Annotated in this window: 54 protein-coding genes (1 of these 54 running past the window's edge); 23 read left to right on the top strand and 31 right to left on the bottom strand. The window is 62.5% G+C overall.

Translation table 11 applies throughout. From position 1 onward, the window contains the following. The 5 genes in view from lptB to APH42_RS12950 are tightly spaced (at most 12 nt apart) and all read right to left on the bottom strand, a layout consistent with a single transcriptional unit that may run on beyond the window. A protein-coding gene (gene lptB / locus APH42_RS12970; RefSeq protein WP_012270657.1) for an LPS export ABC transporter ATP-binding protein crosses the window boundary here: on the bottom strand, window positions 1-86 show its beginning. Its footprint begins 640 nt before the window's first position; the window shows 86 of its 726 coding nt (coding positions 1-86); the start codon lies at window positions 84-86; its stop codon lies off the left edge, out of view. Further along, window positions 87-611 carry a lipopolysaccharide transport periplasmic protein LptA gene (gene lptA / locus APH42_RS12965; protein ID WP_012270658.1) on the bottom strand — a complete coding sequence of 175 codons (525 nt, stop codon included), beginning with the start codon at window positions 609-611 and terminating at the stop codon, window positions 87-89. It lies immediately after the preceding gene. Continuing rightward, window positions 598-1,170 carry an LPS export ABC transporter periplasmic protein LptC gene (lptC, locus tag APH42_RS12960; protein ID WP_012270659.1) on the bottom strand — a complete coding sequence of 191 codons (573 nt, stop codon included), beginning with the start codon at window positions 1,168-1,170 and terminating at the stop codon, window positions 598-600. The genes lptA and lptC overlap by 14 nt, the downstream gene beginning before the upstream one ends. 8 nt (window positions 1,171-1,178) lie before the next feature. Continuing rightward, window positions 1,179-1,703, bottom strand: coding sequence for an HAD family hydrolase (locus tag APH42_RS12955; RefSeq protein ID WP_012270660.1), 525 nt, complete (start codon window positions 1,701-1,703; stop codon window positions 1,179-1,181). A gap of 12 nt (window positions 1,704-1,715) precedes the next feature. Then, window positions 1,716-2,690, bottom strand: coding sequence for an SIS domain-containing protein (locus APH42_RS12950; protein ID WP_012270661.1), 975 nt, complete (start codon window positions 2,688-2,690; stop codon window positions 1,716-1,718). Between the two features lie 248 nt (window positions 2,691-2,938). On the opposite strand from APH42_RS12950, the gene APH42_RS12945 reads away from it, so the two are divergent. The 10 genes from APH42_RS12945 to hisC all read left to right on the top strand — a co-directional run bounded on the left by APH42_RS12945 (window position 2,939) and on the right by hisC (window position 10,861). Then, a complete protein-coding gene (locus tag APH42_RS12945) occupies window positions 2,939-3,748 on the top strand; it encodes an ATP-binding cassette domain-containing protein (protein WP_012270662.1) in 810 nt (269 codons plus the stop codon). Continuing rightward, on the top strand, window positions 3,748-4,545 hold the full coding sequence (gene mlaE, locus APH42_RS12940) for a lipid asymmetry maintenance ABC transporter permease subunit MlaE (RefSeq protein WP_012270663.1): 798 nt from the start codon (window positions 3,748-3,750) through the stop codon (window positions 4,543-4,545). Before APH42_RS12945 ends, mlaE begins: the two co-directional genes overlap by 1 nt. Continuing rightward, entirely contained in the window at window positions 4,545-5,030 is a 486-nt protein-coding gene (gene mlaD, locus APH42_RS12935) for an outer membrane lipid asymmetry maintenance protein MlaD (protein WP_012270664.1), read from the top strand. The genes mlaE and mlaD overlap by 1 nt, the downstream gene beginning before the upstream one ends. 9 nt (window positions 5,031-5,039) lie before the next feature. Then, complete coding sequence (locus tag APH42_RS12930; RefSeq protein ID WP_012270665.1) at window positions 5,040-5,687, top strand: phospholipid-binding protein MlaC; 648 nt, start codon at window positions 5,040-5,042, stop codon at window positions 5,685-5,687. Beyond that, window positions 5,684-5,986 carry a lipid asymmetry maintenance protein MlaB gene (locus tag APH42_RS12925; RefSeq protein WP_012270666.1) on the top strand — a complete coding sequence of 101 codons (303 nt, stop codon included), beginning with the start codon at window positions 5,684-5,686 and terminating at the stop codon, window positions 5,984-5,986. The genes APH42_RS12930 and APH42_RS12925 overlap by 4 nt, the downstream gene beginning before the upstream one ends. Before the next feature lie 117 nt (window positions 5,987-6,103). Then, window positions 6,104-6,343, top strand: coding sequence for a BolA family protein (locus APH42_RS12920; protein ID WP_003255121.1), 240 nt, complete (start codon window positions 6,104-6,106; stop codon window positions 6,341-6,343). A 23-nt stretch (window positions 6,344-6,366) separates the two neighbouring features. Next, window positions 6,367-7,632, top strand: coding sequence for a UDP-N-acetylglucosamine 1-carboxyvinyltransferase (gene murA / locus APH42_RS12915; RefSeq protein ID WP_012270667.1), 1,266 nt, complete (start codon window positions 6,367-6,369; stop codon window positions 7,630-7,632). A gap of 92 nt (window positions 7,633-7,724) precedes the next feature. Beyond that, a complete protein-coding gene (hisG, locus tag APH42_RS12910; protein ID WP_012270668.1) occupies window positions 7,725-8,360 on the top strand; it encodes an ATP phosphoribosyltransferase in 636 nt (211 codons plus the stop codon). A 126-nt stretch (window positions 8,361-8,486) separates the two neighbouring features. Then, complete coding sequence (hisD, locus tag APH42_RS12905; RefSeq protein WP_012270669.1) at window positions 8,487-9,812, top strand: histidinol dehydrogenase; 1,326 nt, start codon at window positions 8,487-8,489, stop codon at window positions 9,810-9,812. 2 nt (window positions 9,813-9,814) lie between these two features. Next, window positions 9,815-10,861, top strand: a complete 1,047-nt coding sequence (gene hisC / locus APH42_RS12900; protein ID WP_060493436.1) for a histidinol-phosphate transaminase — start codon at window positions 9,815-9,817, stop codon at window positions 10,859-10,861. Here the strand turns inward: hisC and APH42_RS12895 are convergent. Then, window positions 10,809-12,059: an alkaline phosphatase family protein gene (locus APH42_RS12895; RefSeq protein ID WP_060493435.1), complete on the bottom strand. Its 1,251-nt coding sequence runs from the start codon at window positions 12,057-12,059 to the stop codon at window positions 10,809-10,811. The two genes, hisC and APH42_RS12895, sit on opposite strands and share 53 nt — an antisense overlap. 138 nt (window positions 12,060-12,197) lie before the next feature. Between APH42_RS12895 and APH42_RS12890 the strand changes: the two genes are divergently transcribed. From APH42_RS12890 to APH42_RS29190, 4 genes are all read left to right on the top strand, one after another. Beyond that, window positions 12,198-12,848: a FadR/GntR family transcriptional regulator gene (locus APH42_RS12890; protein ID WP_012270672.1), complete on the top strand. Its 651-nt coding sequence runs from the start codon at window positions 12,198-12,200 to the stop codon at window positions 12,846-12,848. Between the two features lie 13 nt (window positions 12,849-12,861). Beyond that, a complete protein-coding gene (locus APH42_RS12885) occupies window positions 12,862-14,142 on the top strand; it encodes an MFS transporter (RefSeq protein WP_060493434.1) in 1,281 nt (426 codons plus the stop codon). Window positions 14,143-14,213: 71 nt separating this feature from the next. Continuing rightward, window positions 14,214-14,690: a nuclear transport factor 2 family protein gene (locus APH42_RS12880; protein WP_060493433.1), complete on the top strand. Its 477-nt coding sequence runs from the start codon at window positions 14,214-14,216 to the stop codon at window positions 14,688-14,690. Then, complete coding sequence (locus APH42_RS29190) at window positions 14,683-15,024, top strand: GIY-YIG nuclease family protein (protein WP_012270675.1); 342 nt, start codon at window positions 14,683-14,685, stop codon at window positions 15,022-15,024. The genes APH42_RS12880 and APH42_RS29190 overlap by 8 nt, the downstream gene beginning before the upstream one ends. On the opposite strand, the gene yejK is transcribed toward APH42_RS29190, so the two are convergent. Further along, complete coding sequence (gene yejK, locus APH42_RS12875; protein WP_012270676.1) at window positions 14,972-15,979, bottom strand: nucleoid-associated protein YejK; 1,008 nt, start codon at window positions 15,977-15,979, stop codon at window positions 14,972-14,974. The two genes, APH42_RS29190 and yejK, sit on opposite strands and share 53 nt — an antisense overlap. 370 nt (window positions 15,980-16,349) lie before the next feature. On the opposite strand from yejK, the gene APH42_RS12870 reads away from it, so the two are divergent. Further along, on the top strand, window positions 16,350-16,631 hold the full coding sequence (locus APH42_RS12870; protein ID WP_003255106.1) for an HU family DNA-binding protein: 282 nt from the start codon (window positions 16,350-16,352) through the stop codon (window positions 16,629-16,631). Window positions 16,632-16,681: 50 nt separating this feature from the next. On the opposite strand, the gene rlmF is transcribed toward APH42_RS12870, so the two are convergent. From rlmF to APH42_RS12845, 5 genes are all read right to left on the bottom strand, one after another. After that, window positions 16,682-17,632: a 23S rRNA (adenine(1618)-N(6))-methyltransferase RlmF gene (rlmF, locus tag APH42_RS12865; RefSeq protein ID WP_060493432.1), complete on the bottom strand. Its 951-nt coding sequence runs from the start codon at window positions 17,630-17,632 to the stop codon at window positions 16,682-16,684. 163 nt (window positions 17,633-17,795) lie between these two features. Further along, window positions 17,796-20,642, bottom strand: coding sequence for a valine--tRNA ligase (locus APH42_RS12860; RefSeq protein ID WP_012270678.1), 2,847 nt, complete (start codon window positions 20,640-20,642; stop codon window positions 17,796-17,798). Between the two features lie 164 nt (window positions 20,643-20,806). After that, the gene (locus tag APH42_RS12855; RefSeq protein WP_012270679.1) at window positions 20,807-21,172 is read right to left on the bottom strand and encodes a hypothetical protein; all 366 of its coding nucleotides are present in this window, start codon (window positions 21,170-21,172) and stop codon (window positions 20,807-20,809) included. A 5-nt stretch (window positions 21,173-21,177) separates the two neighbouring features. Beyond that, the gene (locus APH42_RS12850; RefSeq protein WP_060493431.1) at window positions 21,178-21,606 is read right to left on the bottom strand and encodes a DNA polymerase III subunit chi; all 429 of its coding nucleotides are present in this window, start codon (window positions 21,604-21,606) and stop codon (window positions 21,178-21,180) included. A gap of 48 nt (window positions 21,607-21,654) precedes the next feature. Then, a complete protein-coding gene (locus APH42_RS12845; protein ID WP_060493430.1) occupies window positions 21,655-23,148 on the bottom strand; it encodes a leucyl aminopeptidase in 1,494 nt (497 codons plus the stop codon). Between the two features lie 301 nt (window positions 23,149-23,449). On the opposite strand from APH42_RS12845, the gene lptF reads away from it, so the two are divergent. Continuing rightward, window positions 23,450-24,565, top strand: a complete 1,116-nt coding sequence (gene lptF / locus APH42_RS12835) for an LPS export ABC transporter permease LptF (protein WP_012270682.1) — start codon at window positions 23,450-23,452, stop codon at window positions 24,563-24,565. Further along, window positions 24,558-25,619 carry an LPS export ABC transporter permease LptG gene (lptG, locus tag APH42_RS12830; RefSeq protein ID WP_012270683.1) on the top strand — a complete coding sequence of 354 codons (1,062 nt, stop codon included), beginning with the start codon at window positions 24,558-24,560 and terminating at the stop codon, window positions 25,617-25,619. The genes lptF and lptG overlap by 8 nt, the downstream gene beginning before the upstream one ends. A gap of 60 nt (window positions 25,620-25,679) precedes the next feature. Here the strand turns inward: lptG and APH42_RS12825 are convergent, their stop codons facing one another. From APH42_RS12825 to arcD (APH42_RS12765), 13 genes are all read right to left on the bottom strand, one after another. After that, window positions 25,680-26,168, bottom strand: coding sequence for an RDD family protein (locus APH42_RS12825; protein ID WP_003255094.1), 489 nt, complete (start codon window positions 26,166-26,168; stop codon window positions 25,680-25,682). A gap of 90 nt (window positions 26,169-26,258) precedes the next feature. Next, a complete protein-coding gene (locus tag APH42_RS12820; protein WP_012270684.1) occupies window positions 26,259-26,471 on the bottom strand; it encodes a cold-shock protein in 213 nt (70 codons plus the stop codon). A 358-nt stretch (window positions 26,472-26,829) separates the two neighbouring features. Next, window positions 26,830-27,951, bottom strand: coding sequence for a glycine cleavage system aminomethyltransferase GcvT (gene gcvT, locus APH42_RS12815; RefSeq protein WP_012270685.1), 1,122 nt, complete (start codon window positions 27,949-27,951; stop codon window positions 26,830-26,832). Between the two features lie 27 nt (window positions 27,952-27,978). Beyond that, entirely contained in the window at window positions 27,979-29,355 is a 1,377-nt protein-coding gene (locus tag APH42_RS12810; RefSeq protein ID WP_012270686.1) for an L-serine ammonia-lyase, read from the bottom strand. A gap of 152 nt (window positions 29,356-29,507) precedes the next feature. Continuing rightward, on the bottom strand, window positions 29,508-32,363 hold the full coding sequence (gcvP, locus tag APH42_RS12805; RefSeq protein ID WP_060493429.1) for an aminomethyl-transferring glycine dehydrogenase: 2,856 nt from the start codon (window positions 32,361-32,363) through the stop codon (window positions 29,508-29,510). An 11-nt stretch (window positions 32,364-32,374) separates the two neighbouring features. Next, window positions 32,375-32,758, bottom strand: a complete 384-nt coding sequence (gene gcvH / locus APH42_RS12800) for a glycine cleavage system protein GcvH (protein WP_012270688.1) — start codon at window positions 32,756-32,758, stop codon at window positions 32,375-32,377. Window positions 32,759-33,036: 278 nt separating this feature from the next. Beyond that, window positions 33,037-34,242, bottom strand: coding sequence for a sodium/glutamate symporter (gltS, locus tag APH42_RS12795; protein ID WP_012270689.1), 1,206 nt, complete (start codon window positions 34,240-34,242; stop codon window positions 33,037-33,039). Between the two features lie 127 nt (window positions 34,243-34,369). Continuing rightward, a complete protein-coding gene (locus tag APH42_RS12790) occupies window positions 34,370-35,878 on the bottom strand; it encodes a sigma-54-dependent transcriptional regulator (protein WP_012270690.1) in 1,509 nt (502 codons plus the stop codon). Between the two features lie 159 nt (window positions 35,879-36,037). After that, entirely contained in the window at window positions 36,038-36,406 is a 369-nt protein-coding gene (locus APH42_RS12785) for a DUF5064 family protein (protein ID WP_012270691.1), read from the bottom strand. Between the two features lie 56 nt (window positions 36,407-36,462). After that, on the bottom strand, window positions 36,463-37,392 hold the full coding sequence (arcC, locus tag APH42_RS12780) for a carbamate kinase (protein ID WP_012270692.1): 930 nt from the start codon (window positions 37,390-37,392) through the stop codon (window positions 36,463-36,465). A 69-nt stretch (window positions 37,393-37,461) separates the two neighbouring features. Continuing rightward, the gene (locus APH42_RS12775; protein ID WP_012270693.1) at window positions 37,462-38,472 is read right to left on the bottom strand and encodes an ornithine carbamoyltransferase; all 1,011 of its coding nucleotides are present in this window, start codon (window positions 38,470-38,472) and stop codon (window positions 37,462-37,464) included. Between the two features lie 69 nt (window positions 38,473-38,541). Next, entirely contained in the window at window positions 38,542-39,801 is a 1,260-nt protein-coding gene (gene arcA / locus APH42_RS12770) for an arginine deiminase (protein WP_012270694.1), read from the bottom strand. Between the two features lie 33 nt (window positions 39,802-39,834). Continuing rightward, a complete protein-coding gene (gene arcD, locus APH42_RS12765; protein ID WP_012270695.1) occupies window positions 39,835-41,262 on the bottom strand; it encodes an arginine-ornithine antiporter in 1,428 nt (475 codons plus the stop codon). Between the two features lie 436 nt (window positions 41,263-41,698). Between arcD (APH42_RS12765) and arcD (APH42_RS12760) the strand changes: the two genes are divergently transcribed. Continuing rightward, window positions 41,699-43,126: an arginine-ornithine antiporter gene (arcD, locus tag APH42_RS12760; RefSeq protein ID WP_012270696.1), complete on the top strand. Its 1,428-nt coding sequence runs from the start codon at window positions 41,699-41,701 to the stop codon at window positions 43,124-43,126. On the opposite strand, the gene APH42_RS12755 is transcribed toward arcD (APH42_RS12760), so the two are convergent. From APH42_RS12755 to gap, 6 genes are all read right to left on the bottom strand, one after another. Continuing rightward, window positions 43,106-43,519, bottom strand: coding sequence for a YbaN family protein (locus APH42_RS12755; protein WP_012270697.1), 414 nt, complete (start codon window positions 43,517-43,519; stop codon window positions 43,106-43,108). The genes arcD (APH42_RS12760) and APH42_RS12755 overlap by 21 nt on opposite strands. A 54-nt stretch (window positions 43,520-43,573) precedes the next feature. After that, window positions 43,574-44,167 carry a biliverdin-producing heme oxygenase gene (locus APH42_RS12750; protein ID WP_060493428.1) on the bottom strand — a complete coding sequence of 198 codons (594 nt, stop codon included), beginning with the start codon at window positions 44,165-44,167 and terminating at the stop codon, window positions 43,574-43,576. Between the two features lie 203 nt (window positions 44,168-44,370). Beyond that, complete coding sequence (locus APH42_RS12745; RefSeq protein WP_060493427.1) at window positions 44,371-46,959, bottom strand: TonB-dependent receptor; 2,589 nt, start codon at window positions 46,957-46,959, stop codon at window positions 44,371-44,373. A gap of 126 nt (window positions 46,960-47,085) precedes the next feature. Then, window positions 47,086-48,048, bottom strand: a complete 963-nt coding sequence (locus APH42_RS12740; protein ID WP_012270700.1) for a FecR domain-containing protein — start codon at window positions 48,046-48,048, stop codon at window positions 47,086-47,088. Window positions 48,049-48,135: 87 nt separating this feature from the next. After that, complete coding sequence (locus tag APH42_RS12735) at window positions 48,136-48,648, bottom strand: RNA polymerase sigma factor (RefSeq protein ID WP_012270701.1); 513 nt, start codon at window positions 48,646-48,648, stop codon at window positions 48,136-48,138. Window positions 48,649-48,894: 246 nt separating this feature from the next. Then, window positions 48,895-49,896, bottom strand: a complete 1,002-nt coding sequence (gap, locus tag APH42_RS12730) for a type I glyceraldehyde-3-phosphate dehydrogenase (RefSeq protein ID WP_012270702.1) — start codon at window positions 49,894-49,896, stop codon at window positions 48,895-48,897. 264 nt (window positions 49,897-50,160) lie between these two features. Between gap and edd the strand changes: the two genes are divergently transcribed. The 5 genes from edd to APH42_RS12705 all read left to right on the top strand — a co-directional run. Further along, window positions 50,161-51,987, top strand: coding sequence for a phosphogluconate dehydratase (edd, locus tag APH42_RS12725; protein WP_060493426.1), 1,827 nt, complete (start codon window positions 50,161-50,163; stop codon window positions 51,985-51,987). Beyond that, window positions 51,984-52,946, top strand: a complete 963-nt coding sequence (locus APH42_RS12720) for a glucokinase (protein ID WP_060493425.1) — start codon at window positions 51,984-51,986, stop codon at window positions 52,944-52,946. Before edd ends, APH42_RS12720 begins: the two co-directional genes overlap by 4 nt. A gap of 165 nt (window positions 52,947-53,111) precedes the next feature. Then, window positions 53,112-53,837 carry a two-component system response regulator GltR gene (gene gltR, locus APH42_RS12715; protein WP_012270705.1) on the top strand — a complete coding sequence of 242 codons (726 nt, stop codon included), beginning with the start codon at window positions 53,112-53,114 and terminating at the stop codon, window positions 53,835-53,837. Next, window positions 53,818-55,272, top strand: a complete 1,455-nt coding sequence (locus APH42_RS12710; RefSeq protein WP_060493424.1) for an ATP-binding protein — start codon at window positions 53,818-53,820, stop codon at window positions 55,270-55,272. The genes gltR and APH42_RS12710 overlap by 20 nt, the downstream gene beginning before the upstream one ends. A 145-nt stretch (window positions 55,273-55,417) precedes the next feature. Continuing rightward, window positions 55,418-56,651 (top strand): ABC transporter substrate-binding protein (locus APH42_RS12705; protein WP_060493423.1); only part of this gene is annotated, 1,234 nt, incomplete at its 3' end.

The raw sequence follows: 56,651 nt of genomic DNA, 5'->3' as shown, positions 1-56,651 counted from the left end.
CCGCTGTCGATCGACAGGCTGACATCACGTACCACCTGCCGGCCCTTGTAGCTCTTGGCCAGGTGCTGGGCTTTGAGGGTTGCCATTTACTCGGCCTTCTTCTTGGGCTGGATCACCATGTCGATACGCTGACGCGGTGTAGTCACGTTGCCACCGCGACCGGCGGTCGCCACCTGGGTCTGGGTGTTGTAGACGATCTTCTCGCCTTCGGTGGTGTTGCCTTCGTTCTCGACCTTGGCGCGGTCGGTGAGGATCACCAGGTCCTTCTGCGACTGGTACTGGATGGTCACGCCCCAGCCCTTCATCTTGTCCGGCTTGGCGGCGCTCTGCTGCTGCTCGAAGTAGGCCAGGTTGCCCACCGAGGTCACCACGTCGATATCGCCGGAGGCGGAACGGGTGATGGTCACGGTGTTGCCTTTGATCATCATCGAACCCTGGGTGATGATCACGTCGCCGGTGTAGGTGGCCACGCCTTGCTTGTCATCCAGGTGGGCGTTATCGGCCTGGATGCGGATAGGCTGGTCACGGTCATTCGGCAGGGCGAGGGCGCTCGCGCTTCCCAGTGCTGCGCTCAGGCTGAGCAAAAGGGGGAGGGTTTTAACGAGCCTCATACTGTCCTCTTACGTTAGAGAGCAAGTCCATCTTGCCTTCTTTCAAATACGCTTTCATTCCTTTGCCCGTAGTTGTGCCACCGGCGCCGTCGATTCTAACGGCTTGCTCGGTCTGCGCATATTGCTTCTGCGGGAACACGGTCATGCGTGAGCTGGTAATGATGGTTTCACGCTGCTTTTCGTCGGTGCGGGCAACCCGTACCTTGTCGATCAGCTCGACCTCGGTACCGTCCGGGTTGACCTCGGCGCGGGTGCTTTGCACGTGCCACGGGTATTCGGTGCCGCGGTACATGTGCAGGTCCGGCGTGGTCAGCAGGGTAATTTCGCTGGCCTTGAGGTGCTCGACCTTGTCGGCGGTCATTTCGTACTGCAGCTTGCCGTCGGGCAGGAACTGCACGCTGTGGGCGTTGATCGCGTAATAGTCGATGGCGCTTTCGTCGACTTGGGCCACCGGCTTGTCGAGGAAGCTTTCCGGGCTGACATTCCAGTAGCCAATGGCTACCAGCAGGGCGGCGATCGCCCCGAGCAGCACAATGTTTCGGGCTTTCTTGCTGAACATGGGCAGCCTTACAGGTAGTTGGCGTTGGCAGCGTCCAGGGTGCCCTGGGCCTGCATGATCAGTTCGCAGAATTCACGGGCCGCGCCTTCGCCACCGCGTGCCTGGGTCACGCCATGAGCGTGCTGGCGTACGAACGGTGCGGCGTTGGCTACAGCCATGCCCAGTGCCACCCGGCGAATCACCGGCAGGTCGGGCAGGTCATCCCCCAGGTAGGCCACTTGATCATAGCTTAGGCCCAGTTCGGCGAGCAGGCCGTCAAGCACCACCAATTTATCCTCGCGCCCCTGATACAGGTGCGGGATACCGAGGTTCTTGGCGCGACGCTCGACCACCGGGGTCTTGCGCCCGCTGATGATGGCGGTGGTCACCCCCGAGGCCATGAGCATCTTGATGCCCTGGCCATCGAGCGTGTTGAAGGTCTTGAATTCGCTGCCGTCCTCGAGGAAGTACAGGCGCCCGTCGGTGAGCACGCCGTCCACGTCGAATACCGCGAGCTTGATGCTCTTGCCGCGTTGCATGAGGTCCTGGTTCATTCCATCGCTCCTTTACATTACGCCGGCGCGCAGCAGGTCGTGCATGTTCAGGGCGCCGGTCGGGCGGTCCTCGCGGTCCACCACCACCAGGGCGCCGATCTTGTGGTCTTCCATGATCTTCAGGGCTTCGGCGGCGAGCATTTCGGCCCGCGCGGTTTTGCCATGAACGGTCATGACCTGGTCGATCAGGGTGGTGTGCACATCGATGTTGCGGTCCAGGCTGCGGCGCAGGTCGCCGTCGGTGAAGATCCCGGCCAGCTTGCCATCGGGCTCGACGATCACGGTCATGCCCAAACCTTTGCGGGACATTTCAAGCAGCGCATCCTTGAGCAGGGTGCCGCGAGGTACCTGAGGCAGCTCATCGCCGCTGTGCATGACGTTCTCGACCTTCAGCAGCAGGCGGCGGCCCAGCGCACCGCCTGGGTGCGAGAAGGCGAAGTCCTCGGCGGTGAAGCCGCGGGCCTCGAGCAGGGCGATGGCCAGCGCGTCACCCAGTACTAGCGATGCCGTGGTGGAGGAGGTGGGCGCCAGGTTGAGCGGGCAGGCTTCTTGCTCGACACGGGCGTCGAGGTTGACCTCGGCGGCCTGGGCCAGCGGCGAGTCCGGGTTGCCGGTCAGGCTGATAAGTTTGATGCCCAGGCGTTTGATCAGCGGCAGCAGGGTGACGATTTCGGCAGTGCTGCCGGAATTCGACAGGGCAAGGATGACATCATCGCGGGTGATCATGCCCATGTCGCCATGGCTGGCTTCGGCCGGATGTACGAAAAACGCCGGGGTGCCGGTGCTGGCGAGGGTTGCGGCGATCTTGTTGCCGATGTGCCCGGACTTGCCCATGCCGACCACGACAACCCGGCCCTTGCTGGCCAGGATGAGTTCGCAGGCCTTGACGAAATTGTCGTCGATGCGCGCCAGCAGGGCCTCTACGGCCTCGAGTTCCAGGCGCAGGGTGCGTTGGGCGGATTGGATCAGCTCGCTGGATTGGCTCATGTCGAAAAAGCAGTGCCTGATGAAAAGGCCGCGATTATACGCGCAATGAAGAAAACCCTCACCCCTTCGATTGCTGTAGCGAATGTCATCAAAGCCTGTCTCGGGGCTGAACGACTGCTTGCCTGGCCTTGGGGCGGCGCTGTCAGCGGTGCTATAGTTCGCCGCTATTCGGCCTGCCAGGGGTGCGTGTGCCTTCCTGATGGAGGCCGGCGTCCATTAGGACGAGGCTGCACTAGCAAGGAGTCTAGATGAGTGTGGATAGCGCCTACGCGGTCGAGTTGAAGGGGGTTACCTTCAAACGCGGTTCGCGCAGCATTTTCAGCAACGTCGACATCCGCATCCCGCGCGGCAAGGTCACCGGCATCATGGGACCATCGGGTTGCGGCAAGACCACGTTGCTCCGCCTGATGGGCGCGCAGCTGCGCCCTTCCAGCGGTGAGGTATGGGTGGCCGGCCAGAACCTGCCGACGCTGTCGCGCAGCGACCTGTTCGACGCCCGCAAGCAGATGGGTGTGCTGTTCCAGAGCGGCGCGCTGTTCACCGACCTCGACGTGTTCGAGAACGTCGCGTTCCCGCTGCGCGTGCATACCCAGCTGTCGGATGAAATGATCCGTGACATCGTGTTGATGAAGCTGCAGGCCGTGGGCCTGCGCGGCGCCATCGACCTGATGCCCGACGAGCTGTCCGGTGGCATGAAGCGCCGAGTGGCGCTGGCTCGAGCGATTGCCTTGGACCCGCAGATCCTCATGTACGACGAACCGTTCGTCGGCCAGGACCCGATCGCCATGGGGGTACTTGTGCGCCTGATCCGCCTGCTCAACGACGCCCTGGGCATCACCAGCATCGTGGTTTCCCATGACCTGGCAGAAACCGCCAGCATTGCCGATTACATCTACGTGGTAGGTGATGGTCAGGTGCTGGGCCAGGGCACGCCTGATGAGCTGATGGGCTCGGACAACCCACGGATTCGCCAATTCATGAAAGGCGACCCGGACGGCCCGGTACCCTTCCACTTTCCCGCGCCTGACTACCGCGCCGACCTGCTGGGGGCGCGTTGATGCGCAGAAAATCCTTACTCGAACGTGTCCGTCTGCTGGGCCGTTCGGCAATCGACGTGCTGGCCGTGCTCGGGCGTTCGTGCCTGTTCCTGTTCCATGCGCTGGTCGGTCGCGGCGGCATTGGCGGCGGCTTCCAACTGCTGACCAAGCAGCTGTACTCGGTGGGTGTGCTGTCGCTGGCGATCGTTGTCGTGTCCGGGGTATTCATCGGCATGGTGCTGGCGCTGCAGGGTTACAGCATCCTGACCAAATACGGCTCGGAACAGGCGGTAGGGCAAATGGTTGCCCTGACCCTGCTGCGTGAGCTTGGCCCGGTGGTGACGGCGCTGCTGTTCGCGGGCCGTGCCGGTTCCGCGTTGACCGCCGAAATCGGCAACATGAAGTCCACCGAGCAGTTGTCGAGCCTGGAAATGATTGGCGTCGACCCGCTCAAGTACATCGTTGCGCCACGTTTGTGGGCCGGTTTCATCTCGCTGCCGCTGCTGGCGCTGATCTTCAGCGTGGTCGGTATCTGGGGTGGCTCGTGGGTGGCGGTGGACTGGCTGGGCGTCTACGAGGGCTCGTTCTGGGCCAACATGCAGAACAGTGTTTCATTCACTGACGACGTGCTCAACGGGCTGGTCAAGAGCCTGGTGTTCGCTTTCGTCACAACCTGGATCGCCGTTTTCCAGGGGTACGACTGTGAGCCCACCTCAGAAGGGATCAGCCGTGCCACCACCAAGACCGTGGTCTATGCCTCGTTGGCAGTGCTGGGTCTGGACTTTATTCTGACCGCCTTGATGTTTGGAGATTTCTGATGCAAAACCGCACCCTGGAAATCGGTGTCGGCCTGTTCCTCCTGGCCGGGATCCTGGCGCTGCTGCTGCTGGCCCTGCGAGTCAGCGGGCTGTCGGCCAGCCCGAGCAGCGATACCTATAAAGTTTATGCCTACTTCGACAATATCGCCGGTTTGACGGTCAGAGCTAAAGTGACAATGGCCGGTGTGACCATCGGCAAGGTCACCGCCATCGATCTGGACCGTGATTCCTACACCGGTCGGGTGACGCTGCAACTGGACAAGTCGGTGGACAACCTGCCGACCGACTCCACTGCCTCGATCCTGACCGCAGGTCTGCTTGGCGAGAAGTACATCGGCATCAGCGTGGGCGGTGAAGACCAGGTGCTCAAGGAGGGCGCGACCATCCATGACACCCAGTCGGCACTGGTGCTGGAAGATCTGATTGGCAAGTTCCTGCTCAACTCTGTTGGCAAGGAACCGAAAGAAGCGCAACCGGCTAATTAAGGAGTTTCCATGATTTCGATCCTGCGACGTGGCTTGCTGGTCCTGCTGGCGGCCTTCCCCTTGCTGACCATGGCTGCGCAGACACCGCACGATGTGGTCCAGGGCACCACCAATGAACTGCTCGGCGACCTCAAGGCCAACAAGGAGCAGTACAAGTCCAACCCCAACGCCTTCTATGAATCGCTGAACCGCATTCTTGGACCGGTGGTGGACGCAGACGGTATTTCCCGCAGCATCATGACCGTCAAGTACTCGCGCAAGGCTACCCCGGAGCAGATGCAGCGCTTCCAGGAAAACTTCAAGCGCAGCCTGATGCAGTTCTATGGCAATGCCCTGCTCGAATACAACAACCAGGGTATCGTTGTCGATCCGGCCAAGGCCGATGACGGCAAGCGCGCCAGTGTCGGCATGAAGGTGACCGGCAACAACGGTGCCGTGTACCCGGTGCAGTACACCCTGGAAAACATCGGCGGTGAGTGGAAGGTGCGTAACGTGATCGTCAATGGCATCAATATTGGCAAACTGTTCCGCGATCAGTTCGCCGATGCCATGCAGCGCAACGGCAACGACCTGGACAAGACCATCGATGGCTGGGCCGGCGAAGTGGCCAAGGCCAAGCAGGCGGCCGACAACTCGCCAGAGAAGACCGTCCAATGAGTGAGGCCGGTGTGAGCATGGCCGAGCCGGGCGTACTGCGCCTGGCGGGTGTGCTGGACTACCGCAGCGGCCCGGCCTTGCGCAAGCAGGGCAAGGCGCTGATCGACGGTTCTCGCGAGCCACGTCTGGTGCTTGATTGCTCGGCTGTCGAGAAGTCGTCGAGTGTCGGCTTGTCGCTATTGCTTGCGTACATTCGCGACGCGCAGGCCACCGGCAAGGCGTGCGAGGTACGTGGCATGCCCGACGACATGCGGGAAATTGCCGGGGTCTATGACCTTGATGAAGTGCTGGCAACCTGATGGCCCGGCGCGGATGATGGCCCCTCGGTCAGCGAAGCCTTCGTTGGGCTTCGCAGGCGAGGGGCTTTTTTGTATGATGGCCGACCCGTGCGCATCGGGCGCCGATTGAGGTTGAGCATGCAGGCCGTAGAAGTTAAAAGCTTCCTTGAAGAGAAATTGCCGGGTTCCCGGGTCGAAGTTGAAGGCGAAGGCTGCAACTTCCAGTTGAACGTGATCAGCGACGAGTTGGCTGGCCTGAGCCCGGTCAAACGCCAGCAGGCGATCTATGCTCACCTGAATCCGTGGATCGCCAATGGCAGCATCCATGCGGTAACCATGAAATTTTTCAGCAGCGCAGCCTGGGCTGAGCGCACCTGAGCCAACTTGGCGGCGAGATTCCAATGGACAAACTGATTATTACTGGCGGCGCTCGTCTTGACGGCGAGATCCGCATTTCGGGCGCGAAAAACGCAGCCCTGCCGATTCTGGCGGCGACCCTGCTGGCCGATGGCCCGGTCACCGTGGGCAACCTGCCACACCTGCACGACATCACCACCATGATCGAGCTGTTCGGGCGCATGGGCATCGAGCCTGTTATCGACGAAAAGCTGTCGGTGGAGATCGACCCACGTACCATCAAGACCCTGGTTGCGCCTTACGAACTGGTCAAGACCATGCGCGCCTCGATCCTGGTGCTGGGCCCGATGGTTGCCCGATTCGGCGAAGCCGAAGTGGCCTTGCCTGGCGGCTGCGCCATTGGTTCGCGCCCGGTCGACCTGCACATCCGCGGCCTTGAGGCCATGGGTGCGAAGATCGAAGTAGAAGGCGGCTACATCAAGGCCAAGGCACCTGAAGGTGGCCTGCGTGGCGCGCACTTCTTCTTCGACACCGTGAGCGTGACCGGTACCGAGAACATCATGATGGCCGCAGCCCTGGCCAAGGGCCGCAGCGTGCTGCAGAACGCCGCGCGCGAGCCTGAAGTGGTTGACCTGGCCAACTTCATCAACGCCATGGGCGGCAACGTCCAGGGCGCTGGCACCGATACCATCACCATCGATGGCGTCGAGCGCCTGCACTCGGCCAACTACCGTGTGATGCCGGACCGTATCGAAACCGGTACCTACTTGGTCGCCGCCGCCGTGACCGGTGGCCGCGTCAAGGTCAAGGACACCGACCCGACCATCCTTGAAGCCGTACTGGAAAAACTCAAGGAAGCCGGCGCTGACATCAACACTGGTGAAGACTGGATCGAGCTGGACATGCATGGCAAGCGGCCCAAAGCCGTCAACCTGCGTACGGCCCCGTACCCGGCGTTCCCGACCGACATGCAGGCGCAGTTCATCTCGCTGAACGCCATTGCCGAAGGCACTGGCGCGGTGATCGAGACCATCTTCGAAAACCGCTTCATGCACGTTTACGAAATGCACCGCATGGGCGCGCAGATCCAGGTCGAAGGCAACACTGCCATCGTCACCGGCGTCAAGGCGCTGAAAGGCGCGCCGGTCATGGCCACCGACCTGCGAGCTTCCGCCAGCCTGGTATTGTCGGCGCTGGTTGCCGAAGGCGATACGTTGATCGATCGCATCTACCACATCGACCGTGGTTACGAGTGTATCGAAGAGAAACTGCAGATGCTCGGCGCAAAAATCCGCCGCGTACCGGGCTAAACAGCCCGCTGGTGCAAGGACGCACCTTTCGAATTGAATGCGGCCAGGTCGATGACCTGGCCGGCAGCAGCCGCTTAAGGACCGACGTTCCAATGTTGACCATCGCGCTTTCCAAAGGCCGTATTCTCGACGATACCCTGCCGTTGCTGGCCGAGGCCGGTATCGTGCCGACCGAGAACCCGGACAAGAGCCGCAAACTGATCATCCCCACCACGCAGGACGACGTGCGCCTGCTGATCGTGCGTGCCACCGATGTGCCGACCTATGTCGAGCATGGTGCTGCCGACCTGGGTGTGGCCGGCAAGGACGTGCTGATGGAGTACGGCGGCCAGGGCCTGTACGAGCCCCTGGACCTGCAGATTGCCCAGTGCAAGCTGATGACCGCTGGCGTGGTCGGCGCACCCGAGCCCAAGGGCCGCCTGCGTGTGGCCACCAAGTTCGTCAACGTAGCCAAGCGCTACTACGCCGAACAAGGCCGCCAGGTCGACATCATCAAGCTGTATGGCTCGATGGAGCTGGCACCGCTGATCAACCTTGCCGACAAGATCATCGACGTGGTCGACACCGGCAACACCCTGCGTGCCAACGGCCTGGAGCCCCAGGAACTGATCGCCACGATCAGCTCGCGCCTGGTGGTCAACAAAGCCTCCATGAAGATGCAGCACGCCCGCATCCAGAACTTGATCGACACGCTGCGCCAAGCGGTCGAATCGCGACACCGCGGCTGATTCCTGAGCGCGGCCTTCGCTGTCGCGCCCGTCTATCCGCGTCATAGCCATTTTTCTCAGGTGCCCGCGCGGATGGACTGGTAGCCTAGGGCGCCTGAGCATTCGCTAATAATCGAGGCCCTCGCCATGACCGTGTCCACTGCAATTGCCCGTCTCAACGCTGCTGATCCGGATTTCGCCCGACATCTGGATCATCTGCTGAGCTGGGAAAGTGTGTCTGATGACGCGGTCAACCAGCGCGTGCTCGACATCATCAAGGCCGTGCGTGAGCGTGGCGATGCCGCGCTGGTGGAATTCACCCAGCGTTTCGATGGTGTCGATGCGAAGTCGATTGAAGACCTGATCCTCAACCGCGAACGCCTGGAACTGGCGCTGACCCGCATTACCCCTATCCAGCGCGAAGCCCTGGAAAAGGCCGCCAACCGTGTGCGCATGTACCACGAACGGCAGAAGCAGGACTCCTGGCAGTACACCGAAGCCGACGGCACCGTGCTCGGCCAGAAAGTCACCCCACTGGACCGTGCTGGCCTGTACGTGCCAGGCGGCAAGGCGTCGTACCCGTCGTCGGTGCTGATGAACGCCATCCCGGCCAAGGTTGCCGGCGTGGCCGAAGTGGTGATGGTAGTGCCGACCCCGCGTGGTGAGGTCAACGAACTGGTGCTGGCCGCCGCGTGCATCGCCGGTGTCGACCGTGTGTTCACCGTCGGGGGGGCTCAGGCTGTCGCTGCGCTGGCCTACGGTACCGAAAGCGTGCCGCAGGTCGACAAGATCGTCGGCCCTGGCAACATCTACGTTGCCACCGCCAAGCGCCACGTGTTCGGCCAGGTAGGCATCGACATGATCGCCGGCCCGTCAGAAATCCTCGTGGTCTGCGACGGCCAGACCGACCCGGACTGGATCGCCATGGACCTGTTCTCCCAGGCCGAACACGACGAAGACGCCCAGGCCATTCTGGTTAGCCCGGATGCCGCCTTCCTCGACCGCGTTGCCGCCAGCATCGACAAGCTGATGCCGACCATGGAGCGTGCCGAGATCATCGAGAAGTCGATCAATGGCCGTGGCGCGCTGATCCAGGTGCGTGACATGCAGCAGGCCATGGATGTGGCCAACCGCATCGCCCCGGAGCACCTGGAGCTGTCGGTGGCCGACCCGCAGGCCTGGCTGCCGCACATTCGCCACGCTGGCGCGATCTTCATGGGCCGCCACACCAGCGAAGCGCTGGGCGACTACTGCGCCGGCCCCAACCACGTGCTGCCCACCTCCGGCACCGCGCGCTTCTCGTCGCCGCTGGGGGTGTATGACTTCCAGAAGCGTTCGTCGATCATCTTCTGCTCCGAGCAGGGTGCATCCGAATTGGGCCACACCGCCTCGGTCCTGGCCCGTGGCGAGTCGCTGACCGCCCACGCCCGTAGCGCCGAATACCGTATCCTGACCCAAGACAAGGGGAACTGAGCATGAGTCGATTCTGGAGCCCCTTCGTCAAGGACCTGGTGCCTTACGTGCCGGGCGAGCAACCCAAGCTGGCCCGCCTGGTCAAGCTGAACACCAACGAAAACCCCTATGGCCCGTCGCCCAAGGCGCTGGAGGCCATGCGTGGCGAGTTGAACGACAACCTGCGCTTGTACCCGGACCCGAACGGTGATCGCCTCAAACAAGCGGTGGCCGAGTACTACGGCGTGACACCGGCGCAAGTGTTTGTCGGCAACGGCTCGGACGAGGTGCTGGCGCACATCTTCCACGGTCTGTTCCAGCACGATGCACCGCTGCTGTTCCCCGATATCAGCTACAGCTTCTACCCGGTGTACTGTGGCCTGTACGGTATCGCCTTCGAACAGGTGGCGCTGGACGAGCAGTTCCAGATCCGCATCGAGGATTACAACAAGCCCAATGCAGGCATCATCTTCCCCAACCCCAACGCGCCGACCGGCTGCTTGATGCCGCTGCAAGCGGTGGAGCAATTGCTGCTGGCCAACCGTGATTCGGTGGTGGTGGTGGATGAGGCCTACATTGATTTCGGTGGTGAAACGGCCATCAGCCTGGTGGACCGCTACGATAATCTGTTGGTGACCCAGACGCTGTCGAAGTCGCGTTCGCTGGCAGGCTTGCGCGTTGGCCTGGCGGTTGGGCACCCCGACCTGATCGAGGCGCTGGAGCGAATCAAGAACAGCTTCAACTCCTACCCGTTGGACCGTGCGGCCATCGTCGGCGCGGCGGTGGCGTTCGAGGATCGCGAGTACTTCGAGCAAACCTGCCGCAAGGTGATCGAAAGCCGCGAAGTGCTGGTTGGCGAGCTGCAGGCCAAGGGCTTCGAGGTGTTGCCATCAGCGGCCAACTTCATCTTCGCCCGCCACCCGCAGCAGGATGCCGGCGAGCTGGCGGCACGGCTGCGCGAGCAGGGCGTGATCGTGCGCCACTTCAAACAGCCACGCATCGCCCAGTTCCTGCGTATCACCATCGGTACACCGGAGATGAACCAGGCGCTGCTGGACGCGTTGAGCTGACTGTATCCGCAGCCTTCGCGGGGCGGCCTGGGGTGACGAACGCCTTGGCCGCCGGCCGGTTGCGCACCGCCGCCGGTGTACCATCGAGCACCAGCACATAATCGTTCTGCTTTCCCATGCCCTCCGGATCAGTCCATTGCCCGTCGCTGGCTGCTACCTGGGCAACCACTTGCCCGTTCTTGATGATCGTCAGGTAGCCATCGGCGTTGCTGTTCCAGCGCAGCCGCCCTGTCTTCTCATCGGCCCGCACCTTGCGTACGCCGGTGTTGCCCAGTAAAGGTGTGCCGTCCAGTAGCCACTCCGGCTGCAGCTTGAGGCCCATGTGGCGCAACACCGTGGGCGCTACCGAGGTTTGCGCAGGTAGCCCATACAGGTTGTTGGGGCCAGGCATTTCTGCGGGAATGCTCAGTTCGGTCAGTTCCTGATTCAGCGGCTTGCTGCTGGCGATGAAGATGCTCTTCTCCTGCTCTGAAACGCTGCCGTGGCCTTTTCCCCAATAATCCCGGCCGTGGTCGGTGCTGACGATAACCAGCCAGTCTTCCTGCGGGAACATGCGGCGCCGCTGGTCCACCTTGTCCAGTAAATGCCCGATCTCGATGTCCACCTTGCGCAATGCCTGCAGGTAGCGCTGGCCGTAACCCTCGTTGTGGCCGACTTGGTCAGGTTCGTCCAGTTGAATGAAGGTGAAGTCGGCAGGTGTATTGCCGAGGATCTGCAACGTACGTTCGGTCACCTGTGCATCCGTCAAACCACTTTCGCGCACGTCGGCGCCGTGCGCGTCTTCCAGCAGAAATGCCGTGTTGATGGGGGGGCAGTTGACGATGCTGGCAAGGTAAGCGTTGGGGAAAGCCTGGCGTAACCGCTTGAACAGGCTGGGAAAGGCCGGGTTTACCCGCTGTGAGTCGGCGTTTGAGTCAACGCCATGTTTGTTGCTCCACACGCCGGTCAGCAAGGTGACCCAGCCGGGACCGCTCAAGGTCGGTTGTTCGCTGGCCGTGCCATTGATGCCACCGGCGTAGGCCTTGCCGTAGTAAAGCCGTTGCGCCAAGTTGGTGGCGTCGCCCAGTTGCAGGTACTGCTGCAATTGCACGCCGCCAAGGCCAATGAACAAGGCTTTGGGCTGGCTTGGATGCCGGGCCGGCTCGCAGCCCGGCAGCAGGGCCAGGAGCAGCAGTAACAACAGGTTCACGCGTCGCATCAACGTATACCTTGAGAGTACGTTGTGAGCGTTGCAACAAAGGCCTATGCCCACAACTGGCAGAAATGACAGGTGGTTTACGGCGTTGCCCGCTATCCAGTAAGCTGCGCAAATTCATCGGATGATTGGTTGAGTGGCATGAGTACAGAATTGACCAAGCGTTCCTTGGTGGAACTGGCGGTTGAACGTATGCGCGAACGCATCGTTTTGGGCGACTGGCAGGTCGGCCAGCGCCTGCCGACCGAACCGGAACTGGCCCTGCAGCTGGGCATCAGCCGTAACACCGTCCGTGAGGCCATGCGCGTGCTGGCTTTCAGTGGCCTGGTAGAAATCCGCCAGGGTGATGGCAGCTACCTGCGCACGGCCCAGGACCCGCTGCAGGCGGTGCAGGCAATGTCGCGCTGCACCCCCGAGCAGGCCCGTGAAACCCGCCATATCCTCGAAACCGAGGCTATCGGCCTGGCGGCCTTGCGACGTACCGACGCCGACCTGCAGGCGCTACGTGATGCCCTGGCAGGCAGTGCCGGGCACTTTCACGGGGATGTCGATGCCTATGTGACGTGTGATCTGGTGTTTCACCAACGGCTGGTCGATGCCGCCCACAACCCGGCGTTAAGCGAGCTGTATCGTTACTTTTCCGGGGTGGTGGCTGCCGCGCTGCAGCGCAACATGGCGACCGTGCCACGCTGCCAGGCCACGTTCGACCTGCATGGGCAGATCCTCGACGCCATCGAGCAACGCGACGCGGAGCGGGCCAAGCGCCTGAGCCGTACCCTCATCGAATCCTGACTCCGAGAAGGCCATGGCTGAATCAATCACACGCAATACCCCGCCAAAGGAGCGCGAGCTCGATGAGCTGCTGATCGACGCTGAAGCTGACGACGAGCAGGTGCAGCAGCAGCCCGTGCTGCTGAGGCGGCCCTGGTTTTTGTTGCTGGGCCTGGTGCTGGTGGCGTTGAACTTGCGCCCGGCGCTGTCGAGCATGGCGCCGGTGCTGGGCCAGGTCTCCGAGGGCCTGGGGCTCAATGCCTCGCAGGCAGGCTTGCTGACCACCTTGCCGGTGCTGTGCCTGGGCCTGTTCGCGCCGCTGGCGCCTGCGCTGGCACGGCGCTTTGGCAGCGAGCGGGTGATCGTCGGCATTCTGGTTACCCTGGCGCTGGGTATCGGGGTGCGAAGCACATTTGGCGTCACCGGGGTGTTTCTCGGTAGCCTGATGGCGGGTGCCAGCATCGGCATTATCGGCGTGTTGCTGCCGGGTATCGTCAAGCGCGATTTCCCGCAGCACGCTGGCACGCTGACCGGTTTGTACACCATGGCTTTGTGCCTGGGCGCGGCCATGGCGGCGGGGGCCACCGTACCCTTGGCCCAGCATTTCGACGGTAGTTGGGCGCTGGGGCTGGGCTTCTGGGGGCTGCCGGCCTTGCTGGCCATGCTGGTGTGGCTGCCTCAGGCCCGGCACGGGCATGGCCTGCACAAGGTTGCCTATCGCGTGCGTGGCCTGTGGCGCGACCCGCTGGCCTGGCAGGTGACCCTGTACATGGGGCTGCAGTCGTCGTTGGCCTACATCGTCTTTGGCTGGTTGCCGTCGATCCTGATCGGCCGCGGCCTAAGCCCGACCGAGGCGGGGCTGGTGCTGTCGGGCTCGGTGATCGTGCAGTTGATCAGCTCGCTCACAGCACCTTGGTTGGCCACCCGTGGCAAGGACCAACGGCTGGCTATCGTGGTGGTCATGTTGATCACCCTGGCGGGGTTGTTCGGTTGCCTGTATGCACCGATCTCCGGGCTGTGGGGCTGGGCCGTGGTGCTTGGTCTGGGGCAGGGCGGTACTTTTGCCCTGGCGCTGACCTTGATCGTGCTGCGCTCGAAGGACGCGCACGTTGCGGCAAACCTGTCGAGCATGGCCCAGGGGGTCGGTTACACCCTGGCGTCAATGGGGCCATTTGCGGTGGGGTTGGTGCATGACATGACCGGGGGCTGGGCGGCAGTGGGGTGGATTTTCGCGGTGCTGGGTACTGGCGCCATCGTGTTCGGGCTGGGTGCCGGGCGGGCGTTGCATGTACAGGTGATAAGCGAGAAGGTCTGAGTGCCGGCACTGGTATAAGCCTTCGGGGCGGATTATCGTGCTGCTTTCGACCCGAGGACGGACCAGCCCCCATGAGCGACGCCAACCGCGACCTGATCACCCGCTTCTACCAGGCCTTCCAGCGCCTGGATGCCGAGGCCATGCTGGCCTGCTACAGCGACGATATCGTTTTCAGCGACCCGGTGTTCGGGACCCTGCGCGGCAAGGACGCGGGCGATATGTGGCGGATGCTCACCAGCCGCGCCAAAAACTTCACCCTGACGTTCGACAGCGTCCGCGCTGATGAGCGCACGGGTGCTGCGCACTGGGTGGCAACCTACCTGTTCAGCCAGACCGGCCGCGTCGTGGTCAATGACATCCAGGCGCGCTTTGTCATTCGCGATGGGCTGATCTGCCAGCATGACGACACGTTCGACCTGTGGCGCTGGTCGCGGCAGGCGCTTGGGGTGCCCGGCATGTTGCTGGGTTGGTCGCCGCTGTTGCAGAACAAGGTCCGCCTGCAAGCATTCAAGGGTTTGCGCGCCTTCCAGCAGGCCCAAGGTGAGTGAAGTCGTCGAACCTGTGGTTGGTAAACCCTGGTTTGTCTACCTGGTACGGGCGGCCAATGGCTCGTTGTATTGCGGCATCAGCGATGATCCGCAACGGCGCTTCGTGGCACATCAGAAGGGGCAGGGCGCCCGCTACTTCAAGACCAGCCCGGCCCAGGCGCTGGTGTATGTGGAGCAGTGGCCGGATAAAGGCGAAGCGTTGCGCCAGGAACGGTTGGTGAAGCGGCTGCGCAAGTCGGCGAAGGAGGCACTGGTGGCCTCCTTCAAAGGCGTTGGGGGAATCAGTCCTTGCGGCGCTTCAGCTGATCGACCAACGTCGTCGGCAGCCCCTTGATGATCAGGGTGCCCGCAGCTTCGTCATATTCAACCTTGTCACCCAGCAAGTGCGCCTCGAAGCTGATCGACAGGCCTTCGGCGCGCCCGGTGAAGCGGCGGAACTGGTTCAGTGTGCGTTTGTCCGCGGGGATTTCCGGCGACAGGCCGTAGTCCTTGTTGCGGATATGGTCGTAGAACGCTTTGGGCCGGTCCTCGTCGATCAGGCTGGACAGTTCCTCCAGCGTCACCGGTTCGCCCAGCTTGGTCTGGGTGGTGGCGTACTCGACCAGGGTCTGGGTCTTTTCGCGGGCGGATTCTTCCGGCAGGTCTTCGCTTTCGACAAAGTCGCTGAAGGCCTTGAGCAGGGTACGGGTTTCGCCCGGGCCATCAACGCCTTCCTGGCAGCCGATGAAATCGCGGAAGTAATCCGAGACCTTCTTGCCGTTCTTGCCCTTGATGAACGAAATGTACTGCTTGGAGTTCTGGTTGTTCTTCCACTCCGACAGGTTGATGCGCGCCGCCAGGTGCAGCTGGCCAAGGTCGAGGTGACGTGACGGGGTGACGTCCAGCTCGGCGTTCACCGCCACGCCTTCGCTGTGGTGCAGCAGGGCGATTGCCAGGTACTCGGTCATGCCTTGCTGGTAGTGGGCAAACAGGATGTGCCCGCCGGTGGACAGGTTGGACTCTTCCATCAGCTTCTGCAGGTGCTCGACAGCGACGCGGCTGAAGGCGGTGAAGTCCTTTTCCTCATCCAGGTACTGTTTGAGCCAGCCGCTCAGCGGGTAGGCCCCCGATTCGCCGTGGAAAAACCCCCAGGCCTTGCCTTGCTTGGCGTTATAGCTGTCATTGAGGTCGGCCAGCAGGTTTTCGATGGCATCGGAGGCCGCCAGTTCAGAGTCGCGAGCATGCAGCACGGCGGGGCTGCCATCGGGCTTTTTGTCGATCAGGTGAACGATGCAATGACGAATTGGCATGGAATTCTCGGCGAGCTGCAAAAGTCGCCAAGTTTACCCTACACGCAAGGTGATGCAGTGGCCGTATGTTGGCAGATATGTCGGTTGTTCGTTTTTTGTTCAATTTTGTACGAATTAAGCTAAAACCCCCGAAAAACCTGCATTAAATCGAAGCGTGCAGCGGATATTTATCCATTCCTGTGGTAGTTTTGCGCGGTCTTGCGCCCCTCGTGTGGCGCATTGCTGGCAGCGTGCTTTCGTCGTGTCGAACCAAACGCCGATTTACGTATCTACATACGCGATTGGCGCGGCCCTCCACTAAAAGGGGCTGGCCCGATAACGTCGTAGTTCGCTGCATAACCATCGAATTTGATAGGGAAGGAACACCACCATGGCATTGACCAAAGACCAACTGATTGCCGACATCGCCGAATCGATCGCCGCGCCAAAAGCCACCGCCAAGAACGCTCTGGAGCAACTGGGCCAGATCGTTGCCGACCAACTGGAAAACGGCGCTGAAATCACTCTGCCAGGCATTGGCAAGCTGAAAGTCTCCGAGCGTCCTGCCCGTACCGGCCGCAACCCTTCGACTGGCGCTGCCATCGAAATCGCTGCCAAGAAAGTCGTCAAGTTCGTTCCAGCCAAAGTGCTGACCGACGCCATCAACAAGTAATTGTTGAAGCGTTGACGAAACCGCGCCCGGCTTGCCCGGGCGCGGTTTTTTCATGCCTGTGATTTACGCTGTGCGTGCCAGGCCAGGCGCGCAGCGGCGTCATGGAAGCTCCAGGCGACCATGCGGCTCTGTTTCTGCCCTTGGCCCATCTCTACGATGCGCACGGCCTTGGCGCCCGCCTTTTTCAGCGCCGCCTCGATACCTGGCAGGTTGCTGGCCTTGGACACCAGGCTGGTGAACCACAGCACCCGCTCGGCATATTGCACGCTTTCGCCAACCAGTTGGCTGACAAAGCGGATTTCGCCGCCTTCGCACCACAGTTCATTGTTCTGGCCTCCGAAGTTGAGCACGGGCAGTTTGCGCTTGGGGTCCTGCTTGCCCAGGTTTTTCCACTTGCGCTGGCTGCCGCGGGTGGCTTCGTCGCGTGAGGCATGGAAGGGCGGGTTGCACAGGGTCAGGTCGAAGCGTTCGCCCTCTTGCAGCAGGCCGCTGAGGATGTGTGCACGGTTGGCCTGCTGGCGCAGAATGATGGCCTTGCCCAGGCCATTGGCCTGGACGATGGCCTTGGCCGAGGCCAGTGCCACCGGGTCGATGTCCGAGCCGAGGAAGCGCCAGCGGTAGTCACTGTGGCCCAACAGCGGGTAGATGCAATTGGCACCTACGCCAATGTCCAGCGCACGTACCTGGGCGCCCTTGGGGACCTCACCCGCATTGTCGTCGGCCAACAGGTCGGCGGCCACGTGGATGTAGTCGGCGCGACCTGGAATGGGCGGGCACAGGTAGTCGGCGGGGATGTCCCAGTGCTGGATGCCGTATTGGGCCTTGAGCAGGGCGCGGTTGAACACCCGCACGGCTTCGGGGTTGGCGAAGTCGATGCTGAGTTTGCCGTGGGGGTTGGTGATGGTGAAGCGGGCCAGGTCAGGGTGGGCCTTGATCAGGCTGGGGAAGTCGTAGCGGCCCTGGTGGCGGTTGCGCGGGTGCAGGGTGGGTTTTTCTGTCATGGTCGGATCCGGTGTTGCAGGCCGTGGGGCTGCTTTGCAGCCCTTTCGCGACACAAGGCCGCTCCTACAGGATAGCGGCGCCCTTCAAACCGGCGCCGTCCCTGTAGGAGCGGCCTTGTGTCGCGAAAGGGCCGCAACGCGGCCCCTGCGGTCTATCAGATTGTTACAGCGCTGCAATCCGCGCATGTTGCTCGGTGAAGTTGGCCAGGGCCTGCTCGGACTCGGCCAGCTTGGCGCGCTCCTTCTCGATCACCGCAGGCGGCGCCTTGTCGACGAAGGCGGCGTTGGACAGCTTGCCGCCCACGCGCTGGACTTCACCTTGCAGACGCTGGATTTCCTTGTTCAGGCGAGCCAACTCGGCGTCTTTGTCGATCAGGCCTGCCATCGGCACCAGCACCTGCAGATCGCCCACCAGTGCGGTGGCCGACAGCGGCGCTTCGTCGGCATCGCCGAGGACGGTGAACGACTCGACCTTGGCCAGCTTCTTCAGCAGCGCTTCGTTTTCCTGCAGGCGGCGCTGGTCGTCGGCGTTGGCGTTCTTCAGGAACAGCGGCAGCGGCTTGCCGGGGCCGATGTTCATCTCGGCGCGGATGTTGCGCAGGCCGACCATCAGCTCTTTCAGCCACTCGATGTCGCCTTCTGCAGCGGCGTCGATGCGCGCTTCATTGGCCACTGGCCACGGCTGCAGCATGATGGTCTTGCCATCGATGCCAGCCAGCGGCGCGATGCGCTGCCAGATTTCTTCGGTGATGAACGGCATGAACGGGTGCGCCAGGCGCAGCGCTACTTCCAGCACGCGCACCAGGGTGCGGCGGGTGCCACGGGCGCGCTCGACCGGGGCGTTTTCGTCCCACAGTACCGGCTTGGACAGCTCCAGGTACCAGTCGCAGTACTGGTTCCAGATGAACTCGTACAACGCCTGGCTGGCCAGGTCGAAGCGGAACTGCTCCAGCTGGCGGGTCACTTCGGCTTCGGTGCGCTGCAGTTGCGAGATGATCCAGCGGTCGGCCAGCGACAGTTCGTAGGCTTCGCCGTTCTGGCCGCAGTCTTCGCCCTTGTCCAGCACGTAGCGGGCAGCGTTCCAGATCTTGTTGCAGAAGTTGCGGTAGCCTTCGACGCGGCCCATGTCGAACTTGATGTCGCGGCCAGTGGAGGCCAGCGAGCAGAAGGTGAAGCGCAGGGCGTCGGTGCCGTAGCTGGCGATACCTTCAGGGAACTCGGCCTTGGTCTGCTTGGCGATTTTTTCGGCAAGCTTGGGCTGCATCATGCCGCTGGTGCGTTTTTCCAGCAGGGCATCGAGGGTGATGCCGTCGACGATGTCCAGCGGGTCCAGGACGTTGCCTTTGGACTTGGACATCTTCTGGCCCTGGCCGTCACGTACCAGGCCGTGCACGTACACGGTCTTGAACGGTACCTGCGGGGTGCCGTCTTCGTTCTTGATCAGGTGCATGGTCAGCATGATCATGCGCGCAACCCAGAAGAAGATGATGTCGAAGCCAGTCACCAATACGTCGGTGGAGTGGAACTTCTTGAGGAATTCGGTCTGTTCCGGCCAGCCCAGGGTGGAGAAGGTCCACAGGCCCGAGCTGAACCAGGTGTCGAGCACGTCGTCGTCCTGGCGCAGGACCACGTCGGCGCCCAGGTTATGCTTGGTGCGCACTTCAGCCTCGTCGCGGCCGACATAGACCTGGCCGGCCTCGTCGTACCACGCCGGAATGCGGTGGCCCCACCACAGCTGGCGGCTGATGCACCAGTCCTGGATATCGCGCATCCAGGAGAAGTACATGTTCTCGTACTGCTTGGGCACGAACTGGATGCGGCCATCTTCCACAGCGGCGATGGCGGGTTCTGCCAGCGGCTTGGTGGAAACGTACCACTGGTCGGTCAGCCACGGCTCGATGACAGTGCCGGAGCGGTCGCCTTTCGGCACTTTCAGCGCGTGGTCGTCGATGCTGACCAGCAGGCCCTGGGCGTCCAGGTCGGCGACGATCTGCTTGCGCGCGACAAAGCGGTCGAGGTTGGCGTACTGGGCTGGCAGTCGGGTGTCGACCTGCTCGTTGACGCTGCCGTCGAGGTTGAAGGCCTGGGCGCTGGCCAGCACGAAGGCGTTCTTGTCGAAGATGTTCAGCAGCGGCAGGTTGTGGCGCTTGCCGACTTCGTAGTCGTTGAAGTCGTGGGCCGGGGTGATCTTCACGCAACCGGTACCGAATTCTGGGTCGCAGTAGTCGTCGGCGATGATCGGGATGCGGCGACCGACCAGTGGCAGTTCAACGAACTTGCCGATCAGTGCCTGGTAACGTTCGTCGTTCGGGTTGACGGCCACGGCGGCGTCACCCAGCAGGGTTTCTGGACGCGTGGTGGCAACGACCAGGTAATCCTGGCCTTCGGCGGTCTTGGCGCCGTCGGCCAGCGGGTAGCGCAGGTTCCACAGGTGGCCTTTCTCGTCGTGGTTTTCCACTTCGAGGTCGGAGATGGCCGTGTGCAGCTTGGTGTCCCAGTTGACCAGGCGCTTGCCGCGGTAGATAAGGCCGTCTTCATGCAGGCGCACGAACGCTTCTTTAACGGCTTCGGAGAGGCCGTCGTCCATGGTGAAGCGCTCGCGGCTCCAGTCTACCGACGAACCCAGGCGACGGATCTGGCGGCTGATGTTGCCACCGGACTGATCCTTCCACTCCCAGACCTTTTCCAGGAACTTTTCGCGGCCCAGGTCATGACGGTTCTGGCCTTTGGCTTCGAGCTGGCGCTCGACCAGCATCTGCGTGGCGATACCGGCGTGGTCGGTGCCTGGCTGCCACAGGGTGTCGCGGCCTTGCATGCGACGGAAACGGATCAGGGCGTCCATGATCGCGTTGTTGAACCCGTGGCCCATGTGCAGGCTGCCGGTGACGTTCGGCGGCGGGATCATGATGGTGTAGGACTCGCCTGCACCTTGCGGGGCGAAATAGTTCTCGGACTCCCAGGTGTTGTACCAGGAAGTTTCAATAGCGTGCGGCTGGTAGGTCTTATCCATGCGCGGCGGGACCCTGTGCATTTATTCGGGAAAGCCGAAAAGTATAACGAAGGCACAGGGTTTAGGCGACAGGCCGGGGGCTGCTTTGCAGCCCTTTCGCGACACAAGGCTGCTGCCACAGATGAACGCCTTCCTCCTGTGGCAGCGGCCTTGTGTCGCGAAGGTCACTCCGAACGCTTGATCAACCGCTCGATCCGCGCATCCAGCCGGCGCTTGATCTCGTTCTCGATGTGCGGGGTAAAGTCGTTGATCACGTCCTGCATGATCAACTGCGCAGCCGCCCGCAGCTCGCTTTCCAGGTGCAGCAGGGTGTCCTGGCGGCGGGTCTGCGGGTCTTCCTCGGGTTCTACAGCTACCGGTTCGGCAACAGGGGCAGGTTTGCCGGCAGGCTCTTCCAGCAGCAACGGGATCTGCTCTACCGTCTCGGTCAGCAGCGGCGGTTGCAGGTCGGCGTCGCCAAGCAGCTGGCGGATCGACTCAAGGTCATCGAGCAGGTGGGCGGAGTCGGGCAAAGGGGAGGGCTTGTCCATCGTCGTCAAAGTCGCTGTAAGCGGTGGTCTTGCAGAGCATAGCCCTGTTCACGGTAGAAACGGAATCGCTCACGGGCTGATTGGCGGATACCAGGCTCTTCGACGACGATTTCGGCTACCCGCTCGAACTGGCCGACAAAACCCGGCACGCTGGCGCCCAGGTTGATCAGCAGGTCGTGGTGCTCGCCTGCGTTGTCAGCCAGGCCCAGGGCCACGTCAGCATCGGCATGCACTTCGGCCAGGTCGTGGGGCACGAACGCCTCGCCCTTGAAACGCCATAAGCGCTGGTCCAGCTCGCTGCGCTGTTCAGTATCCTGGCAGTGCAGATAAACACGGTGGCCGAGGCGCCAGGCTTTTTCGCACAGTTTGCAGGCGAAATCGAGCCGCGCCGACAGCGAGTCGGTGGGCAAGATGTAGAAGTCGACTTTGCTCATGGTTGGTCTCGCCGGCCGGTGGCGCAGGGCACCACCGGCTTCACGGCGTCAGGCGCCAGCGCGGTCCAGCAGGTACTGGGTCAGCAGGGGGACCGGGCGGCCAGTGGCGCCCTTGTCCTTGCCGCCGCTTACCCAGGCGGTGCCGGCGATGTCCATGTGCGCCCAGTTGTAGGCCTTGGCGAAGCGCGACAGGAAGCAGCCAGCGGTGATGGTACCGGCCTTCGGCCCGCCGATGTTGCCCATGTCGGCGAACGGGCTGTCCAACTGCTCCTGGTATTCGTCGAACAGCGGCAGCTGCCAGGCACGGTCGTCGGCGCGCTTGCCGGCATCGAGCAACTGGCCGACCAGGTCGTCATTGTTGCCCATCAGGCCGGAGGTGTGGCTGCCCAGGGCAACGATGCAGGCGCCGGTCAGGGTGGCGATGTCGATCACCGCCTGTGGCTTGAAGCGTTCGGCGTAGGTCAGGGTATCGCACAGCACCAGGCGGCCTTCGGCGTCGGTGTTGAGAATTTCCACGGTCTGGCCGCTCATGGTGGTGACGATGTCACCCGGGCGGGTGGCGCCGCCACTTGGCATGTTCTCGGCGCAGGCCAGCAGGCACACCAGGTTGATCGGCAGTTGCAGCTCGAGCACGGCATGCAGGGTGCCGAACACGCTGGCGGCGCCGCACATGTCGTATTTCATTTCGTCCATGCCGGCGCCTGGCTTGAGGCTGATGCCGCCGGTATCGAAGGTAATGCCTTTACCGACCAGCACGAACGGCTTGTCGGCCTTCTTGCCGCCCTGATAATTGAGCACGATCAGGCGTGGCGGCTGGTCGCTGCCCTGGCCCACGGCGTAGAAAGCGCCCATGCCCAGGTCCTTGATCTTTTTCTCGTCCAGCACTTCAACCTTGAGGCCTTTGTGCGCCTTGCCCAGGTCCTTGGCCTGTTCGGCCAGGAAGCTTGGGTGGCAAAGGTTGGGCGGCAGGTTACCGAGGTCGCGGGTGAAGGCCATGCCGGTGGCGATGGCGCTGGCGTGCTTGACCGCGCGCTCGACTTCGGCCTGGCCGGCCTTGTCGGCCAGCAGGGTGACCTTTTTCAGGGCGCGTGGCTCGGCCTTCTGGCTTTTGAAACGATCGAACACATACTCGCCGTCGAGCAGGGTTTCAGCCAGCAGGCGGTACTTGCCGTAGTGGGCGTCGCGGTTGCTGACAGCGATATCGTCCAGAGCCAGTACGGCATCAGCGCCGTTCAGGCCCTTGAGTACGCCAGCGACACTGGCAACCAGTTTGCGCCAGGCGCGATCACCCAGGGCTTCTTCCTTGCCACTGCCAACCAGCAGCACGCGCTCGGCCTTCAGGCCCGCGAGGTTCTGCAGCAGCAAGGTCTGCCCCGGCTTGCCGGCCAGGTCGCCGCGCTTGAGCACGGCGCTGATGGCGCCTTCGCTGGCCTGGTCGACTGCCTTGGCAACAGCGCCGAGCTTGCGATTTTCACCTACCGGAATGACCAGCGTGGCGGTTTTTACGGATGCAGCAGCTACGCTTTTTACAACCAGTTCCATGTCAGGGTCCCCGAATGATCGATACGTATGGCGCTGTGCGTTCCAGCGCTCTGGACGGGCCTGGCCGCGTCGTCGCGCACCAGCAGAAAAGCTGCCAGTTTGAGCCTGCGGCAAGCGTGCTGACAACCCCGTTGTGCACCTTCATGCGCGGCCAAGTGACAGGGGCGGCCAATCACAGGATAATGCGCGCACTTTACATGGAGGTTCGCCTTTGGCGAACCGGCATTGGTCTTGGATGTACTAAGTCATTGTTTGGCGCCATTGCATGGCAGTCCGCCCTGACAACCCAGGAGTGTCTGGTTTGATCGTCTTTCGTTATCTGTCCCGCGAGGTCCTGGTGACCTTGAGCGCCGTCAGCGCTGTGCTGCTGGTGATCATCATGAGCGGGCGCTTCATCAAGTACCTGGCCCAGGCTGCCCAAGGCGTGCTCGATCCGGGTGTGCTGTTCCTGATCATGGGCTTCCGCCTGCCGGGCTTCCTGCAGCTGATCCTGCCGCTGGGGCTGTTCCTCGGCATTCTTCTGGCTTACGGGCGCCTGTACCTGGAAAGCGAGATGACCGTACTGTCGGCCACGGGCATGAGCCAGCAGCGCTTGCTGGGCCTGACCATGGCGCCGGCCGCCCTGGTCGCCCTGCTGGTGGCCTGGCTGAGCCTGAGCCTGGCACCGCTGGGCGTAGCCCAGGTGCAGCAGATCATCAGCCAGCAGGATGCCCTGACCGAGTTCGACACCCTGGTGCCGGGCCGCTTCCAGACATTGCGTGATGGCTCGCGGGTAACCTACACCGAGCAACTGTCGGATGACCGCATCAACCTGGCTGGGGTGTTCATCTCCGAGAAGCGCTTCAACCAGGACAAGACCAAGGACCGTGCCCCGTCGGTGCTGGTCGCCGAGAAAGGCCACCAGGAGATCCAGGCCGACGGCAACCGCTACCTGGTCCTGGAGAACGGCTACCGCTACGACGGCAACCCGGGCCAGGCCGACTACCGTGCTATCAAGTACGACACTTACGGCGTGCTGCTGCCCAAACCGGAAGTCGCCGAGGAGGTAACCGAGCGCGAAGCTATCCCTACCTCCGAGCTGATTGGCAAGAAAGGCCTGCGTGAGCGCGCCGAACTGCAATGGCGGATATCGCTGCCGATCCTGGTGTTTGTCGTTACCTTGTTGGCGGTGCCGCTGTCACGGGTCAACCCGCGACAAGGCCGCTTCCTGAAGCTGTTGCCAGCAATTCTTCTGTACATGGCCTACCTGACAATGCTGATTTCCGTACGCGGCGCCCTCGAGAAGGGCAAACTGCCGATCGCCCTGGGCATGTGGTGGGTCCACGGCCTGTTCCTGCTGATCGGCCTTGGTCTGATGTACTGGGAGCCTCTGCGCCTCAAACGCGCCGCTCGCCGTGCGGAGGTGGCCCATGGCTAAGCTCGACCGCTACATCGGCCAGAGCGTGCTGATGGCCATTCTGGCTGTGCTGGGGATCATCCTCGGCCTGGCCTCGCTGTTCGCCTTCATCGATGAGATGAGCGACCTGAGTGACACCTACACGGTGATGGAAGCGGGCAACTTCGTCCTGCTTACCGCACCACGGCGGCTGTACGAAATGCTGCCGATGGCGGCATTGATCGGCTGCCTGATCGGCCTGGGTAGCCTGGCCAGCAGCAGCGAACTGACCATCATGCGTGCGGCGGGTGTTTCCATCGGCCGTATCGTCTGGGCGGTGATGAAGCCGATGCTGGTGCTGATGCTGGTTGGCCTGCTGATTGGCGAGTACGTGGCACCGGTGACCGAGAACAAGGCCCAGGCCGACCGTTCCCTGGCCCAGGGTGGCGGTGAAGCGCAAAGCTCCAAACGCGGCATGTGGCACCGCCAGGGCGAGGAATACGTGCACATCAACGCCGTGCAGCCCAACGGCCTGCTGCTGGGTGTAACCCGCTACCGCTTCGACAACGAGCGCAAGATCGTCACCTCGAGCTTCGCCCGCCGCGCGCAGTACCAGGACGACCACTGGCTGCTGGCTGACGTGCGCACCACCTACTTCCGTGGCGACCACACCGAAGTGGTCAACGCGCCGCAGGAGCGCTGGGACGTTTCGCTCACGCCAGAACTGCTCAATACCGTGATTCTGGCGCCGGAGTCGCTGTCGATCACCGGGCTGTGGGACTACATCCACTACTTGTCCGACCAGGGCCTGAACAACGCCCGTTATTGGCTGGCGTTCTGGACCAAGGTGCTGCAGCCGATGGTGACGGCGGCACTGGTGCTGATGGCGATCTCGTTCATCTTTGGCCCGCTGCGTTCGGTGACGCTTGGCCAGCGCGTGTTCACCGGTGTACTGGTGGGCTTCGTGTTCCGCATCGGCCAGGACTTGCTGGGGCCTTCGAGCCAGGTGTTCGGCTTCCCGCCGCTGCTGGCGGTGGTGATCCCGGCAGGCATCTGTGCGCTGGCGGGTGTGTGGTTGTTGCGCCGAGCGGGTTGATGGCCTGAGCTGCATAAAAAGCCGACCCTAGGGTCGGCTTTTTCGTAGGCCCGTTCTGGGTCATTTCTTCTGCTTCGGCACCCGCACCAGTTGGCTTTCCGAGTAGATGTCATGCCAACCGCGCTTGCGCTTGTCGATCAGCACCCAGAAAAAACCCAGCCCCAGGCACAGCCATGAGGCGATCGATACCACAAAGCGCAACAGCGCCTGCCACAGGCTGATGGCCGAGCCATCGGCGTTCTGCACCCGCACACCCCACACCTGCATGCCCAGGGTCTGCCCACCGTGGGTCCAGAACTTGGCAAAGAAGCCGAACAGGGCGAACAGCAACACCGTTGACAGCAGAGGGTCGCCATCCAGTGCGCCGGCCTCGGTCAGCTCGCGCATACGCGCCTCGCCGATAATCGACATCTGGATCATCTTGTAGGCACCAGCGGTTACGATCAGCAGTGCCGTACACAGCAGAAAGTCATAGAACATCGCCGCCAGGCGCCGGCCCAGGCCGACCGGCGGAAAATCACCCTGGGGTGTGAGCAGAGGCTTGGACATGCAGGACGGCTCCAGAAGACGAAGCCGCTATTCTACGGGCAAAAAAAAGCCCCTGCACTTGGCAGGGGCTTTTGGGTGTCTGGTATTCGCTTATGCGACGACCTGAACCTGGTCAGCCTGCAGGCCTTTCTGGCCCTGGACGGCTACGAAGGTAACCTTCTGGCCTTCTTTCAGGCTTTTGAAACCGTTGCCTTCGATAGCACGGAAGTGCACGAACAGATCAGCACCGCTTTCTGGGGTGATGAAACCGTAACCTTTCTCGTCGTTAAACCACTTGACGGTACCGTTCTGACGCTCAGCCATTGTCTTATTTCCTATGAAGCTTGAATTTTGATGACAGTTACTTTCGCACTTGTTTGTAAGCGAAAGATTACTGGGCTGGGTTGCAGGAAAGTAAGAGACGTCGAACGGGTTGTAGCAAATCTCGGCTACTGGCCCAGGTCACGAACTGTTGCGACCCATGCAAACACAGTGCAGTGACTCTACGCCAACTCCCGAGCGAAAAACAAGCCCTTGGTCGTATGGAAAAATGACCGTCTGCCGATAACCGACCGCTTTGTCGGAAACGGCGTGGCGCCTGGCCTGGCGCCATGTTCAAAAGTTATTGGGAAGGTTCGAAAACGAATATGTCGAACCTGCCCGCAACCTTCACAGAACCGTTTCAACCACGGTAGTAACGTTGTGCCACGAAAGGCATTTTGCTGACTTTCAAGGCAACCTTCTTGCCGCGTACTACGGCAAACAGGGGGGTGTCGAGTGCAGCATGTTCACTCTCGATATAACCCATTGCAACAGGGGCGCCGAGTGTCGGGCCAAAGCCACCGCTGCACACTTTACCTACCGGTTTATCGTTTGCATCGACAATGTCCGCCCCTTCACGTACTGGGGTACGTTCTTGTGGCAACAGCCCGACACGTTTGCGCGCCACTCCCTCGCGCTGGTGGGCGAAGATTGCCTCGGCGCCAGGGAACCCTGCAGCACGCGCACCCTCGGCACGGCGCACTTTGGAAATCGCCCACAGCAGACTGGCTTCGATCGGAGTGGTCTCGGTATTCATGTCATGGCCATACAGGCACAGGCCGGCTTCCAGGCGCAGCGAGTCGCGCGCGCCCAGGCCGATAGGTTGTACTTCCGGCTCGGCCAGCAGGCGGCGGGCCAAAGCTTCGGCGCCTTGGACCGGTACCGAAATCTCGTAGCCGTCTTCGCCGGTGTAGCCCGAGCGGCTGACGAAGCAGTCTTCACCCAGCAGTTTCACCGGGCGGAACTGCATGAAGGTCATGCCGGCCACTTCCGGGGCCAGGCGCTCAAGCACCTTGACCGCTGCCGGCCCTTGCAGGGCGAGCAGGGCACGCTGCTCGAACAATGGCTGCACCTCGCAACGGCCGCCGATGTGCGTTTGCAGGTGGGCCAGGTCCTGGTCCTTGCAAGCGGCGTTCACCACCAGGAACAGGGTGTCGTCGCCCAGGTTGGCCACCATCAGGTCGTCAAGGATACCGCCTTGTTCATTGGTGAACATGGCATAGCGTTGCATGCCCACCGGCAGGTCGATGATGTCCACTGGCACCAGGCTTTCCAAGGCCTTGGCGGCATCGGCGCCGCGCAGGATGATCTGGCCCATGTGCGAGACATCGAACAGGCCGGCCTGCTCGCGGGTGTGCAGGTGTTCCTTGAGCACGCCCAGCGGGTACTGCACTGGCATGTCGTAGCCGGCGAACGGCACCATGCGCGCCCCCAATTCCAGGTGCAGGGCATGCAGTGGGGTCTTGAGCAGTGTTTCGGACATCGGTGACTCCTTGCTGTTGTTGTCGGGTCAACATTCGATGATGTTGACGGCCAGGCCGCCTCGGGCGGTCTCTTTGTATTTGCTTTTCATGTCGGCGCCAGTCTGGCGCATGGTGCGGATGACCTTGTCGAGGGACACGAAGTGCTGGCCGTCCCCGCGCAAGGCCATGCGCACCGCGTTGATGGCTTTCACCGAACCCATGGCATTGCGTTCGATGCAGGGCACCTGCACGAGGCCTCCGATCGGGTCGCAGGTCAGGCCCAGGTTGTGTTCCATGCCGATTTCGGCGGCGTTCTCCACCTGCTGCACGCTGCCGCCCATCACTTCGCACAACGCCCCGGCGGCCATCGAACAGGCGACGCCGACTTCTCCCTGGCAGCCCACTTCGGCGCCGGATATGGAGGCGTTTTCCTTGTACAGGATGCCGATGGCCGCAGCGGTGAGCAGAAAGCGCACCACCCCGTCCTCGCTGGCGCCCGGCACGAAACGCATGTAGTAGTGCAGTACCGCCGGGACGATGCCCGCCGCACCGTTGGTGGGGGCGGTAACCACACGCCCGCCATAGGCGTTTTCCTCGTTCACCGCCAAAGCGTAGAGATTGACCCAGTCAAGCACCGACAGGGCGTCACGCAGGCTGGCCTCCGGGTGGCGGCTCAGTTGGCGGTACAGGGCTGGTGCCCGGCGTTTTACCTTGAGCCCTCCTGGCAAGATACCTTCGTGCTGGCAACCGGCTTCGACGCAATCCTGCATCACCTGCCAGATGCGCAGCAGCCCGGCGCGGGTTTCTGCCTCTGGGCGCCAGGCGGCCTCGTTGGCCAACATCACTTGGCTGACTGACAGTTGCATTGCAGAGCAATGGCCTAGCAGTTCCTTGGCCGTTTTGAAGGGGTAGGCCAGCACGGTGCTGTCCTCGACGATGCGGTCATGGCCGGCGGCGTCCTCATCCACCACGAAACCGCCGCCCACCGAGTAGTACTCGCGGCTGCGGATTTGCAGGCCGGCCTCGTCGAACGCGCGGAAGATCATGCCATTGGGATGGTAGTCCAGCGGCTTGCGGATCATCGCAAGGTGCTGCTTTTCGATGAACGCAATGCTGTGCTCGCCCAGCAGGTTGATGCGGCCGCTGTCGCGGATGGCCTGCAGCCGAGCCGGGATGCTGTCGGTGTCGATAATGTCTGGGTGTTCGCCTTCAAGGCCCAGCAGCACGGCCTTGTCACTGCCATGGCCCTTGCCGGTGGCGCCCAGTGAGCCATACAGCTCGGCCCTGACGCTGGCGGTGCTGGCAAGCAGGCCGTCACGGCGCAGCCCTTCGGCAAAGCGCGCAGCGGCACGCATCGGGCCGACTGTGTGTGAACTGGAGGGGCCGATGCCGATCTTGAACAGGTCGAAGACACTCAATGACATGGTGACCTCCTGCCAGGGTTTCAGGACGGACGGTGAACCCTGTGGGAGCGGGTTTACCCGCGAATGCGGCGGTAAAGCCACCATCGCATTCGCGGGTAAACCCGCTCCCACAGAGGCCCACACCTCAACTCAGGGAACGGGCCCGAAAGCTATCAGGCGTCCTGATAGCTCTCGATCGACGGGCAGGCGCATACCAGGTTACGGTCGCCGAACACGTTGTCGACCCGGCCGACTGGCGGCCAGTATTTGCCTTCCACCAGGCTCGGCAGCGGGTACACCGCCTGTTCGCGGCTGTAGCCATGGGCCCATTCGCCAACCAGCTCGGCCGCCGTGTGCGGGGCGTTTTTCAGCGGGTTGTCGTCCTTGTCCAGGCTACCGTTCTCGACCGCGCGAATTTCTTCGCGGATCTGGATCATCGCGTTGCAGAAACGGTCGAGTTCTTCCTTGGACTCGCTTTCGGTCGGTTCGATCATCAGCGTGCCTGCCACCGGGAAGGACATGGTCGGGGCATGGAAGCCGAAGTCGATCAGGCGCTTGGCCACGTCGTCGACGCTGATGCCGCTGGTGTCCTTCAGCGGGCGCAGGTCGAGGATGCACTCGTGAGCCACCAGGCCATTACCGCCGGTATACAGAACAGGATAGTGCTCTTCCAGGCGGCGGGCGATGTAGTTGGCATTGAGGATCGCCATCTGCGAGGCACGCTTGAGGCCGGCACCGCCCATCATGCGGATGTACATCCAGGTGATCGGCAGGATGCTGGCGCTGCCGAACGGTGCGGCGCACACCGCACCTTCGGTGTTTTCCAGTTTCGCGTGACCAGGCAGGAACGGCGCCAGGTGCGACTTGACGCCAATCGGGCCGACGCCCGGGCCGCCGCCACCGTGCGGGATGCAGAAGGTCTTGTGCAGGTTCAGGTGGGAAACGTCGCCACCGAACTTGCCAGGGGCGCACAGGCCGACCATGGCGTTCATGTTGGCGCCGTCGATATACACCTGGCCACCGTTGTCGTGAATGATTGCGCAGATTTCGCCGATCGCTTCCTCGAACACACCGTGGGTCGACGGGTAGGTGATCATGATCGCGGCCAGGCGCTCGCGGTGTTCGATGGCCTTGGCGCGCAGGTCCTCGACATCGACGTTGCCGCGGGCGTCACAAGCGGTGACTACGACGCGCATGCCCGCCATGTGTGCGGTGGCCGGGTTGGTGCCGTGGGCCGACGATGGGATCAGGCAGATGTCGCGGTGGCTTTCGCCGCGGCTGCGGTGATAGGCGCGGATGGCCAACAGGCCTGCGTATTCGCCCTGCGAGCCGGCGTTGGGCTGCAGCGATACTGCGTCATAACCGGTGGCGGCACACAGCATGGCCTCCAGTTCGGTGGTCATCTGCAGGTAGCCTTGGCTCTGCTCGGCCGGGGCGAACGGGTGCAGGTTGCCGAACTCGGCCCAGGTGACCGGGATCATTTCGCTGGCGGCGTTCAGCTTCATGGTGCACGAGCCCAGCGGGATCATGCTGCGGTCCAGCGCCAGGTCCTTGTCGGCCAGGCGGCGCAGGTAGCGCATCAACTCGGTTTCGCTGTGATAGCGGTTGAACACGGGGTGTTCGAGGATGGCCGACTGGCGCAGCAGGGCGGTGGGCAGCAGCGAGCCGGTGCTGGCGGCCAGGGCGGCGAAGTCAGGTTGTGCCTGGTCACCAGCGAACAGCTGCCACAGCGACTCGACGTCCGCCTGGCTGCTGGTTTCGTCCAGCGACAGGCCCAGGTGGGCGGCGTCGATCTGGCGCAGGTTGATGCCCTGGGCGCGTGCCTTGTCATGCAAGCTGGTGGTGGCGGTACCGGTGGCCAGGGTCAGGGTGTCAAAGGCGCTGGTGCCCACTACCGGTACGCCCAGGGCCTTCAGGCCGGCGGCCAGGATCGCGGTCAGCGCATGGGTACGCTCGGCAATGCGCTTGAGGCCGGCCGGGCCGTGGTACACGGCGAACATGCTGGCGATGTTGGCCAGCAGTACCTGTGCGGTGCAGATGTTGCTGGTGGCCTTTTCGCGGCGGATGTGCTGCTCGCGGGTTTGCATGGCCAGGCGCAGGGCGGTTTTGCCGAAGCGGTCGATCGATACGCCGACCAGGCGGCCAGGCATGTCGCGCTTGAACGCGTCGCGGGTGGCGAAGTAGGCCGCGTGCGGGCCACCGAAGCCCAGGGGTACGCCAAAACGCTGGGCGCTGCCGATGGCCACGTCGGCGTCGAACTCGCCCGGAGGGGTCAGCAGCGTCAGCGCCAGCAGGTCGGCAGCGACGGCGACCAAGGCGTTGGCGGCGTGGAAGCGCTGTACCACTTCACGGTAGTCGAACACTTCACCGTTGCTGGCCGGGTACTGCAGCAGGGCGCCGAAGAAGGCGCTGACATCGCCCAGCTCGCGCTCGTCGCCGACCACGACCTCGATACCCAGCGGCTCGGCGCGGGTGCGCAGCACGTCCAGGGTTTGCGGGTGGCAGTGCACGGAGGCGAAGAAGGTGTGGCTGGCCTTGTTCTTCGACAGGCGCTTGCAGAAGGTCATGGCCTCTGCGGCGGCAGTGGCTTCGTCGAGCAGCGAGGCATTGGCGATCGGCAGGCCGGTCAGGTCGCTGATCAAGGTCTGGAAGTTCAGCAGCGCTTCCAGGCGGCCCTGGGAAATTTCTGGCTGGTACGGGGTGTAGGCGGTGTACCAGGCTGGGTTTTCCAGCAGGTTGCGCAGGATCGGCGCCGGAGTGTGGGTGTTGTAGTAGCCCTGGCCGATGTAACTTTTGAACAGCTGGTTCTTGCCGGCGATGGCCTTGAGCGCGGCGAGCGCGTCGGCTTCGCTCTGGCCGTCGTGCGAGCCAAGCACGCTGGTGCCCTTGATGCTGTCAGGGATGACTGCGGCAGTCATGGCGTCCAGCGAGTCGAAGCCCAGGGCGGCGAGCATGGCCTGTTCGTCAACGGCGCGCGGGCCGATGTGGCGGGCGATGAATTCGTTGGCGGTGCCGAGGTTGATGGTCATGGCGCAGTTCCTCAAGCGTCGTCGTTGGCTTTGATCAGGCGGTCGTAGGCGTCCTGGTCGAGCAGTGCGCTGACTTCGCTCATGTCGGCCGGGTTGAAGCGGAAGAACCAGCCTTCGCCCATCGGGTCTTCGTTGACCAGCTCTGGGCTGTTTTCGAGCTGGTCGTTGACCGCGACCACTTCGCCGCTCAGCGGCATGTACACGCCGCTGGCGGCCTTTACCGATTCAACGGTGGACGCTTCGCTGCCTTTCTCGTACTGCTGCAACTCGGGCAGTTGCACGAAAACCACATCGCCAAGGGCGTTCTGGGCGTAGGCGGTGATGCCCACGGTGACGCTGCCATCGGCTTCGACGCGCAGCCATTCGTGATCTTCAGTGAAACGCAACTCGCTCATGGGGAATCCTCGGGAAGCAGGGCGTTGGGCGCGGTGGCTCCGCGCTCTTGGGTTGCGATTCCCTAAGCAATATCGCGGCCAATCACAAAAAATCGTTATAAATCATATGCTTATATTGTTTCTGCAATGCGTTTGACATTTTTGTGGAACGATAACGCTACAGTTGGCGAGGGGAGAGACAGGGTTTTGTGATCAAACCCTTGTGCAGACGCATCTGAATGGTTGTGTATCGATTTCAATCCGGCGTACTGAAATCGATACAGCCTTGAGAGCCGGGTTCATCCTCCGATAAGGAGGAGCAATGCCAGGTACAACTTGATCACGACGACATTGATGATGTCGATGAAGAACGCGCCCACCATCGGTACCACCAGAAAGGCAATCTGGGAGGCGCCGTAGCGCTGGGTCACCGCCTGCATGTTGGCGATGGCCGTCGGCGTCGCACCCAAGCCGAAGCCGCAGTGCCCTGCGGCCAGGACTGCCGCATCGTAGTTGCGCCCCATCACCCTGAAGGTCACGAAGATCGCGAATAGCGCCATGACCAACGTCTGCACGGCCAACAAGATGAAGAAGGGTAAGGCCAGGGCTGCCAGGTCCCACAATTTGAGCGACATCAAGGCAATGGCCAGGAACAGGGACAAACTCACGTTGCCCATTACTGACACTTCCCGCTCGAATACACGGTAAAAGCCGATTGCTGAAAGCCCGTTGCGCAACACTACCCCCACGAAGAGTACGCAGACGAAGGTCGGTAGTTCAAATGTTGTGCCTTTCAATGCGCTATTAAGTAGTGTGCCGGCCAGCAAGCTGACGGCAATAAGTGCGAGGGTCTCGATAAATGTAAATGGCGTAATCAGGCGCTCTTTATGCGGGTGTTCGAAACCCTTTGGTAACTGCGGAACTTCTTCTTCGATACCGGGTGCCTTGACGCGCTTGATCAACATCCTGGCGACGGGACCACCAATCAAACCGCCCAGCACCAGGCCGAAGGTGGCAGAGGCCATTGCCAGTTCGGATGCCGAAGCCAGGCCAAATCTCTCGGTGAAGGTTGCGCCCCAGGCAGCGCCTGTACCGTGGCCCCCCGACAAACTGATCGAACCGGTCAGCAAGCCCATCAGCGGATCGAGCCCCAATGCTGTTGCCAGGCCGATGCCCATGGCGTTCTGAACCAGCAGCAAGCCTGTGACCACCAGCAAAAACACCGCCACCACGCGCCCGCCCTTTTTCAGGCTGGCGAAGTCTGCACTCAAGCCGATGGTGGCGAAGAATGCCAACATCAACGGCGTTTGCAGCGAGGTATCAAACTGGACGTGTACATCGAAACTGCGCAAGGCCAAGAGTGACAAGGCAACGACCAGGCCGCCTGCAACAGGCTCCGGGATATTGTAAGTACGCAGGAAACCAATTCGTGCGACCAAACTACGCCCCAGTAGCAATACTAAAGAGGCGGCTACAAGTGTCCCGTAAAAATCGAGTTCAATCATCAGGGTACTCTTCGTTCAGGGTGACAAGCGAAATTACAACGTCACCATTCTACGGCGAGCACTCCCGTCAATTGCGGCTGCGCGGTTAGGAAAAGTCTGAACCATCCGCCAGTTTTGACGATAACTATCAGGGTTTGCCGGGTATTCCATATTTGCGCAAGCGCTGGGCGATGGCGGTATGCGAAGTTTGCAAGCGCCCGGCCAGTTGCCGCGTCGATGGGTAACTGGCATACAGGCGCTGCAACAGTTCGCGTTCGAAATCTCCCACGGCCTGTTCCAGGCTGGCCACTTCACCCTCTTGCCCGCGTGCCACCGAGGTCCCCGCAATGTCCAGGTCGCCGATGTCCACCAGGTTGCTCTCGCAGATGGCCGCCGCGCGGAAAATCACGTTCTGCAACTGACGCACATTGCCCGGCCAAGGGTTGGCCAGCAGTGCCGAATGGGTGGCCGGAGTCAGCCGGCAGGCTGGGCGCTGGATCTGCGTGCAAGCCTGCTGCATGAAGAAGTGCGCCAGCATCAGGATGTCCTGGCCACGGTCGCGCAGTGGCGGCACCTGCAGGTTGAGCACGTTCAGGCGGTAGAACAGGTCTTCGCGGAAGCTACCTTCGGCAACCATGCGCTCCAGGTCGCGGTGGGTGGCGCTGATGATGCGCACATCCACCTTCACCTCGCGGTCACCGCCCACCCGGCGGAAGCTGCCGTCGCTGAGAAAGCGCAGCAGCTTGGCCTGCAGGTACGGTGACATTTCGCCAATTTCATCAAGGAACACCGTGCCCTGATTGGCCAACTCCATCAGCCCGGGCTTGCCACCGCGTTGCGCGCCGGTGAAGGCGCCGGGGGCGTAACCGAACAACTCGCTCTCGGCCAGGCTCTCGGGCAGCGCGGCGCAATTCAGTGCCAGGAACGGTGCCGCATGGCGGCTGCTGATGGCATGGCAGGCGCGGGCGACCAGCTCTTTACCCGTGCCGGTTTCACCATGTACCAGCAGTGGCGCATCAAGCGCTGCCACGCGCAGGGCGCGGGCCTTCAGGGTGCGTATGACCGGCGACTCGCCAAGCAAGGCATCGAAGCCTTCGGCGTGGTCGTGGTGCAGGGCCGACAGGCGTTCGCCCATGCGCGAAGGTGGGTACAGCGTCAGCAGGCCACCGGCGTTGGTGATCGGCATGGCGTCCAGCAGCAGGCTCTGGCCGTTCAACTGCATTTCGCGCATGGGCAGGTGGAAGTTGTTGTCCAGCAGGGCCTGCAGCAGTGCAGGGTCGCCAAACAGTTCATCCACCGAGCGCCCGGCGGATTCACGGCCGCACAGTTCGATCAGCGCCGGGTTGGCCAGCAACACCAGGCCTGCGCTGTCCACCGCCAGCACCGGGTCGCTCATGGCCGCTAGCAGGGCATCGAGTTGCAGGTGGCGACGCTGGCCGGGGAGGATGTCGACCACGTCCACCGACTGCACGCCGTGTACTTCGAACAGCGCGTCATGCAGTTCTTCGAGCACGGCGGGGCTGAGGGTGGGGGCGTCGATGTAGACGTTCGGCGGGACCATCTCCACGGCGTCCAGGTTGAGGTTGCGGGCACCGAGCAGGGCGAGGACTTCCTGGGTGATGCCGACGCGGTCGATGAAGCTGACGTGGATGCGCATGGGGAGGCGAAAGGTGGTGGCCGGGGAGGGCGGTAGTATGCCTTAACATCGCCGGGGCCGCTTTGCGGCCCTATCGCGACACTAGGCCACTCCCACAACGTTTACGCATTCAGTTGTGGGAGCGGCCTTGGGCTGCAAAGCAGCCGCAAAATGCTGAAATCACTCGAGATGTTCAGGTTTGATCGGGTCGCCCGATTTCACATCGAGCTTTTCGCGGATGTCCGCGAACATATAGTCATAGAGCTTGTGTGGCGAACTCAGGGTCTCGAACTTCTTTGGCGGCGCCAGGTACGACTGGGCCTTGCGGGTCAGCAGCATGAGGAAACTGGGCAGTACCTGGTCCTTGGGGAGGAAGAACTTTTCTTCCACCGGTTTGCCTTCGATGCTGCCATGCATGTGGAATTGAATGCCTCTGCCTTCCCTGGGGTCCGACACGGCCTCGTACTCGATGTTCAGGTCGTAGCTGTGGTCGGCATTGTTCAGCGCAGTGCGCTCGATGTGTACATGACCGGGGTGGTACTGGGCCATGGTTAGCTCCTTTGGAAGGTCGAAAATGGCGGGCCCCGTGAGCCCGCCGACTGCATTCAACGGTAGCTGATCCCAGGCTTCTCGGTAGAAACCCGAGTGCCGGCGGTGCCCTTGACGATGTCCTCGATGTTTTCCAGCGAGCTGATCACGGCGACCTTGCCGGTATTGCGGGCGAAATCACTGGCTGCTTGAACCTTCGGCCCCATGGAGCCGGCAGCGAAGCCCAAGCGTTCGAGTTCGTCCGGGTGGGCCTGGGCAATGGCTTTCTGCGTTGGCTTGCCCCAGTCAATGTAGGCTGCATCGACGTCGGTGGCGATTATCAGAAGGTCGGCTTCCAATTGTTCGGCCAGCAGCGCCGAGCACAGGTCTTTGTCGATCACCGCCTCGATGCCTTTGAGCTTGCGGTTTTCATCGTACATGGTGGGGATGCCGCCACCGCCGGCGCAAATCACGATACTGCTCTTTTCCAGCAGCCACTTGATCGGGCGAATTTCGAAGATGCGCTTGGGTTTCGGGCTGGCCACCACGCGGCGGTACTTGTCGCCGTCGGCCTTGACTACCCAGCCCTTTTCCTTGGCCAGGCGCTCGGCTTCTTCCTTGCTGTAGACCGGGCCGATGAACTTGGTCGGGTCCTTGAACGCTGGGTCGTTGGCGTCCACTTCCACCTGAGTCAGCAAGGTGGCGAACGGCACCTCGAAGGCCAGCAGGTTGCCCAGTTCCTGTTCGATCATGTAGCCGATCATGCCTTCGGTTTCGGCACCCAGCACGTCCAGTGGGTAGGCTTCGTCCGGCTTGTAGGAAAGGGCCTGCAGCGACAGCAGGCCGACTTGCGGGCCGTTGCCGTGGGCGATGACCAGCTCGTTACCGGGGTGAATCTTGGCGATCTGTTCGGTGGCGGTGCGGATATTGGCGCGCTGGTTGTCAGCGGTCATGGGCTCGCCGCGACGCAGCAGGGCGTTGCCGCCCAATGCAACAACGATACGCATGGGGAATGTCCTTTGCATTTGCAGAAGAGGGGTACACCTCGCCCCCCACAAGGAGGGCGAGGTACGCCGTCAGAGGTCAGCCAGGGTCGAAACCAGGATCGCCTTGATCGTGTGCATGCGGTTTTCCGCCTGCTCGAAGGCGATGCAGGCGGGTGACTCGAACACGTCGTCGGTCACTTCGATACCGTTGGCCAGGTCTGGGTACTGTTCGGCGATCTGCTTGCCGACCTTGGTTTCGGAGTTGTGGAACGCCGGCAGGCAGTGCATGAACTTGGTCCGTGGGTTGCCGGTGGACTTCATCAGTTCGGCATTCACCTGATAAGGCTTGAGCTGCTTGATGCGCTCACCCCAGGCCTCGATCGGCTCACCCATCGATACCCACACGTCGGTATGCACGAAGTCCACACCCTTGACCGCGGCTTTCGGATCTTCGGTGAGGGTGATGCGCGCGCCGCTTTCTTCAGCGTACTTCTTGCAGCGTTCGACCAGGTCGTCGTGTGGCCACAGCGCCTTGGGCGCGGCGATGCGCACATCCATGCCAAGCTTGGCGCCAATCAACAGCAGCGAGTTGCCCATGTTGTTGCGGGCGTCGCCCAGGTAGGCGTAGCTGATGTCGTGCAGCGGCTTGTCGCTGTGTTCGCGCATGGTCAGCACGTCGGCGATCATCTGCGTCGGGTGATATTCGTCGGTCAGGCCGTTGAACACCGGTACGCCGGCGAACTTGGCCAGCTCCTCGACGATTTCCTGCTTGAAGCCACGGTATTCGATGGCGTCGTACATGCGCCCGAGCACACGGGCAGTGTCCTTCATGCTCTCCTTGTGACCGATCTGCGAAGAGTTTGGGTCGATATAGGTAACGTTGGCGCCCTGGTCATAGGCGGCCACTTCGAACGCGCAGCGGGTACGGGTGGAGGTTTTTTCGAAGATCAGGGCAATGTTGTTGCCCTTCAGGTGCTGCTGTTCGGTGCCGGTGTACTTGGCGCGCTTGAGGTCGCGGGACAGGTCCAGCAGGTAGCGCAACTCGCGCGTGGTGTGGTGTTCCAGGCTGAGCAGGTTGCGGTTGTGAATGTTGAACGCCATGACAGTTTCTCCTTGAGTCCGGTGATGTCCCGGCCGCCACTTTGTGGGTGCGGCCGGGCGTAATGGTCGTTAGTAGTCGATCGGGTCGCGCACAATCGGGCAGGTCATGCAGTGGCCGCCGCCCCGGCCCCGGCCCAGTTCGCCGGCGCTGATGGTGATGACCTCGATGCCGGCCTTGCGCAGCAGGGTGTTGGTGTAGGTGTTGCGGTCGTAGCCGATGACCACGCCGGGCTCGATGGCCACCACGTTGTTGCCGTCATCCCACTGTTCGCGCTCGGCGGCGAAGCTGTTGCCGCCTGTTTCGACCACGCGCAGGCCACCCTTGAGGCCAAGCTGCTCGCCGACCACTTCGATGAACGACTTGTTGATGCGGCGCACATCCATGCCGTAAGGCTTGCTTTCGTCCGGGCGGATGATGAATGGCACGATCTCTTTCACCACTTCCGGGAAGACCGTGACCAGGTCGCGGTCGCAGAAGCTGAACACGGTGTCCAGGTGCATGGCGGCGCGGGACTTCGGCAGGCCGGCAACGATCACTTCCTTGACGGCGCCCTTGGCGAACAGGTTCTGCGCCAGTTGGCCAATGGCCTGGCGCGAGGTGCGCTCGCCCATGCCGATGAGCACGATGCCATTGCCGATCGGCATCACGTCACCGCCTTCGAGGGTGGCATTGCCGTGGTCCTTGTCCGGGTCGCCGTACCACACCTGGAAGTCAGCGCCGGTGAATTCCTTGTGGAACTTGTAGATGGCGGTGGTCAGCAGGGTTTCCTGGCGGCGCGCCGGCCAGTACATCGGGTTCAGCGTGACGCCGCCGTAGATCCAGCAGGTGGTGTCGCGGGTGAACTGGGTGTTGGGCAGTGGCGGCAGGATGAAGCTGGAGTGGCCCAGGTAGTCGTTGTACATCTTGACCACATCGGCGCCTTCGCTCTGTGGCAGGTCCTGGCCCGCCACACCACCGATCAGGAATTCGGCCAGGTGACGCGGGTCAAGGCCTTCGAGCCAGCTGCGCACTTCGTTGGTCAGCCCCACGCCGACGGTGTCGGGGGTGATCTTGCGGTCGAGGATCCACTTCAGGGCCTCTTTGTTCTGCACGATGTCGGTCAGCAGGTTGTGCATTTCCAGCACATCCACGCCACGCTCGCGCATCTTGGTGACGAAGTCGAAATGGTCACGCTTGGCCTGGTCTACCCAGATCACATCGTCGAACAGCAGTTCGTCGCAGTTGCTCGGCGTCAGGCGCTTGTGCGCCAAGCCCGGGGCGCAAACCATCACTTTGCGCAGTTTGCCGGCTTCGGAGTGGACACCGTACTTCTGTTTTTCAGCGGACATGGTTTCATTCCTCCAATTGAACGAAGACGTGGGTCAAAGGGTCAGGAAGCCGTCGTACAGGCCAAAGGCTGCCACCAGGGCGCCGACGACCACGGCTGCGAAGATCAGTTTTTCCACGTTGGTGAAGACAGGTTGGCCTACCTCACGCTTGGCCTTGGCGAACAGGATGGCGCCAGGTGCGTAGAGCAGGGCCGAGAGCAGCAGGTATTTCACACCGCCGGCGTACAGCAGCCAGACGGCGTACAACAAGGCGATACCGCCGATGATCAGGTCTTTCTTGCGCTCGGCCAGGGCCTGTTCGTAGGTTTCGCTGCGCAGTGCCAGCAGGAAGGCGTAGGCCGCCGACCACAGGTAGGGCACCAGGATCATCGAGGTGGCGAGGTAGATCAGCGACAGGTAGGTGCTGTTGGAGAACAGCGTGATCACCAGGAAGATCTGCACCATGGCGTTGGTCAGCCACAGGGCGTTGGCCGGTACCTGGTTGGCGTTCTCGCGGCGCAGGAACTCCGGCATGGTGTGGTCCTTGGCGGCGGCGAACATGATCTCGGCGCACAGCAGCACCCACGACAGCAGGGCCCCCAGCAGCGAGATGATCAGGCCGACGCTGATCAGCACCGCGCCCCAGTGGCCGACCACATGTTCCAGCACGGCGGCCATCGACGGGTTCTGCAGCTTGGCCAGCTCTGGTTGGGTCATGATGCCCAGCGACAGCACGTTGACCAGCACCAGGAACAGCAGCACGGTAACGAAGCCGATAACCGTGGCCTTACCCACGTCAGAGCGTTTTTCCGCCCGGGACGAGAAAATGCTCGCGCCCTCGATGCCGATGAACACCCACACGGTGACCAGCATCATGTTGCGCACCTGGTTCATCACGCTGCCAAGCTCTGGTGTGCCTACGGCCCAGATGTCGGCGGTGAAGATATCGAGCCTGAAGGCGAACAGGCAGATCAGGGCGAACAGCACCAGCGGCACCACTTTGGCCACGGTGGTGACCAGGTTGATGAACGCTGCCTCCTTGATACCGCGCAATACCAGGAAGTGCACGGCCCACAACAGGATCGACGCGCCAATGATGGCGGCCGGCGTGTTGCCTTCACCGAAGATTGGGAAGAAGTAGCCCAAGGTGCTGAACAACAGCACGAAGTAGCCGACGTTGCCCAGCCAGGCACTGATCCAGTAGCCCCAGGCTGAGGAGAAGCCCATGTAGTCGCCAAAACCGGCCTTGGCGTAGGCATATACCCCGCCATCCAGATCAGGCTTGCGGTTGGCCAAGGTCTGGAACACGAACGCCAGGGTCAGCATGCCGACCGCGGTGATGCCCCAACCGATCAACACCGCGCCAACCCCTGCGCTGGCGGCCATGTTTTGCGGCAGCGAGAAGATCCCGCCACCAATCATCGACCCGACGACAAGTGCAACTAACGCACCAAGCTTTAGTTTTCCGGATGAATCAGACATTTAACAACTCCTGCCAGGAGAAAGTTGACGACAGAATAGATCCGACGCCTTTGCCGTAACCTGACTTGCGTCAGTTTAAGGCGATGTGAAGGTAGGAAATTTCCTTCACGGGTGCTCCTGGAGAGTGCCGACAGCTTAAGCTGCAGGCCTTGCGCGCTGGCACCTCCATGTCCTTCTAGAGCAAACGCTCTGTTCAGCCTGCGAAGCTTGAAACTAGCCGCTTTTGCCGCTTTCGCAAATTTTTCACAAGAATTTTGAGTTTTATCAGTTTCTTTTCTAGTTGCCGTACTGCTGCTAATTTTGAGAGAAGGGCTGCATAGACAAAGCAGTTATTAGTGCTATAGGTTTAACCCGCGTCTACAGTATAAGTAACAACATTTATATGGCCCGCAAAGCGGTTACAAATGCATGACAGGGCTTGAAAAAAGGGAGGCTCATGAGCGAACCGGGACAGAAGCTGCGCCTGGGCGCGCTGATCGCGCTGGTGGTCGGCTCGATGATCGGTGGCGGGATCTTCTCGCTGCCGCAGAACATGGCCGCGCGCGCCGATGTGGGGGCTGTGTTGATCGGCTGGGGGATCACCGCGGTTGGCATGCTGGCCCTGGCCTTCGTGTTCCAGACCTTGGCCAACCGCAAGCCCGAGCTGGACTCAGGGGTGTACGCTTATGCCAAGGCCGGTTTCGGCGAGTACATGGGCTTTTCCTCGGCCTGGGGCTACTGGATCAGTGCCTGGCTGGGTAACGTTGGTTATTTCGTACTGCTGTTCAGCACCCTGGGCTTCTACTTTCCCGTTTTCGGCGAAGGCAACACGCCCATTGCCATCGGCTGCGCCTCGCTGTTGCTGTGGTCTGTGCATTTCCTGGTGCTGCGAGGCATCAAGGAAGCCGCGTTCATCAACCAGGTGACCACGGTAGCCAAGGTGGTGCCGCTGTTGATCTTTGTAGTGATCGCGGCATTCGCCTTCCGCGCCGATATCTTCACCCGGGATATCTGGGGCCTCAGCAACCCGCAGTTCGGCAGCGTGCTGGAGCAGGTGCGCAACATGATGCTGGTGACCGTGTTCGTATTCATCGGCATCGAGGGCGCCAGCGTGTATTCCGGGCGCGCCGAGCGTCGTTCTGACGTGGGTAAGGCCACGGTCATCGGCTTTCTCGGTGTACTGGCGCTGCTGGTGCTGGTCAACGTGTTGTCGCTGGGGGTGATGACCCAGCCGGAGTTGGCCGGGCTGCAGAACCCCTCGCTGGCCTCGGTGCTGGAGCATATTGTCGGCCCCTGGGGCGCCTTGCTGATCAGTCTCGGCCTGGCAGTCTCGCTGCTCGGCGCCTTGCTTTCGTGGGCGCTGCTGTGTGCCGAGATCCTGTTTGCCACGGCGCGGGACAAGACCATGCCGCGCTTTCTAGCCAAGGAAAACGCCAACCATGTGCCAGCCAACGCCCTTTGGCTGACCAACTGCATGATCCAGGGGTTCCTGCTGATTACGCTGTTCTCGGCCGGTACCTACACCAGCCTCATCTACCTGGCCTCGTCGATGATCCTGGTGCCCTACCTGTGGTCGGCGGCCTATGCCGTGCTGCTGGCGGTGCGCGCAGAAACCTATGCCGGGCAGCCGGGGTTGCGGCGCAAGGACTTGCTGGTGGCGCTGGTTGCCTTGCTGTATGCCGTGTGGCTGCTGTATGCGGGCGGGCTCAAGTACCTGTTGCTGTCGGCGCTGCTGTACGCCCCAGGTGTGATCCTGTTCGCCAGGGCCAAGCATGAGCAAGGCCAGACCCTGTTCACTAGCTGGGAAAAGCTGATTTTCGCCGCTGTGCTGGTGGGCGCTGCGCTGGCGGCCTACGCCTTGTATTCAGGGCTGCTGAGCTTGTGATGGGGCGGGGCAGGCGTGCTCCGGGCGCGACCAGATCCACAGGTTGCCCAGGGTCATGCCGGCGATAGCCAGGAACACTGGCCAGTGGTGTTCAAGGAAGGTCAGCATCAGCCCGGCGCACAGCAGCATGCTGAGGGTCGCGCTGACCTTGGCCCGGCGCTGGATCACCTTGCCGTTGCGCCAGTTGTACAGGATCGGCCCGAACAACCGGTGGTTCTCCAGCCAGGCCGAAAGGCGCGGTGAGCTGCGCGTGGCGGCCCAGGCGGCCAGCAGGATGAACTCGGTGGTCGGCAAGCCGGGAATCACGATGGCGACCAGGCCCACCCCGAGGCTCACGTAAGCCAGGATTCCATACAACAGGCGGGCGAGTTTCGAGCGGGCTGGTTGGGTCATGTTCTCACTGCATAAAACGGTTCGGCCACCGGAGGGGTGGCCGGCTACGGCGTATCAAACCAGCGCGGCATCCGCGGCATAGGCGTGCTTGAGCAGCTCGGTGAAACGCTCGAAAGCGGCAACCGCGCCGCGCTCGGCAGCGGCTTCATCGATGGCCGAGAGTTCCAGCCCATCAAGGATGCGGGTGAACTGCTTCCAGCCTTCGGCACGGCCACCGGCTGGCTCGCCCAAGTGGCGGGCACCGAAGCTGTCGGACAGTTCCAGGGCCACGGCACGCTTGATCAGAAACGCAGCGCCCAGTTTGGAGCCTTCGGAGACGAAGATCCAGCCCATTGCCTCGCCCAGGCTTGGGTTGCCCACGGCACCTGGCACGGCGGCCGGCACTTCGGTGTCGAGGTCAGCGAGGTCGAGACGGGCCTGGTCTGCGCGGCAGCGCTCGGCCAGGTCGGGGACGATGGCGATCAGTTGTGGGTCGTTGTACAGCGCCTGCAACTCGGATTGGAACAGGTACTGGGCAACGACAAAACGGGCGAAGCTTTCGCGGCTGTCGAAGGGCGCGTGGGATTTGACCAGGGCATCCAGCTCGGCGTGCGGGGCGTGGGTGATCTGGTTCAGGCGCTGGGAGCGCAGGGCTGGGCGTTCGGTCATGGGGCAGTCCTTGGAAAAAGGGGCGTCTAGATACAAGACGAAACAGCGGGGGCGGGACAGTAAAAAAAGCCAGTATTTGTGTTGCCTGTACCGGCCTCTTCGCGGGTGAACCCGCTCCCACAGGAACATCACAGGGCCCAAGGCCTGCGCAATACCTGTGGGAGCGGGTTTACCCGCGAAGAGGCCGGTACAGGCGTGAGGGATCAGATATCCCAAACCACATTGATACCGAAGTTGCGCCCTGGCATGGTCAAGCGGTCGATGTTGGCTGGCTGGGTCACAGCTGCCTCACCCTGGCCGTCGTAGCTGCGTACCGAATCCCACTGCCAGTATTTCTTGTCGGTGAGGTTGTACAGGCCGGCGTTGATGGTCACGTCGTCGGTAACCTTGTAGAAGCCGGTCAGGTCCAGCACGCCGTAGCCCGGGGTGCGGAACTTCGAGCTCGAACCGTCGGGGGAGTAGAAGCTGGAGTCGTCGACACGGGTCTTGCGCTTGACCAGTGTCCAGCTCAGCAGGCCGCCGTAGTTCTGCTGCTCGTAACCCAGGCCGAATACGCCCTTCAGCGGGTTGACGCTGTTCAGCGGTTCACCGGTGTCATCGTTACGACCATAGGTGTAGGCAATCGAGCCCTGGGTATAGAGGCCCTGCGGTGCGCCGAAGTGGTCCAGGTTCAGGCGGCCCTTGACCTCGGCACCCTTGATGGTGGCGTGCTTGATGTTGTTGGCCTGGAAGGTCTGTTCCAGGTTGGCGCTTTGCACGGCGTCTTCGTCGATGAAGTCGCGGTACTTGTTGTAGAACACCGCCACGTCGAAGTTACCCGCGTCGAAGTTGCCACGCAGGCCGGTTTCGTAGCTTTTGCTCTTTTCCGGTTCCAGGCCGGGGTTGCCTTCTACGCGGTAACCTTCCTCAAGGTTGACGAATTTTCCGTACATGGCCTTGGCGGTCGGGGTGCGGAAGCCTTCGGCGTACTGGCCATACCAGGTGTAGTTGTCGTTGAAGGCGTAGGTCACGCCGAGCTTGGGCGACACACGGTGCCACTTCTTGTCCGAGTCGTCCTGGGAGGTGGGTGCCGTGCCGGTGGACTCCAGGCCGCGCAGGAATTCGTCGGTGAACTTGGGTTCCATGCGCGTGTAGTCGTAGCGCGCACCGGGCATGAAGGTCCAGTTGTTCCAGCGGATTTCATCCTGCACGAACAGGCTGTAGGTGTTTACGGTCGGGTCCGGGAAGTCGCTGACCAGAACCTGGCCGTCTGCCGGGCGTTCGGCGCCAGCGGCGGAGCAACCGGAGCCCACGGTCAGGCAGGTGCCGGTGCCGCTGCGGGACCCGGTGATTTTCTCGTGCTTGATCGTGGTGCCATAGGTCAGCAGATGGTCGGTGGCGCCGATGCTGAAGGCCTTGTCCAGCTGGGCGTCGAACACCCACTGGCGGTCCTTGTAGGTGGTGTCGCGGGTACGCAGCACCTGGCGGCCAGGCGGTGCGTAGACTTCTTCGGTGTGCTGGTCGGTCTTGGCGATCTGGTAGTTCAGGCTCCACTTGACGTGGTCGGCGACCAGCGAATCCAGGCCGAACTCATGGTTGATGCCAAAGCGCTCGCGGGTGATGGTGTCGTTGCCATTGCGCGCCTTGTAGTAGCCCGTGCCGCCAAAGCCCGGAATGAACGGCCCGCCCACCGCGCTGAGGATGTTCTGGTCGCGGTCATCCTTGTAGCGTTCGTAGGTGAAGCCCAGGCGCGCGTCATCGGCGTAGTTCCAGCCCAGCTTGGCCAGCACGTTGGTGGTGCGCACATCCATTGGATTGGCTTCGGTGCGCGACAGGCCGGCACCGCTGTGGCTGCCGTGGGTTTCAGTCTCGTGGCCGTTGCGCTGGCTCAGGTGCAGCAGGCCATCGAAATCACCCTCGCGGCCGGCGACGGTGGCGGAGGTCAGCCAGCTTTCGTCAGCCGAGCTGTAACCGGTTTTCAGGCGTGCACCCACGTCTTTGCCAGGCTTGATGATGTCGTCCGGGTCGAGGGTGAAGTAGCTGACCGCGCCGCCGATGGCGTTGCTGCCGTACAGCACCGAGGCCGGGCCGCGGAGGATTTCCACGCGCTTGACGATTTCTGGGTCGACGTAGTTGCGTTGGGTCTGGGCATAGGGGCCGTAGAAGAAGCTATCCGGGATCGATACGCCGTCAACCTGGGTGAGGATCCGCTCGCCGTCGATACCCCGGATGTTGTAGCCGTTCAGGCCGCTGCGCTGGCCGGTACCTGCCACCGACACCCCCGGCTCGTAACGCACCAGGTCCTGGATGTTGTTGACGTTTTGCCGGTCCAGTTGCTCGCGGGTCTGCACGCTGACCGTGCTCGGCACCTGGCTGACGTCCTGGGCGCTACGGGTGGCGCTGACGGTCACCTGCTGCAAAGCGATCACGTTACCGACGGTCTGGCGCTCAAGAACCACGTTGCCGTTGCTGATCTTGCGAAAGCTCAGGCCCGTTCCATGCAGCAGGCGCTTGAGTGCGGCATCTGGCGGCAGCGAACCCTGTACCCCAGGCGAGGCCACGCCGTCGGCCAGCTCGGCGCTGAAGCCGACCTGCCAGCCGGTGACCTGGCTGAAGGCGTTGATCGCCGACACCAGGGGCTGCTGGCCGATGCTGAAGCGATAGTCGCCCATGCGCGGGCTGCTGGCCTGGGCCGGCTCGGCGGCCAGCGCCGGGAGGCTGCAGGCACCGCTGGCAAGCAGGGCCAGGGTCAATAGGGACAGTTGCCCTGTACGGCGGGGAAGGGTGGACGAGCGGGTAGGACCAGTGGACATCGGAAGCGCTCCCAGACGCGCGGACTGTTATAGGTGATGACTGTTCTCGTTTTCAAACAAGAATCAGTTGCATTGGCTATAACGAGACGAGCGGGGTAGCACGACCGCGTAAAAATAATTTCAGGGTCAGTTCAGAATGACCAGCGCCGGGTACTCATGCAGCTGTGCCGAGGTGATGTGGGCCAGCGCGCGCAGGGTTTCCAGCGGCTGGTCGAGGCGGTAGTTTCCGGTGACGGCAACGTCTTCCAGCTGTGCATTGCGGTTGATGATCCAGCCTGGGTAGTAACGCCGCACTTCGGCCAGCACCTGGCTCAAAGGGCAGTTCTCGAACACCAGGCGGCCATCGATCCAGGCCAGGTCCTTTTGCATGTCGGGGCGCTGGCGCTGGCCAAAGCCTTGCGGGCCGACGCTGATGCTGTCGCCGGCACTCAGGCGGATACGCTGGTCACGTGCGCCTTGCAGGTCGACATCGCCGCGTTGCACCCGCACCTGGGCCTCGCCGTCGAGGTAGCGCACGGCAAAATCGGTGTCGCGCACCTGGGCGCGCACAGGCCCTGCCTGCACCTCCAGCGGCAACAGCGCGCCCTCCGGTACCTGGAAGTACGCCTCGCCTTGTAACAGGCGGGCGACCTGGCGGCCGTCCCGGCGGTCGTTGGCAAAGGCCGAATTGGTGTTGAGCAGCACTTTTGCGCCGTCGTCCAGTTGCAGGCGCTGGCGCTCGCCCACCACGGTCAGGTGATCCGCCTGCAGGCGCATGGGCAGGTTACCGACGGTGAACAGCCCCACCAGCAGCACCGCGGCGGTGGCCAGGGGTTTCCAGTGGCTGCGCAGGCGCCCACGCCATGAGCGGCGTTGCTGCTGGTGCATCTGCGTGGCCGCCTGGTGCAACGGCGTACCGTTCCACAATGCCTCTGCCTCGACATAGGCCTCGGCGTTCTCCGGCGCGGCGCTCAGCCAGGCTTCAAAGGCCTGGGTGTCTGCGGCATCTGCGCATTGCAGGCGTACCAGCCAGTCCAGCGCCTCGTCCATGGCACGAGCACGGGCACTGGGCCCGGCAGGTGACGGGCGAGGGGCAGGGCTGTCGGTCACGGTGAATCCTTGAATGGTTTTTGCGAATGATCAAGGCTAAGGCGGGGTGTGGCAAGGGCTTTGCGTTGCCGTTCGCCTGCGCTCAGCTCACTTGAGGCGCTCGGCAACACCCATGCAGATCGCCATGATCAGTTTCAATTCCTTTTGTACCGTGCTGGGCGAAACACTCAGTTGTTCGGCAATTTCCAGGTAGGTGGCGCCATGCAGGCGGCTGAGGATGAAAATGCGTTGCTGGCGCTCGCTTAGCTGATTGAGGCTGATGCTCAGGTGCTTGAGCAACTGCTCGGCATGGGCGGCATCCTCGCTGCTGGTGGCGGGGGCGGCCACGCTGTGCAGCACTTCGTCGGGCACATCGTCGACCAGCATGCGCGCCTGCACCCGGCGTGCGCGCAGGTGGTCCAGCGCCAGGTTGCGCGCGGTCTGGAACACGAACGGCTCGATGTGCTCGATGGGCCGCTCGCCCAGGGCGCGGGATACCCGCAGGTAGGTTTCCTGCAGCAGGTCTTCGGCCGTGCTGGGGTTGCCGACCATGCGCTGCAGGGTACGCAGCAGGGTAAGGCGCTGGACGAGGAAGACGGAGTTGAACCGGGACTGACTCACGGGGAAACCTGGCCGACGAAAGGTTAATGATAATGCTTATCATCTGTGTCGTAGGTCAAGTGGTGAAATGTTAGGAAAAGGTAAAGATTGTGAGAGCTCCGTCGCTGCGCGGTCCCTTGTAGGAGCGGCCTTGTGTCGCGATGGGCTGCGCAGCAGCCCCGAAATCTCGGCTCCAGCACCAATTGTCGGGGCCGCCTTGCGGCCCATCGCGACACAAGGCCGCTCCTACAGGGCGTGTGTCAAATCTTAGCGGGCGTTGCTCAGCGCCAAGCAGTTATCCAGCATCCGGTTGCTGAACCCCCACTCGTTGTCATACCAGGCCAGCACCTTGAGCATGCGCCCATTGGCCCGGGTATGGTTGGCATCGAAAATGGACGACAGCGGGTTGTGGTTGAAATCGCAGGAAACCAATGGCAAGGCGTTGTAGCCCAATACCTTGGAATGCTTGCTGGCTTCAAGGAACAGCTGGTTGACCTGCTCGGCGGTGGCCTCGCGCTTGAGGTTGACGGTGAGGTCCACCAGCGACACGTTGATGACCGGTACCCGCACCGCCATGCCGGTCAACTTGCCGGCCAGCTCTGGCAGCACCAGGCCGACGGCCTCGGCGGCGCCAGTCTTGCTCGGGATCATCGACTGGGTGGCCGAACGCGCGCGATATGGGTCGCTGTGGTACATGTCGGTCAGCACCTGGTCATTGGTGTAGGCGTGAATGGTGGTCATCAGGCCTTGTTCGATGCCGAACTCGCGGTGCAGCACCTGGGCGATCGGCGCCAGGCAGTTGGTGGTGCAGGAGGCATTGGAAATGACCTGGTGCGAGGCCCGCAGGATGTCGTGGTTGACCCCGTACACCACGGTGGCATCGGCACCCTTGGCGGGTGCCGAGACAATCACCTTGCCCGCCCCGGCGGCCAGGTGTGCAGCGGCCTTGGCGCGGTCGGTGAATAGCCCGGTGCACTCGAACACCACGTCGATCGCCTCGGCCTTCCAGGGCAGCTCGGCCGGGTTGCGGATGGCACTGACCGCGATACGGTCACCATTGACCGTCAGGCTCTCGTGGTCGGCCTCGACACTGGCGTCGAAGGTGCCGTGCACACTGTCGTACTTGAGCAGGTGGGCATTCATGGCGCTGTCGCCCAGGTCGTTGATGGCGACGACCTGCAGGTCCTGGCGGTAGCCTTGGGTATACAGTGCGCGCAGGACGTTGCGCCCGATGCGGCCGAATCCATTGATGGCGATGCGAAGGGTCATGGCAGTACCTCTGGCAGTCCGAGTGAAACCTGTGGCACAAAGGAGCTTCACTGAAACGGTTTTGTTGTTGGAATTACAAGATTATTCACTGGCCGATAGAAAACAAGCCTTTTTAGTGGCAGTATTTTGTTTAAACATACAACGAGTGGTTGGGCGACGTGCCTCCACCGATGCAGCGGGCTCCTCACCTTGAGCCTAGGCCGCAATCGTTTGGAGGGGAAATGCCCGGTAAACCGCCCTTACAATTAGCCTGGAGTCCAGTACATGCATCCGCGCATCCTTGAGGTCACCCAGCGGCTGGTCGAACGCAGCCGTGCCACCCGCGAACGTTACCTGCAGCTGATTCGCGGCGCGGCCAGTGAAGGCCCCATGCGTGCCAGCCTGCAGTGCGCCAACTTCGCCCACGGCGTGGCCGGTTGCGGCAGCGAAGACAAGCAGACGCTGCGCCTGATGAACGCGGCCAACGTGGCTATCGTCTCGGCCTACAACGACATGTTGTCCGCCCACCAGCCATACCTGCATTTCCCCGAGCAAATCAAGCAGGCCCTGCGTGAGGTCGGCTCGGTCGGCCAGTTCGCCGGTGGCGTGCCGGCCATGTGCGACGGTGTGACCCAAGGCGAGCCGGGCATGGAACTGGCCATCGCCAGCCGCGAAGTGATCGCCATGTCCACGGCTGTCGCGCTGTCGCACAACATGTTCGACGCCGCGCTGATGCTGGGCATATGCGACAAGATCGTTCCTGGCCTGATGATGGGCGCGCTGCGTTTCGGCCACTTGCCGACCATTTTCGTACCGGGTGGGCCAATGGTGTCCGGCATTTCCAACAAGCAGAAGGCCGACGTGCGCCAGCGCTATGCCGAAGGCAAGGCCAGCCGTGAGGAACTGCTGGAGTCGGAGATGAATTCCTACCACAGCCCAGGCACCTGCACCTTCTACGGCACCGCCAATACCAACCAACTGGTGATGGAGGTAATGGGCCTGCACCTGCCGGGCGCTTCGTTCGTCAACCCGTACACACCGCTGCGCGACGCACTCACCGCCGAGGCTGCGCAGCAGGTGACACGCATGACCAAGGCCAGTGGCAGCTTCATGCCGCTGGGTGAAATCGTCGACGAAAAAGCGTTGGTCAACTCCATCGTCGCCCTGCACGCTACCGGCGGCTCGACCAACCACACCCTGCACATTCCAGCGATTGCCCAGGCTGCGGGTATCCAGCTGACCTGGCAGGACATGGCCGACCTTTCCGAAGTGGTGCCGACCCTGTCGCACGTCTACCCCAACGGCAAGGCCGACATCAACCACTTCCAGGCGGCTGGTGGCATGGCCTTCCTGATCCGCGAGCTGCTCGACGCCGGGCTGCTGCACGAGGATGTCAATACCGTGGCCGGCCACGGCTTGCGTCGCTACACCCAGGAACCGTTCCTCGACAACGGCAAGCTGGTGTGGCGCGAAGGGCCGCAGCAAAGCCTGGACGAGAGCATCCTGCGCCCGGTGGCGCGGCCGTTCTCCGCCGAAGGCGGCCTGCGGGTGATGGAGGGCAACCTGGGCCGTGGCGTGATGAAAGTGTCCGCCGTCGCCGCCGAACATCAGGTGGTCGAGGCCCCGGCGCGGGTGTTCCAGGACCAGCAGTCGCTGGCCGATGCGTTCAAGGCCGGTGAGCTTGAGCGTGACTTTGTCGCCGTGGTGCGCTTCCAGGGGCCACGTTGCAACGGCATGCCAGAGCTGCACAAGCTAACGCCATTCCTCGGTGTGCTGCAGGACCGTGGCTACAAGGTAGCGCTGGTTACAGACGGGCGTATGTCCGGTGCCTCGGGCAAGATCCCGGCGGCTATCCACGTTTGCCCCGAGGCTTACGACGGCGGCCCGCTGGCGCGTGTGCGCGATGGTGATATCGTGCGGGTCGATGGTGTCGAAGGTACCTTGCGGGTCATGGTCTCGGCCGAAGAGTTGGCCAGCCGCGATCTGCCGCCGGCGCCCCAGGGCAATGACCTGGGTTGCGGGCGCGAGCTGTTCGGCTTCATGCGCATGGCGTTCAGCCCGGCAGAGCAGGGCGCGAGTGCGTTCACTTCGGCCCTGGAGAACCTCAAATGAAAGACCTGCTGGTTGGCGACATCGGCGGCACCAATGCCCGTTTTGCGTTGTGGCGTGACAACCAGCTGCATGATGTGAAGGTTTTCGCCACTGCAGACTACACCAGCCCGGAGCAGGCCATCGAGGCTTACCTCGAAGGCCAGGGCATCGCCCGCGGTGGATTGGCGGCGGTATGCCTGGCGGTAGCTGGGCCGGTCGATGGCGACGAATTCCGCTTCACCAACAACCATTGGCGTCTGAGCCGCACCGCCTTCTGCAAGACCTTGCAGGTCGATCAGCTGTTGCTGATCAACGATTTCACTGCCATGGCGCTGGGCATGACTCGCCTGCGCGAAGGGGAGTTCCGCGAAGTGTGCCCCGGCCAGGCCGACCCTTCGCGGCCGGCGCTGGTGATCGGGCCAGGGACAGGCCTGGGTGTGGGCTCGCTGCTGCGCCTTGGTGAGCAGCACTGGCAAGCCCTGCCAGGTGAAGGCGGGCATGTTGACCTGCCGGTGGGCAATGCCCGCGAAGCGGCGATCCACCAACACATCCATGGGCAGATCGGCCATGTCAGCGCCGAGACCGTGCTCAGTGGGGGTGGCCTGGTGCGGTTATACCAGGCGATCTGCGCACTGGACGGCGACACCCCCAGGCACAAGACCCCGGCGCAGGTCACCGATGCCGCACTGGGCGGCGAGCCTCGAGCGCTGGCGGTGGTCGAGCAGTTCTGCCGGTTTCTTGGGCGCGTGGCGGGTAACAATGTGCTGACGCTGGGCGCGCGAGGTGGGGTCTATATCGTCGGCGGCGTGATTCCGCGCTTTGCCGAGTTGTTCCTGCGTAGCGGGTTTGCCGCCAGTTTTGCCGACAAGGGTTGTATGAGTGGTTATTTTGCTGGCGTGCCGGTGTGGCTGGTGACGGCCGAGTTTTCCGGGTTGCTGGGGGCCGGGGTGGCCTTGCAGCAGGCTTTGGGTCATAGCTAGGCGTAAGGGGGCCGCTGCGCGGCCCATCGCGACGCAAGGCCGCTCCTACAGGGATCGCGCAGTGTGTAGGAGCGGCCTTGTGTCGCGATGGGCTGCAAAGCAGCCCCAGAAGGCAACACCCAACAGCAGGCAAAAGATCTGCAAACAACAAGAGGAAGGACCACCTTGAGCACTGCCGGCAAATCGATCCTGATGGTCGACGACGACCAGGAAATCCGCGAACTGCTGCAAACCTACCTGAGTCGCTCCGGCTTTCAGGTGCATGCCGAAGCCGACGGCAAAGGCTTTCGCCGTGCGCTGGAAAGCACGCCCTGCGACCTGGTCATCCTCGATGTCATGCTGCCCGACGAAGACGGCTTCAGCCTGTGCCGCTGGGTACGCCAGCACCCGCGCCAGGCGCGCGTGCCGATCATCATGCTCACCGCCAGCTCCGACGAGGCCGACCGGGTCATTGGCCTGGAACTGGGCGCCGACGACTACCTGGGCAAACCGTTCAGCCCCCGTGAACTGCAAGCGCGAATCAAGGCCCTGCTGCGTCGCGCCGAATTCGGCCAGGCGGCGCCGGGCAGTGCGGTGCTGGCCTTCGATGACTGGCGCCTGGACACGGTCAGCCACCGCCTGTTCCATCACGACGGTGAAGAGGTGATTCTTTCTGGCGCCGACTTTGCCCTGCTCAAGCTGTTTCTCGACCATCCGCAGCAGATTCTCGACCGCGACACCATCGGCAACGCCACCCGTGGTCGCGAGCCGATGCCGCTGGACCGCATCGTCGACATGGCGGTCAGCCGCTTGCGCCAGCGTCTGCGTGATACCGACAAGCCACCCCGGCTGATCCGCACGGTACGCGGCAGTGGCTACCTGTTGGCGGCGCATGTCTGCAGTGCGCCCTGAGCGGCGCTGGCGCCTGCTGCCGCGCTCATTGCTGGGGCGTATGCTGCTGCTGACCTTGTTGGTTGTGCTGCTGGCCCAGGGCCTGTCGAGCATCATCTGGGTTGCCCAACTGCGGGCCAGCCAGTTGCAGGGCCTGCGCGCCAGTGCCAGCAGCCTGGCCCACTCGATGAGCGCCAGTGTCAGTTACTTCCGCTCGCTGCCGGTGGCCTATCGGCCGATGGTGCTCGACCAGTTGCGCAGCATGGGTGGCACGCGCTTTTTCGTGTCGCTCAACGCCAAGCCGCTGGACATGCCGGTATTGCCCATTACCCCACGCAAGCAGGCGGTGATCGATGTGTTCCAGCAGGTGCTGCACGAGCGCCTGGGGTCGCAGATGGACATCTCCGTGGAGTTCGTCGCCCCCGACGACCTGCGTATCTTCAACAGCGGCCTTAAGCTAGACGAGCTGCCACGTTCTTGGGCGCATTACTCGTTGACCCTGGAGCCGCTCAACCCGCCGGTGCTGGTGACGCAGATTCGCCTGGGCGAGGGTGAGTGGCTGTACATCGCTTCGCTGCTGCCTGAACCCTATACCAGCCTGGAGGCCGAGCGCCTGCCACGGCAGCAGATCGGTTTCATCGTACTCACCACGGCCTTGCTGTTGTTGTTCATCGGCCTGCTGGTGCACTGGCAGAGCTGGCCGCTCAAGCGCCTGGCGCGGGCCGCACGGGAGATGTCGCTGGGCGCCGATGTGGCGCCGGTGGCGGAAGGCGGGGGTAGCGAAGTGGTCGAGGTTAGCCGGGCATTCAACAGCATGCGTGAGCGCATCAGCCGCTACCTGACCGAACGCAGCCAGCTGTTCAGCGCCATCTCCCATGACTTGCGCACGCCAATCACCCGCCTGCGCCTGCGTGTCGAACTGCTGGAGGACGAGCGCCTGCAGGCCAAGTTCAGCCAGGACCTGGACGAACTGGAGCTGCTGGTCAAAGGCGCCTTGCAGTGCGTTAAGGACACCGATATCCACGAGAATATAGAGCCGGTCGACCTCAATCAGGTGCTGGAGATTCTGGCAGAGCCGTATCTGCGTGATGGCCGTATCACGGTCGACGGCCGGGCGCTGGCGCCTTACCCAGGCAAGCCGCTGGCGTTGCGACGCTGCATCGGCAACCTGATCGACAACGCCATCAAGTATGGCGAGCGGGCGCGGCTGCGCATCATCGACAGTGCCGAGGGCTTTGTGCTGCAGGTGGACGACCAGGGGCCGGGCGTACCGCAGCAGCAGCTGGAGCAGGTGTTCGAGCCGCATTTCCGGCTGGCAGGGCAGCAGCAGGGCTATGGGCTGGGGTTGGGGATTGCACGCAATATCGCCCACAGCCATGGGGGCGAGGTGAGTTTGCTGAATCTGCGAGAGGGTGGGTTGCGGGTGACGTTGTACCTGCCACGGGGCGTGGAGTGAAACGCTGCGTTACCTGTACCGGCAATGTAACCAAACGATGACATTCATGCATCGCTTCGTTACCCGGCGCGGCGGGCGTGCTGTTTAGACTCCATGCAACGCAAGCGATCGACTTGCACGGCATAACAACAAGAAAGGTGTTTCGATGAATTCCACGCTCCGTCTCGCTGCCGCAATCTCCCTGGCTTCCTTACTCCCGCTCAGTGCCCAGGCTGCCGAACCCAAAGGCAGTGTCGAGGTGGTGCACTGGTGGACCTCCGGTGGTGAAAAGGCGGCCGTCGATGTGCTCAAGGCCCAGGTCGAGAAAGACGGCTTCACGTGGAAGGATGGCGCTGTCGCCGGCGGTGGCGGCGCCACGGCCATGACCGTGCTCAAGAGCCGCGCCGTAGCGGGCAACCCGCCGGGTGTCGCACAAATCAAAGGGCCAGATATCCAGGACTGGGCGGCCACCGGTTTGCTCGACGGCGAAGTGCTCAAGGATGTGGCCAAGCAAGAGCAGTGGGACACCTTGCTCGACAAGAAGGTCGCTGACAACGTGAAGTATGACGGTGACTATGTTGCCGTACCGGTAAACATCCACCGTACCAACTGGCTCTGGATCAACCCAGAAGTCTTCAAGAAGGCCGGCATCGACAAGGCGCCGGCCACGCTCGATGAATTCTATGCCGCTGCCGACAAGCTCAAGGCCGCTGGCTTCATCCCGCTCGCCCATGGCGGCCAACCGTGGCAGGACAGCACCGTGTTTGAAAGCGTGGTGCTCTCGGTGATGGGCGCGCAGGGTTACAAAAAGGCCATGGTCGACCTCGACAATGCGGCCCTGACCGGCCCGGACATGGTCAAGGCGCTGGCCGAGCTGAAAAAGGTCGCCAACTACATGGACCCGGATGGCAAAGGCCAGGACTGGAACCTGGAGGCGGCCAAGGTCATCAACGGTAAGGCCGGCATGCAGATCATGGGCGACTGGGCCAAGAGCGAATGGACCTTGGCGAAGAAGACCGCCGGCAAGGACTACCAGTGCGTGCCGTTCCCGGGTACCGACAAGGCCTTCCTCTACAACATCGATTCGCTGGTGGTGTTCAAGCAGAACAACGCAGGCACTTCTGCCGGCCAGCAGGACATTGCCCGCAAGGTGATGGGTGAGGACTTCCAGAAAGTCTTCAGCACCAACAAAGGGTCGATCCCGGTGCGCAACGACATGCTGGCCGACATGGCCAAGTATGGCTTCGATGCTTGCGCGCAGCGCTCTGCCAGTGACTTCCTGGCCGATGCCAAGAATGGCGGCCTGCAGCCGAGCATGGCGCACAACATGGCCACCACGCTGGCCGTGCAGGGTGCGTTCTTCGATGTAGTGACCAACTACATCAACGATCCCAAGGCCG

Source organism: Pseudomonas sp. NBRC 111140 (assembly GCF_001320885.1).
Classification (GTDB): Bacteria; Pseudomonadota; Gammaproteobacteria; order Pseudomonadales; family Pseudomonadaceae; genus Aquipseudomonas; species Aquipseudomonas putida_P.
Note: the sequence above shows the minus strand (reverse complement) of the source record. Positions and strands in the feature narration are given on the sequence as shown.

Coding starts and splice junctions, on each gene's coding strand:
- lptA (WP_012270658.1), bottom strand. CDS start 611: ATGAGGCTCGTTAAAACCCTCCCCCTTTTGCTCAGCCTGAGCGCAGCA.
- lptC (WP_012270659.1), bottom strand. CDS start 1,170: ATGTTCAGCAAGAAAGCCCGAAACATTGTGCTGCTCGGGGCGATCGCC.
- APH42_RS12955 (WP_012270660.1), bottom strand. CDS start 1,703: ATGAACCAGGACCTCATGCAACGCGGCAAGAGCATCAAGCTCGCGGTA.
- APH42_RS12950 (WP_012270661.1), bottom strand. CDS start 2,690: ATGAGCCAATCCAGCGAGCTGATCCAATCCGCCCAACGCACCCTGCGC.
- APH42_RS12945 (WP_012270662.1), top strand. CDS start 2,939: ATGAGTGTGGATAGCGCCTACGCGGTCGAGTTGAAGGGGGTTACCTTC.
- mlaE (WP_012270663.1), top strand. CDS start 3,748: ATGCGCAGAAAATCCTTACTCGAACGTGTCCGTCTGCTGGGCCGTTCG.
- mlaD (WP_012270664.1), top strand. CDS start 4,545: ATGCAAAACCGCACCCTGGAAATCGGTGTCGGCCTGTTCCTCCTGGCC.
- APH42_RS12930 (WP_012270665.1), top strand. CDS start 5,040: ATGATTTCGATCCTGCGACGTGGCTTGCTGGTCCTGCTGGCGGCCTTC.
- APH42_RS12925 (WP_012270666.1), top strand. CDS start 5,684: ATGAGTGAGGCCGGTGTGAGCATGGCCGAGCCGGGCGTACTGCGCCTG.
- APH42_RS12920 (WP_003255121.1), top strand. CDS start 6,104: ATGCAGGCCGTAGAAGTTAAAAGCTTCCTTGAAGAGAAATTGCCGGGT.
- murA (WP_012270667.1), top strand. CDS start 6,367: ATGGACAAACTGATTATTACTGGCGGCGCTCGTCTTGACGGCGAGATC.
- hisG (WP_012270668.1), top strand. CDS start 7,725: ATGTTGACCATCGCGCTTTCCAAAGGCCGTATTCTCGACGATACCCTG.
- hisD (WP_012270669.1), top strand. CDS start 8,487: ATGACCGTGTCCACTGCAATTGCCCGTCTCAACGCTGCTGATCCGGAT.
- hisC (WP_060493436.1), top strand. CDS start 9,815: ATGAGTCGATTCTGGAGCCCCTTCGTCAAGGACCTGGTGCCTTACGTG.
- APH42_RS12895 (WP_060493435.1), bottom strand. CDS start 12,059: ATGCGACGCGTGAACCTGTTGTTACTGCTGCTCCTGGCCCTGCTGCCG.
- APH42_RS12890 (WP_012270672.1), top strand. CDS start 12,198: ATGAGTACAGAATTGACCAAGCGTTCCTTGGTGGAACTGGCGGTTGAA.
- APH42_RS12885 (WP_060493434.1), top strand. CDS start 12,862: ATGGCTGAATCAATCACACGCAATACCCCGCCAAAGGAGCGCGAGCTC.
- APH42_RS12880 (WP_060493433.1), top strand. CDS start 14,214: ATGAGCGACGCCAACCGCGACCTGATCACCCGCTTCTACCAGGCCTTC.
- yejK (WP_012270676.1), bottom strand. CDS start 15,979: ATGCCAATTCGTCATTGCATCGTTCACCTGATCGACAAAAAGCCCGAT.
- APH42_RS12870 (WP_003255106.1), top strand. CDS start 16,350: ATGGCATTGACCAAAGACCAACTGATTGCCGACATCGCCGAATCGATC.
- rlmF (WP_060493432.1), bottom strand. CDS start 17,632: ATGACAGAAAAACCCACCCTGCACCCGCGCAACCGCCACCAGGGCCGC.
- APH42_RS12860 (WP_012270678.1), bottom strand. CDS start 20,642: ATGGATAAGACCTACCAGCCGCACGCTATTGAAACTTCCTGGTACAAC.
- APH42_RS12855 (WP_012270679.1), bottom strand. CDS start 21,172: ATGGACAAGCCCTCCCCTTTGCCCGACTCCGCCCACCTGCTCGATGAC.
- APH42_RS12850 (WP_060493431.1), bottom strand. CDS start 21,606: ATGAGCAAAGTCGACTTCTACATCTTGCCCACCGACTCGCTGTCGGCG.
- APH42_RS12845 (WP_060493430.1), bottom strand. CDS start 23,148: ATGGAACTGGTTGTAAAAAGCGTAGCTGCTGCATCCGTAAAAACCGCC.
- lptG (WP_012270683.1), top strand. CDS start 24,558: ATGGCTAAGCTCGACCGCTACATCGGCCAGAGCGTGCTGATGGCCATT.
- APH42_RS12825 (WP_003255094.1), bottom strand. CDS start 26,168: ATGTCCAAGCCTCTGCTCACACCCCAGGGTGATTTTCCGCCGGTCGGC.
- APH42_RS12820 (WP_012270684.1), bottom strand. CDS start 26,471: ATGGCTGAGCGTCAGAACGGTACCGTCAAGTGGTTTAACGACGAGAAA.
- gcvT (WP_012270685.1), bottom strand. CDS start 27,951: ATGTCCGAAACACTGCTCAAGACCCCACTGCATGCCCTGCACCTGGAA.
- APH42_RS12810 (WP_012270686.1), bottom strand. CDS start 29,355: ATGTCATTGAGTGTCTTCGACCTGTTCAAGATCGGCATCGGCCCCTCC.
- gcvP (WP_060493429.1), bottom strand. CDS start 32,363: ATGACCATCAACCTCGGCACCGCCAACGAATTCATCGCCCGCCACATC.
- gcvH (WP_012270688.1), bottom strand. CDS start 32,758: ATGAGCGAGTTGCGTTTCACTGAAGATCACGAATGGCTGCGCGTCGAA.
- gltS (WP_012270689.1), bottom strand. CDS start 34,242: ATGATTGAACTCGATTTTTACGGGACACTTGTAGCCGCCTCTTTAGTA.
- APH42_RS12790 (WP_012270690.1), bottom strand. CDS start 35,878: ATGCGCATCCACGTCAGCTTCATCGACCGCGTCGGCATCACCCAGGAA.
- APH42_RS12785 (WP_012270691.1), bottom strand. CDS start 36,406: ATGGCCCAGTACCACCCCGGTCATGTACACATCGAGCGCACTGCGCTG.
- arcC (WP_012270692.1), bottom strand. CDS start 37,392: ATGCGTATCGTTGTTGCATTGGGCGGCAACGCCCTGCTGCGTCGCGGC.
- APH42_RS12775 (WP_012270693.1), bottom strand. CDS start 38,472: ATGGCGTTCAACATTCACAACCGCAACCTGCTCAGCCTGGAACACCAC.
- arcA (WP_012270694.1), bottom strand. CDS start 39,801: ATGTCCGCTGAAAAACAGAAGTACGGTGTCCACTCCGAAGCCGGCAAA.
- arcD (WP_012270695.1), bottom strand. CDS start 41,262: ATGTCTGATTCATCCGGAAAACTAAAGCTTGGTGCGTTAGTTGCACTT.
- arcD (WP_012270696.1), top strand. CDS start 41,699: ATGAGCGAACCGGGACAGAAGCTGCGCCTGGGCGCGCTGATCGCGCTG.
- APH42_RS12755 (WP_012270697.1), bottom strand. CDS start 43,519: ATGACCCAACCAGCCCGCTCGAAACTCGCCCGCCTGTTGTATGGAATC.
- APH42_RS12750 (WP_060493428.1), bottom strand. CDS start 44,167: ATGACCGAACGCCCAGCCCTGCGCTCCCAGCGCCTGAACCAGATCACC.
- APH42_RS12745 (WP_060493427.1), bottom strand. CDS start 46,959: ATGTCCACTGGTCCTACCCGCTCGTCCACCCTTCCCCGCCGTACAGGG.
- gap (WP_012270702.1), bottom strand. CDS start 49,896: ATGACCCTTCGCATCGCCATCAATGGATTCGGCCGCATCGGGCGCAAC.
- edd (WP_060493426.1), top strand. CDS start 50,161: ATGCATCCGCGCATCCTTGAGGTCACCCAGCGGCTGGTCGAACGCAGC.
- APH42_RS12720 (WP_060493425.1), top strand. CDS start 51,984: ATGAAAGACCTGCTGGTTGGCGACATCGGCGGCACCAATGCCCGTTTT.
- APH42_RS12710 (WP_060493424.1), top strand. CDS start 53,818: ATGTCTGCAGTGCGCCCTGAGCGGCGCTGGCGCCTGCTGCCGCGCTCA.